General features: G+C 62.1%; 55 protein-coding genes (1 of these 55 only partly in view). 24 read left to right on the top strand and 31 right to left on the bottom strand.

Annotated elements, in window-relative coordinates:
* The 9 genes from Q1A32_RS22380 to Q1A32_RS22420 all read right to left on the bottom strand — a co-directional run.
* Positions 1-541: glucose 1-dehydrogenase (locus tag Q1A32_RS22380; protein WP_299657992.1), on the bottom strand; the 541-nt coding region annotated here is incomplete at its 3' end.
* 61 nt (positions 542-602) lie between these two features.
* Entirely contained in the window at positions 603-1,319 is a 717-nt protein-coding gene (locus tag Q1A32_RS22385; protein ID WP_299657993.1) for an SDR family NAD(P)-dependent oxidoreductase, read from the bottom strand.
* Complete coding sequence (locus Q1A32_RS22390) at positions 1,316-1,816, bottom strand: N-acetyltransferase (RefSeq protein WP_299657994.1); 501 nt, start codon at positions 1,814-1,816, stop codon at positions 1,316-1,318. The genes Q1A32_RS22385 and Q1A32_RS22390 overlap by 4 nt, the downstream gene beginning before the upstream one ends.
* Positions 1,809-3,251: an aldehyde dehydrogenase family protein gene (locus Q1A32_RS22395; protein ID WP_299657995.1), complete on the bottom strand. Its 1,443-nt coding sequence runs from the start codon at positions 3,249-3,251 to the stop codon at positions 1,809-1,811. The genes Q1A32_RS22390 and Q1A32_RS22395 overlap by 8 nt, the downstream gene beginning before the upstream one ends.
* Complete coding sequence (locus tag Q1A32_RS22400) at positions 3,252-3,725, bottom strand: hypothetical protein (protein WP_299615869.1); 474 nt, start codon at positions 3,723-3,725, stop codon at positions 3,252-3,254. It lies immediately after the preceding gene.
* Complete coding sequence (locus Q1A32_RS22405) at positions 3,725-5,293, bottom strand: ABC transporter ATP-binding protein (protein WP_299657996.1); 1,569 nt, start codon at positions 5,291-5,293, stop codon at positions 3,725-3,727. The genes Q1A32_RS22400 and Q1A32_RS22405 overlap by 1 nt, the downstream gene beginning before the upstream one ends.
* Positions 5,290-6,105, bottom strand: a complete 816-nt coding sequence (locus Q1A32_RS22410) for an ABC transporter permease (RefSeq protein WP_299657997.1) — start codon at positions 6,103-6,105, stop codon at positions 5,290-5,292. Before Q1A32_RS22410 ends, Q1A32_RS22405 begins: the two co-directional genes overlap by 4 nt.
* Positions 6,102-7,049, bottom strand: coding sequence for an ABC transporter permease (locus Q1A32_RS22415; RefSeq protein ID WP_299657998.1), 948 nt, complete (start codon positions 7,047-7,049; stop codon positions 6,102-6,104). Before Q1A32_RS22415 ends, Q1A32_RS22410 begins: the two co-directional genes overlap by 4 nt.
* A gap of 12 nt (positions 7,050-7,061) precedes the next feature.
* Positions 7,062-7,709, bottom strand: a complete 648-nt coding sequence (locus tag Q1A32_RS22420; protein WP_299657999.1) for a TetR/AcrR family transcriptional regulator — start codon at positions 7,707-7,709, stop codon at positions 7,062-7,064.
* Between the two features lie 53 nt (positions 7,710-7,762).
* Here Q1A32_RS22420 and Q1A32_RS22425 point away from each other — a divergent pair, with 53 nt between their 5' ends.
* Positions 7,763-8,332 (top strand): NAD(P)H-dependent oxidoreductase, encoded by a 570-nt coding sequence (locus Q1A32_RS22425; protein WP_299658000.1) that lies wholly within the window; start codon positions 7,763-7,765, stop codon positions 8,330-8,332.
* Positions 8,333-8,370: 38 nt separating this feature from the next.
* On the top strand, positions 8,371-9,462 hold the full coding sequence (locus Q1A32_RS22430; protein WP_299658001.1) for an acetoin utilization protein AcuC: 1,092 nt from the start codon (positions 8,371-8,373) through the stop codon (positions 9,460-9,462).
* A 65-nt stretch (positions 9,463-9,527) separates the two neighbouring features.
* On the opposite strand, the gene Q1A32_RS22435 is transcribed toward Q1A32_RS22430, so the two are convergent.
* Both Q1A32_RS22435 and Q1A32_RS22440 read right to left on the bottom strand, forming a co-directional pair.
* Positions 9,528-9,923, bottom strand: a complete 396-nt coding sequence (locus Q1A32_RS22435) for a cupin domain-containing protein (RefSeq protein ID WP_299658002.1) — start codon at positions 9,921-9,923, stop codon at positions 9,528-9,530.
* The gene (locus Q1A32_RS22440; RefSeq protein WP_299658063.1) at positions 9,920-11,374 is read right to left on the bottom strand and encodes an ABC transporter substrate-binding protein; all 1,455 of its coding nucleotides are present in this window, start codon (positions 11,372-11,374) and stop codon (positions 9,920-9,922) included. Before Q1A32_RS22440 ends, Q1A32_RS22435 begins: the two co-directional genes overlap by 4 nt.
* A gap of 161 nt (positions 11,375-11,535) precedes the next feature.
* On the opposite strand from Q1A32_RS22440, the gene panB reads away from it, so the two are divergent.
* Both panB and panC read left to right on the top strand, forming a co-directional pair.
* Positions 11,536-12,369: a 3-methyl-2-oxobutanoate hydroxymethyltransferase gene (gene panB / locus Q1A32_RS22445; protein ID WP_299658003.1), complete on the top strand. Its 834-nt coding sequence runs from the start codon at positions 11,536-11,538 to the stop codon at positions 12,367-12,369.
* Positions 12,366-13,220 carry a pantoate--beta-alanine ligase gene (gene panC, locus Q1A32_RS22450; protein ID WP_299658004.1) on the top strand — a complete coding sequence of 285 codons (855 nt, stop codon included), beginning with the start codon at positions 12,366-12,368 and terminating at the stop codon, positions 13,218-13,220. Before panB ends, panC begins: the two co-directional genes overlap by 4 nt.
* Here panC and Q1A32_RS22455 read toward each other — a convergent pair.
* The 3 genes from Q1A32_RS22455 to Q1A32_RS22465 all read right to left on the bottom strand — a co-directional run bounded on the left by Q1A32_RS22455 (position 13,209) and on the right by Q1A32_RS22465 (position 15,842).
* Positions 13,209-14,480, bottom strand: a complete 1,272-nt coding sequence (locus tag Q1A32_RS22455) for an acetylornithine deacetylase/succinyl-diaminopimelate desuccinylase family protein (RefSeq protein ID WP_299658005.1) — start codon at positions 14,478-14,480, stop codon at positions 13,209-13,211. The two genes, panC and Q1A32_RS22455, sit on opposite strands and share 12 nt — an antisense overlap.
* A 91-nt stretch (positions 14,481-14,571) precedes the next feature.
* On the bottom strand, positions 14,572-15,447 hold the full coding sequence (locus tag Q1A32_RS22460) for an MBL fold metallo-hydrolase (RefSeq protein ID WP_299658006.1): 876 nt from the start codon (positions 15,445-15,447) through the stop codon (positions 14,572-14,574).
* Complete coding sequence (locus Q1A32_RS22465) at positions 15,444-15,842, bottom strand: rhodanese-like domain-containing protein (RefSeq protein ID WP_299658007.1); 399 nt, start codon at positions 15,840-15,842, stop codon at positions 15,444-15,446. The genes Q1A32_RS22460 and Q1A32_RS22465 overlap by 4 nt, the downstream gene beginning before the upstream one ends.
* 325 nt (positions 15,843-16,167) lie before the next feature.
* Here Q1A32_RS22465 and Q1A32_RS22470 point away from each other — a divergent pair, with 325 nt between their 5' ends.
* Together Q1A32_RS22470 and Q1A32_RS22475 are read left to right on the top strand one after the other, a co-directional pair.
* Positions 16,168-17,223 (top strand): hypothetical protein, encoded by a 1,056-nt coding sequence (locus tag Q1A32_RS22470; protein WP_299658008.1) that lies wholly within the window; start codon positions 16,168-16,170, stop codon positions 17,221-17,223.
* Positions 17,223-17,684 (top strand): hypothetical protein, encoded by a 462-nt coding sequence (locus Q1A32_RS22475; RefSeq protein WP_299658009.1) that lies wholly within the window; start codon positions 17,223-17,225, stop codon positions 17,682-17,684. The genes Q1A32_RS22470 and Q1A32_RS22475 overlap by 1 nt, the downstream gene beginning before the upstream one ends.
* A gap of 87 nt (positions 17,685-17,771) precedes the next feature.
* Here the strand turns inward: Q1A32_RS22475 and glpK are convergent, their stop codons facing one another.
* The 9 genes from glpK to Q1A32_RS22520 form a co-directional block, all read right to left on the bottom strand.
* On the bottom strand, positions 17,772-19,244 hold the full coding sequence (gene glpK, locus Q1A32_RS22480; protein ID WP_299658010.1) for a glycerol kinase GlpK: 1,473 nt from the start codon (positions 19,242-19,244) through the stop codon (positions 17,772-17,774).
* On the bottom strand, positions 19,241-20,776 hold the full coding sequence (gene glpD / locus Q1A32_RS22485) for a glycerol-3-phosphate dehydrogenase (RefSeq protein ID WP_299658011.1): 1,536 nt from the start codon (positions 20,774-20,776) through the stop codon (positions 19,241-19,243). The genes glpK and glpD overlap by 4 nt, the downstream gene beginning before the upstream one ends.
* Before the next feature lie 68 nt (positions 20,777-20,844).
* Entirely contained in the window at positions 20,845-21,474 is a 630-nt protein-coding gene (locus Q1A32_RS22490) for a LysE family translocator (protein WP_299658012.1), read from the bottom strand.
* On the bottom strand, positions 21,471-22,013 hold the full coding sequence (gene idi / locus Q1A32_RS22495) for an isopentenyl-diphosphate Delta-isomerase (protein WP_299658013.1): 543 nt from the start codon (positions 22,011-22,013) through the stop codon (positions 21,471-21,473). Before idi ends, Q1A32_RS22490 begins: the two co-directional genes overlap by 4 nt.
* On the bottom strand, positions 22,010-23,188 hold the full coding sequence (locus tag Q1A32_RS22500; RefSeq protein ID WP_299658014.1) for a geranylgeranyl diphosphate reductase: 1,179 nt from the start codon (positions 23,186-23,188) through the stop codon (positions 22,010-22,012). The genes idi and Q1A32_RS22500 overlap by 4 nt, the downstream gene beginning before the upstream one ends.
* A 4-nt stretch (positions 23,189-23,192) precedes the next feature.
* A complete protein-coding gene (locus Q1A32_RS22505; RefSeq protein WP_299658015.1) occupies positions 23,193-24,449 on the bottom strand; it encodes a PucC family protein in 1,257 nt (418 codons plus the stop codon).
* The gene (gene chlG / locus Q1A32_RS22510; RefSeq protein ID WP_299658016.1) at positions 24,446-25,345 is read right to left on the bottom strand and encodes a chlorophyll synthase ChlG; all 900 of its coding nucleotides are present in this window, start codon (positions 25,343-25,345) and stop codon (positions 24,446-24,448) included. The genes Q1A32_RS22505 and chlG overlap by 4 nt, the downstream gene beginning before the upstream one ends.
* Before the next feature lie 48 nt (positions 25,346-25,393).
* Positions 25,394-26,755: a transcriptional regulator PpsR gene (gene ppsR / locus Q1A32_RS22515; protein WP_299658017.1), complete on the bottom strand. Its 1,362-nt coding sequence runs from the start codon at positions 26,753-26,755 to the stop codon at positions 25,394-25,396.
* A 59-nt stretch (positions 26,756-26,814) separates the two neighbouring features.
* Entirely contained in the window at positions 26,815-27,597 is a 783-nt protein-coding gene (locus tag Q1A32_RS22520; protein WP_299615823.1) for a cobalamin-dependent protein, read from the bottom strand.
* A gap of 307 nt (positions 27,598-27,904) precedes the next feature.
* Here Q1A32_RS22520 and bchF point away from each other — a divergent pair, with 307 nt between their 5' ends.
* The 16 genes from bchF to Q1A32_RS22600 all read left to right on the top strand — a co-directional run bounded on the left by bchF (position 27,905) and on the right by Q1A32_RS22600 (position 46,021).
* On the top strand, positions 27,905-28,405 hold the full coding sequence (bchF, locus tag Q1A32_RS22525; protein ID WP_299658018.1) for a 2-vinyl bacteriochlorophyllide hydratase: 501 nt from the start codon (positions 27,905-27,907) through the stop codon (positions 28,403-28,405).
* Positions 28,402-29,688, top strand: a complete 1,287-nt coding sequence (locus Q1A32_RS22530; protein ID WP_299658019.1) for a ferredoxin:protochlorophyllide reductase (ATP-dependent) subunit N — start codon at positions 28,402-28,404, stop codon at positions 29,686-29,688. The genes bchF and Q1A32_RS22530 overlap by 4 nt, the downstream gene beginning before the upstream one ends.
* 61 nt (positions 29,689-29,749) lie before the next feature.
* Complete coding sequence (gene bchB, locus Q1A32_RS22535) at positions 29,750-31,297, top strand: ferredoxin:protochlorophyllide reductase (ATP-dependent) subunit B (protein ID WP_299658020.1); 1,548 nt, start codon at positions 29,750-29,752, stop codon at positions 31,295-31,297.
* Complete coding sequence (locus tag Q1A32_RS22540) at positions 31,287-34,844, top strand: magnesium chelatase subunit H (protein WP_299658021.1); 3,558 nt, start codon at positions 31,287-31,289, stop codon at positions 34,842-34,844. The genes bchB and Q1A32_RS22540 overlap by 11 nt, the downstream gene beginning before the upstream one ends.
* A gap of 94 nt (positions 34,845-34,938) precedes the next feature.
* Positions 34,939-35,838: a ferredoxin:protochlorophyllide reductase (ATP-dependent) iron-sulfur ATP-binding protein gene (gene bchL / locus Q1A32_RS22545; RefSeq protein ID WP_299658022.1), complete on the top strand. Its 900-nt coding sequence runs from the start codon at positions 34,939-34,941 to the stop codon at positions 35,836-35,838.
* A gap of 97 nt (positions 35,839-35,935) precedes the next feature.
* The gene (bchM, locus tag Q1A32_RS22550) at positions 35,936-36,616 is read left to right on the top strand and encodes a magnesium protoporphyrin IX methyltransferase (RefSeq protein ID WP_299658023.1); all 681 of its coding nucleotides are present in this window, start codon (positions 35,936-35,938) and stop codon (positions 36,614-36,616) included.
* Positions 36,613-38,037 (top strand): PucC family protein, encoded by a 1,425-nt coding sequence (locus tag Q1A32_RS22555; RefSeq protein WP_299658024.1) that lies wholly within the window; start codon positions 36,613-36,615, stop codon positions 38,035-38,037. The genes bchM and Q1A32_RS22555 overlap by 4 nt, the downstream gene beginning before the upstream one ends.
* Positions 38,038-38,062: 25 nt before the next feature.
* Complete coding sequence (gene puhA, locus Q1A32_RS22560; protein ID WP_299658025.1) at positions 38,063-38,833, top strand: photosynthetic reaction center subunit H; 771 nt, start codon at positions 38,063-38,065, stop codon at positions 38,831-38,833.
* Positions 38,834-39,103: 270 nt separating this feature from the next.
* Positions 39,104-39,736 (top strand): photosynthetic complex putative assembly protein PuhB, encoded by a 633-nt coding sequence (gene puhB, locus Q1A32_RS22565; RefSeq protein WP_299658026.1) that lies wholly within the window; start codon positions 39,104-39,106, stop codon positions 39,734-39,736.
* 5 nt (positions 39,737-39,741) lie between these two features.
* Positions 39,742-40,209: a photosynthetic complex assembly protein PuhC gene (gene puhC / locus Q1A32_RS22570; RefSeq protein ID WP_299658027.1), complete on the top strand. Its 468-nt coding sequence runs from the start codon at positions 39,742-39,744 to the stop codon at positions 40,207-40,209.
* 20 nt (positions 40,210-40,229) lie between these two features.
* The gene (locus Q1A32_RS22575) at positions 40,230-40,526 is read left to right on the top strand and encodes a hypothetical protein (RefSeq protein WP_299615800.1); all 297 of its coding nucleotides are present in this window, start codon (positions 40,230-40,232) and stop codon (positions 40,524-40,526) included.
* A complete protein-coding gene (gene acsF / locus Q1A32_RS22580) occupies positions 40,523-41,635 on the top strand; it encodes a magnesium-protoporphyrin IX monomethyl ester (oxidative) cyclase (protein ID WP_299658028.1) in 1,113 nt (370 codons plus the stop codon). Before Q1A32_RS22575 ends, acsF begins: the two co-directional genes overlap by 4 nt.
* Before the next feature lie 67 nt (positions 41,636-41,702).
* The gene (gene puhE / locus Q1A32_RS22585; protein WP_299658029.1) at positions 41,703-42,512 is read left to right on the top strand and encodes a putative photosynthetic complex assembly protein PuhE; all 810 of its coding nucleotides are present in this window, start codon (positions 41,703-41,705) and stop codon (positions 42,510-42,512) included.
* Entirely contained in the window at positions 42,502-43,716 is a 1,215-nt protein-coding gene (gene hemA / locus Q1A32_RS22590) for a 5-aminolevulinate synthase (protein WP_299658030.1), read from the top strand. The genes puhE and hemA overlap by 11 nt, the downstream gene beginning before the upstream one ends.
* 112 nt (positions 43,717-43,828) lie before the next feature.
* A complete protein-coding gene (locus Q1A32_RS22595; protein WP_299658031.1) occupies positions 43,829-44,278 on the top strand; it encodes a cytochrome c family protein in 450 nt (149 codons plus the stop codon).
* Between the two features lie 183 nt (positions 44,279-44,461).
* On the top strand, positions 44,462-46,021 hold the full coding sequence (locus Q1A32_RS22600; protein ID WP_299658032.1) for a glucan biosynthesis protein: 1,560 nt from the start codon (positions 44,462-44,464) through the stop codon (positions 46,019-46,021).
* Positions 46,022-46,108: 87 nt separating this feature from the next.
* Here Q1A32_RS22600 and Q1A32_RS22605 read toward each other — a convergent pair whose 3' ends face one another.
* Genes Q1A32_RS22605 through Q1A32_RS22620 form a run of 4 tightly spaced genes read right to left on the bottom strand, consistent with a single transcriptional unit; the run spans position 46,109 to position 49,233 of the window.
* Complete coding sequence (locus Q1A32_RS22605; protein ID WP_299658033.1) at positions 46,109-47,767, bottom strand: mechanosensitive ion channel family protein; 1,659 nt, start codon at positions 47,765-47,767, stop codon at positions 46,109-46,111.
* 37 nt (positions 47,768-47,804) lie between these two features.
* Positions 47,805-48,305, bottom strand: coding sequence for a DinB family protein (locus tag Q1A32_RS22610; RefSeq protein WP_299658034.1), 501 nt, complete (start codon positions 48,303-48,305; stop codon positions 47,805-47,807).
* Positions 48,302-48,553 carry a hypothetical protein gene (locus Q1A32_RS22615; protein ID WP_299658035.1) on the bottom strand — a complete coding sequence of 84 codons (252 nt, stop codon included), beginning with the start codon at positions 48,551-48,553 and terminating at the stop codon, positions 48,302-48,304. Before Q1A32_RS22615 ends, Q1A32_RS22610 begins: the two co-directional genes overlap by 4 nt.
* Positions 48,550-49,233, bottom strand: coding sequence for a hypothetical protein (locus tag Q1A32_RS22620; RefSeq protein WP_299658036.1), 684 nt, complete (start codon positions 49,231-49,233; stop codon positions 48,550-48,552). Before Q1A32_RS22620 ends, Q1A32_RS22615 begins: the two co-directional genes overlap by 4 nt.
* 491 nt (positions 49,234-49,724) lie before the next feature.
* On the opposite strand from Q1A32_RS22620, the gene Q1A32_RS22625 reads away from it, so the two are divergent.
* Entirely contained in the window at positions 49,725-51,029 is a 1,305-nt protein-coding gene (locus tag Q1A32_RS22625; RefSeq protein ID WP_299658037.1) for an AAA family ATPase, read from the top strand.
* Positions 51,026-52,081 (top strand): ParB/RepB/Spo0J family partition protein, encoded by a 1,056-nt coding sequence (locus tag Q1A32_RS22630; protein WP_299658038.1) that lies wholly within the window; start codon positions 51,026-51,028, stop codon positions 52,079-52,081. The genes Q1A32_RS22625 and Q1A32_RS22630 overlap by 4 nt, the downstream gene beginning before the upstream one ends.
* Before the next feature lie 90 nt (positions 52,082-52,171).
* Here Q1A32_RS22630 and bchO read toward each other — a convergent pair whose 3' ends face one another.
* The 4 genes from bchO to crtA form a co-directional block, all read right to left on the bottom strand.
* Entirely contained in the window at positions 52,172-53,044 is an 873-nt protein-coding gene (gene bchO, locus Q1A32_RS22635) for an alpha/beta fold hydrolase BchO (RefSeq protein WP_299658039.1), read from the bottom strand.
* Positions 53,045-53,047: 3 nt separating this feature from the next.
* On the bottom strand, positions 53,048-54,691 hold the full coding sequence (locus tag Q1A32_RS22640) for a magnesium chelatase subunit D (RefSeq protein WP_299658040.1): 1,644 nt from the start codon (positions 54,689-54,691) through the stop codon (positions 53,048-53,050).
* A gap of 184 nt (positions 54,692-54,875) precedes the next feature.
* The gene (gene bchI / locus Q1A32_RS22645) at positions 54,876-55,883 is read right to left on the bottom strand and encodes a magnesium chelatase ATPase subunit I (protein WP_299658041.1); all 1,008 of its coding nucleotides are present in this window, start codon (positions 55,881-55,883) and stop codon (positions 54,876-54,878) included.
* Positions 55,880-56,454, bottom strand: the 3' portion of a protein-coding gene (gene crtA, locus Q1A32_RS22650; protein ID WP_299658042.1) for a spheroidene monooxygenase. It continues 133 nt past the right edge of the window; the window shows 575 of its 708 coding nt (coding positions 134-708); its start codon lies off the right edge, out of view; its stop codon occupies positions 55,880-55,882. Before crtA ends, bchI begins: the two co-directional genes overlap by 4 nt.

Below are 56,454 nucleotides of genomic sequence, written 5' to 3' on the forward strand. Positions count from 1 at the left end.
CCGGGTTGATCGCGTTCACGCGGATGCCATCGGGGGCCAGTTCGACTGCCATGGTCTTTGTGGCCGTGATCATCCAGCCTTTGGACGCGTTGTACCAATTGAGCCTTGGCCGCGGGCTGATCCCTGCGGTGGAGGCGACGTTGAGGATGGCACCCGCCTTGCGCGATTTGAAATGTGGTACGAGGGCGCGAGCGGTGAGGTAGACGGACTTGGCGTTCACGGCCAGCACGCGGTCGAAGTCCTCTTCGGTGACGTCCTCAAGCGCTTGGGGCATGTGGGTGATGCCTGCGTTGTTCACAAGGATGTCGAGATGGCCGAACGTGGCAAGCGCCGTGTCGGCCATGGCTTGCACCGACGCGCCGTTGGATACGTCGACCTGAACGGCCTGGCCGCCGATCTCATCCGCAATTGCCTTGGCACCGTCGCCATTGAGGTCGGCCACCAGAACCTGTGCGCCCTCGGCGGCAAAGGCGCGTGCGATGCCTGCACCGAAGCCGCTGGCGGCCCCGGTGACGATCGATGTCTTGCCGTCAAGCTGCATGGTGTCCTCCCTTTTTTGCGCATCTTTGCGGCCGTGCGCTCAAGGTGCAAGTGCGGATGGCTCAGGCGGTGGCCCGGCCCCCCGATTGGTCAAAGCAGAACCCGGTGGTAAAGCTCGCCTCCTCCGAGGCAAGCCAGCAGGCCATGGACGCGATTTCGTCCACCGTGCCGAAGCGGCCCATGGGGATCTTGGACTGCATGAAGTCGATATGCTCTTGCGTCATCTGGTCGAAGATGGCGGTGCGCACGGCGGCGGGTGCAATGGCGTTGCACGTCACGCCCGAGGTTGCGAGTTCCTTGCCCAGCGATTTGGTCAACCCGATCACGCCTGCTTTGGATGCGGAATAGGCGGGGGCGTTTGGATTGCCTTCCTTCCCGGCGATAGAGGCGATGTTGACGATCCGGCCCCACCCCGTGGCCCGCATGATGGGTGCTGCGGCGCGGTTGCAATAGAACACGGCGTTCAGGTTCAGGTCGTGCACCTTGAGCCAGTCATCAACCGGGTAGTCCCACGTGGTTGTATTCGGGCCGGTGATCCCTGCAGAGCATACCAGAATGTCGGGCGCAGCATCCGCCATGGCCCGACTGACGGCGTCCGCATCTGTCACGTCGATCTGGCGGCTGCCCATGTCGAGCGCCGCAAGCGCGTCTGCGTTGATGTCCCACACCTCGACACTGCCGCCTTCGGCCCTGATCCGTGCCGCAATGCCATAGCCGAGCCCGGTGGCACCGCCGGTGATGACCGCCTTGCGGCCCCTAAATCGATCTTCAAAGATCATGTTCTGTCCTTTTTCAGCGGAAGGCGGTGCACATGTCGCAGTTGCCCGTCGCCTCTGCTGGTGGATGTCTCGTGCTCGAAGCCAAGCCGTTCCCAAAAGACACGTGCACGGGGATTGGCGTCAAGCACAGCGATGCGCACACAGTCCGCGGCGTCTTGGCGGGCCTCTTCAATCACGTGTCGTGCCATGCGCTCGCCCAAGCCTGCGCCGCGCGCGGCGGGGTCCAGCAGCAGCAAGCCAAGGTACCAATCCTTTGGTCCGTAGTACCCCTTGAGACAGGTGGCCAGACCGTCGAGCGCACCGCCGGATTGCGCATGGCCCCAGCACCAGATGTGTTCTGGTGGGACCGATGGCGGCGCATCTGTCATCGTCTCTTTGACATACGCCATGTCGGGATCTTTGCCTGTTTCAAGCTGTATGTAGTCCTTTGCGCGCTCACACAGGTCCAGAACGCGCGGCCCATCATCCGGCCAGCGCAGCCGGGTGATCTCAGCCATGATGCGCGGCCACTGTCTTGAGTGTCGAAAAGCCGTAAAGCGCCTCGAACCCTTTTTCGCGGCCATGACCGGACTTGCCCACGCCGCCGAAGGGCAATTCGACCCCACCGCCCGCGCCGTAATTGTTGATGAAGACCTGACCGGCGTGCAGCGCTTTCGCCAGCCGCATTTGGCGCGCCCCATCCCGGGTCCAGACACTGGCAACAAGGCCGTAGTCCGTGCTGTTCGCAATCGTCAGAGCTTCATCCTCGGTGTCGAAAGGGATCAACACCTGCACGGGTCCAAAGATTTCATCGCGCGCCAGAGTGTGGTCTGCGGGTACGTTGTCGAACAGAGTTGGCAGGACGTAAGCGCCTGTGTCGGGCGTATTTTGCAAGGTGCCTTGTGCCGCGATGGTCAGGTCCGCGCCCTTGGCCAGGAACCCTTGGACGATGTCCTTTTGCCGGGTTGAGATCAACGGACCGACGCGTTGATCATCGAGGGCCGGTCCGACTGTCAGGTTGGCATAAGCCTCTGCCATACGGATGCGCACGACGTCATACACCCCACGCTGGACGAGTATACGTGACGATGCTGAACAGGTTTGCCCGGCGTTCTGTATTCCAGCGTTCACAAGAAACGGCAGCGCCGCGTCCAGATCGGCATCATCAAAAACCAGTTGCGGGGACTTGCCGCCCAGTTCCAATGTCACGGGCACTACATTGGCCCCGGCGGCCTGCTGGACCAGCGCCCCTGTGCCGACCGATCCGGTGAAACTGATGTGCTGCACGCCCGGGTGCCCGGCCAGCGCGGCCCCTGCCTCGGCCCCCAATCCGGGGACGACGTTCAATGCGCCATCGGGCAACCCCGCCTCTTGCGCAATATGGGCAAAGGCGAGGGCGGTCAGGCACGCCTCCTCTGCCGGTTTGAGGACACAGGCGTTGCCCATGGCAAGCGCGGCCCCGACACTGCGCCCGATGATCTGCATGGGGTAGTTCCATGGCACGATATGACCGGTCACCCCGTGGGGTTCGCGCAAGGTATAAACGGTGTATCCAGCCAGATAGGGGATCGTTTCGCCGGTGATCTTGTCTGCAGCGCCGCCATAAAACTCCATGTACCGCGCCAGCGCCGTGGCGTCGGCACGCGCCTGGGTTAAAGGTTTGCCCACATCAAGCGCTTCGAGAACGGCGAGGTCTTCGGCGCGCTCCATGACCTTGCGCCCGATCTCGGTCAGGATACGACCCCGCTCGGTCGCCGTCATCCGGCCCCATTCACCGGTCCGGGCAGCATGCGCGGCTTTTACCGCAGCATCTATGTCCTTGGCTTGGCCACGGGCGATCTGCGCCAGAGAGCTGCCATCTGACGGGTTGATCAGGGTCAGTGTGTCGTCAGATCGGGTCAGCGTTCCGCCGATCAGCATGTGCGACGGATCAAACCAGAGCGGTGGTGTCATCTAGTCCCCCTTGCCGGGTGGAAGCCCGAACATGGCGCGCCACTGTGCGGCTGTCATGTTGCGGTGGTAATCTTCGGCCATATCAGGATCGAGGGCCTCGACCAGCACGCGGTCTTCCAACCAGATCTCGACGCATTTAAACGGGCCGCGGTTGCAGACACGTGCGGTCCATCCATTTTGCGTGCCGATGTCCAGCAGCTCTTGCTGGGTCAGCGGTGATGTCAGACAGACATGGGATGCCTGCGATGCCGTGTCCTTCGGTCCTTGCACAAAGGCGATCTGATCCGGCCCGCGCTGCACCTGCGTTCCGAGGGGGTATACCTCGATCCCGATCCCGTCATCGGCATGGTCAAAGGCGACAAACGCCCCGGGGCAGGGTGGAAATGGCATCGCGGTTCCGGCCATGATCTGGGCCAATATGCCCGCAATATGTTGTGGGTTCTGGGCATCGATGGAGAGGTGAGCAAGGGTCATTATACTGCCTTGGGCAAAGTGGGGGCGGCGTCAATCAGTTGTCGTGTGTAGGGGTGTCGCGGTTGGGAAAAGACGGTCTCGGTCTCCCCTTCTTCGACGATCGAGCCCTGTCGCATGACCATTACCCGCTCGGTGATCGTGCGTACAACGCTTAGATCGTGGCTGATGAACAGGTAGGTCAGATCGTATTGGTGGCACAGGTCAGCGATGAGGTCGAGGATTTGCGCACGCACGGACACGTCCAGCGCACTGACCGCTTCGTCAAAGATTACCAGTTCGGGGCGGATGATCAGTGCCCGCGCGATGGCAAGTCGCTGGCGTTGCCCGCCCGAGAATTGGTGGGGGTATTTCCGGGCGTCATCTGGCGAAAGGCCCACCGTTGTCAGGGCGTCCGCAATGCGCGCGGCGCGGTCTTTTGGCGGTTCTTCAAGCAGGTGGAACGGCTCGGTGATCAGCCGGTCAACCCGGTGGCGCGGGTTGAAGCTCCCGTAGGGGTCCTGAAACACCACCTGCATCTTGCGTCGCACCGAGAGGTCAGGTTTTCCCGCGTTGAAGACCGGCATGCCGTCCAATGTGATCTGTCCGCCCTGCACAGGTTCGAGCCCGAGGATGGCGCGGGTCAGGGTAGATTTGCCGCATCCGGATTCCCCGACAAGCCCAACCCGTTCGCCACGTTTGATATCGAAGCTGACAGTGTCCACAGCCCGATGTGTCCCCGCGGGGACAAAGAGCGTTGTGCGGGGCAGCTTGTAGTCACGGACCACGTTTTGAACACGTAATAGCGGAGCCTGCTCCGCTGTCGTCGGTAGAGTGACGCGGTGGTCCGATGCCGCAAGCAAGGCCCGGGTGTAGGGGTGCTGAGGGATGGCAAGTAAGGCGGGCGTGTCGCCCGCCTCGACCACCTCTCCGTCCCGCATAACGACAATTCGGTCCGCCATTTCAGCGACCACGGCCAGATCGTGGGTGATCATCAAAAGACCCATGCCATCTTCGGCGGCAAGCCGTTTCAAAAGGGTCAGGATTTGTGCCTGCGTAGTGACATCCAATGCCGTGGTCGGCTCATCCGCAATCAGCAGCTTTGGTCCGCAGGCGATGGCGATGGCGATTACGACGCGCTGGCGCTGCCCGCCTGACAGCTCGTGCGGGTAACGCGACAGCGGGATGTTCTGTAGCCCCACACGGTCGAGAACCGCACGCGCCTGGGTCGAGGGATCAAGGTCAGGCCGGTGCAGGCGCACCGTCTCCGCCACCTGTGCCCCAATGGTCTGCACGGGGTTGAGGGCCGTCATCGGCTCCTGAAAGACCATGCCTGCAAGATCGCCCCGCAGCGTACAAAGCGCGGGCTCATCCAGCGCCAGCATGTCGTGACCGTCGAGGGTTATTTTCCCCGTCGCCTTTGACTGACCGGGAAGCAGCTGCATCACCGCCAGTGCCGTCATCGACTTGCCCGAGCCGCTTTCGCCAGTGACCGCCACGACCTCTCCCGGCGCGAGCGTCAGGGAGACGTCGCGCAAGATTGGCATGCCCGCGATGCTCAGGGACAGATTGGTGATGGTCAGCAGGCTCATACCCGCGACACCCGCAACCGGGGGTCAAGGGCGTCGCGCAAGCCATCGCCCAGCAGGTTCAGCCCGAGCACTGTCAGGATGATCGCGAAGCCCGGCATCAGCGCCATGTGGGGCGCAATGCTGACCAGCGTTTGCGCATCCGCCAGCATGCGGCCCCAACTCGGGGTCGGTGGCTGCGCACCAAGGCCGACATAGGACAAAGCGGCCTCCGCCAGAATACCAAGGCTGAACTGGATCGTGGCCTGCACAATCAGCAGGTTGGCGATGTTGGGCAGGATATGTTCGACGCTGATGCGGGCGGCCCCTTTGCCCGACACGCGGGCTGCAAGAATGAACTCGCGCGCCCAAAGCGGCAGCGCCCCGCCGCGAGTCACACGGGCGAACACGGGGATGTTGAAGATGCCGATGGCGATGATTGCGTTGACAGCACCCGCCCCGAAGACGGCGGTGATCAGGATGGCGATGACGAGGCTTGGGAAGGCAAAGATCAGGTCGTTGCCACGCATGATGACCTCGTCCACCCATCCACCCTGTCGCGCCGCCGCCCAGAGGCCGAGGGGCACGCCGAGCCCGATGCCGATGCCCACAGCCACGCAGGCCACAGCGATGGAGGTCCGCGCCCCCACCATGATCATCGAGAACATGTCGCGCCCGAAATGATCCGTGCCGAACCAGTGCGTGCCGTTTGGTATTTGCAGCTTTTCGGGAATGTTCATCGCGCCGTGATCGAAGGGCGTCCAGACGAACGACATCAACGCCGCAATCACCATCAAGGCCGACAGGGAACCACCAAGGATCAGCGTGCGGTTCATGTGCGTGCCCTCAGCCGTGGGTCGACGGCGGCATAGGCGAGGTCGACCAGAAAATTCACCAAGATCACGGCAAAGACCAGTAGCATCGTCACGCTTTCGACCACGATCAGATCGCGGGCAGAAATGCTTTGGAAGATCAGCCGCCCGAGGCCGGGCAGGTAGAACACCTGTTCGATGATAATGCCGCCCGCCAGCAGGAACGAGAATTGCAGGCCGAGGATGGTCAGTACCGGGATCATCGCGTTGCGCAGACCGTGGCGGCGCAGGGCGGCCCCCCGGCTGAGCCCCTTGGCCCGCGCCGTGCGCATGAAGTCCTCGTCCAGCACATCCAGAAGCGACGACCGCATGACCCGCGCGAGGATCGCGGCCTGGGGCAGGGCAAGGGCAATTGCGGGCAGAGTGAGGGACTTCATCGCGGCAAAAAACCCTTTGTCCCAGCCGGCAAAGCCACCCGCACTGAACCAGCGCAGGTTAATGGCAAAGATCAGCACCAGCATCATGGCAAACCAGAAATTCGGAATCGCGATGCCGATTTGGGTGGCGCCCATAACCCCGACATCCCCAGCCTTGCCCCTGCGGCTGGCCGCAAAGATGCCCGCCGGAAAGGCGATGAGGGTGGACAGCGTCAGGGCATAAAGCGCCAGCGGCAAGGACACCCAGAGCCGGTCCGCGATCATGTCCGTAACTTCCGTGCGATATTGGTACGAGGTGCCGAAATCGCCCTGCATCATACCGCCAACCCAAGACAGATACCGCTGCCATTTCGGCTGATCGAGACCCAATTCGGCACGCAGGGCCGCAAGTGTGTCCTCCTGCGCGTTGATCCCCAGCATGAAGGACGCGGGATCGCCCGGTGCCACTTCGATCACCGCAAAGATCAGCAGCGACGCGATGGCGAGGCTTATCGCCAAGGACAGAAGACGTTTGAGAGTGTAACGCAGCATATGCCTGTGACGTTAGGTGGGGGTGTCGGGACAGGCAAGCACGTCCGTCAGCGCGCCAAGATCGCGGGCCAACGTGGCCATGGCCATACCGCGGATCGTGGCGATGTAGCAGTCTTGCGACCAACCGCAGATTTGCGTCAGGTTTTCCCAATTGCGCACGGACAGGAGCGTCCACAATAGGTCCGTTGCCTGCTCCATGTCGGTGCCTTGGGGCAGGGTGCCATCCTCAGCGAGCGCTTGCACGGCGGCGGCGCACCCTCCGCGCATGTCCTGCATACGGGTATTCCAGGCGGCGGCCGCTTCGGCATCGGTGTCTGTCACGGCCATGATGGCGCGCGCCACGCCGTAGATCTTGGGGATGTAGTTGCCCCACGCCGTGACAAAGGCATCGAGCCGTTCCGCGCCGGACCGTGCCTCTCGACTGGGGGCGAGGGCGGCGTTCACGGCGTTTTGTTCGTCCTGATAGCGCGTGGCGGCAACCAGCAGATCGGTGCGGCTGGGGAAATGCAGATACACGGCTTGCCTGCTGATCCCTGTCGCCCGCGCGATGTCGGACATGGTCGGCAGCTTGGCGTGCGGTTTTTCCAGCAGCGTCAGAGTGGCGTGCAGAATTTTGGTCGGGGTGTCGATTGGATCACTTGACATAATGTCAAGAAGCACATACTTGACACTCTGTCAATTGACACAGTGTCAAGCAAATGATGGAGCCGAACATGAGCAAACGTATTTTCATCTGGGTGGCGCATCCCAAAGCCGGGTCGCTGAACGCCGCCCTTGCCGAACGCTATGCAACGGGTGCACGCACCAAGGGCGCAGAGGTGCGGATCATGCACCTCTCGGAGATGTCGACCGAGGTCGGCTATGACGAAGGCGCAGCACTGTCGCCGGATGTGCAGGCGTGGCAGGACAATATCCGCTGGGCCGATCACGTGATGATCGTGCACCCGTACTGGTGGGGGGCGATGCCCGCGCAGGCCAAGGCGGTGATGGATGCGGGTCTGCAATCCGGATTTGCCTACAAGTACCACGGGCGCGGCATCGGCTGGGACAAGCTGCTGCAGGGGCGCACAGGCGATGCGATCATCACGTCGGACACGCCGCCCATGCTGGACACCGTCCTGTACCGCAGTCCAGGCCGCCGGGTCATGCGCAATCAGGTGATGAAATTTGTAGGTGTGAAGCCGAAAAACGTGGTGCAGCTCGGGTCCGTGAAGCTCGCCAAGCCCGAAAAGATCGCAGGATGGCTGAAACGGGCAGAGCAGATGGGCGCTGCGGCGGCCTGACCCCTCGCCAGCGCGGGCGGGACGGTTATGTATGGCACATGACCCGCCCGTTTTTCATAGGCTCCGAGATCTATCGCGGCTCCTCCTACGGATCGTGGCACCCGTTGCGGGTGCCACGGGTCTCCACGGTGATCGACCTGAGCCGGGCGATGGGGTGGTTGCCGAACGACGTCTATGTGCCAAGCCCGCGCGCCAAGCCGCACGCGCTGACAATCTGGCATACACCGGAGTATCTGTCTGCCCTACACAATGCCGAGACCGCCCAAAGCGTGAGTGCCGAAGTGAAAGCGCGCCATGGCCTCGGCACACCCAACAACCCTGTGTTTGCAGAGATGTATCGCCGCCCCGCCACCGCAGCCGGTGGGTCGTTGCTGGCGGGTGAACTGTTACGGAACGGGGGTATCGTCTACCACCCCGCGGGCGGCACGCATCACGCGATGCCCGACCGCGCCGGGGGCTTCTGCTATCTCAACGATCCGGTATTGGCGATCCTCGCCCTGCAACGCAACGGCGCACAGCGTGTGGCCTATATCGACATTGACGCGCATCATCCCGACGGGGTCGAGGTCGCTTTTGCCGATGACTCCGATGTGCTTATGATCTCTGTGCACGAGGATGGATTGTGGCCCCGCACCGGCGGGCTTGGAGCCACGGACAGTTTGGTGAACGTGCCGGTGCCCCGAAACCTCAACGATGATGAGATGGCCCTGATCCGGGACGACGTGATCCTGCCCCGTGTTGTCGCCTTCAAACCCGATGCCATCGTCCTGCAATGTGGCGCGGACGGGGTCGAGGAAGACCCCCAAGCGCATCTGTCCCTGTCCAACAACGCGCATTGGGACATCGTGCGCGCTCTGATCGGCATGGCCCCGCGCCTTCTGGTGTTGGGCGGTGGCGGTTACAATCCGTGGTCTGTCGGACGTCTGTGGACAGGTGTTTGGGCGACGCTGAATGGGCACGACATCCCGGACCGGGTCAGCACCGAGGCTGAAGACGTACTGCGCGCCCTGCGCTTCGACGGAAACAGACGGGGCAAGAACCCACCCGAACACTGGTTCACCACACTACAAGACAAACCCCGTACCGGCCCCATCCGGGACGAGATACGGGATATCTTGAACCGTCTCTGATCCCCTTCATTTTGCCAGATAAACTCCGGGGGGAGGCGCAGCCGGGGGGCTGGCCCCCTTCCGCCCTATCCGCCGTAATCCGCGTCACTGACCTGTTCAAGCCACGTGGCCGCTGACCCATCAACTGCCTCTTGCATCGCAATATGGGTCATGGCCATGTGCGGCGCTGCCCCGTGCCAATGCTCCACGTCCGCAGGTATCCAAACCGTATCGCCGGGATGGATGGCCTTCGGCGCTTCGCCCCGCAGACAGATCAGCCCGGCCCCTTGGGTCACATGCAGCGTTTGGCCCAGAGGATGCGTGTGCCACGCGGTCCGTGCACCTGGCGCGAAATGTACCGTCAGGGCGTGCAGCCGCGCCGGGGCCTCGGCCGAAATGATCGGATCCTGCCAGACCTCGCCCGTGAAATAGTCCGGATTGGCGCGTTGGCTGGGGCGACTGCCCGCTTTGTGGATGATCATTCGGACCAGCTCACGCCCGTGAGGTCAGTCGCTTGGGTGGGTGCGTTGGTCCAAAGCCCCTGCACCTCGGCCTTGGCCACGGACAGCTGTGCCAGTTGGAACAGGTAGCCGTTGACCGCGTCGTTGGCGATCATCTCCTGCGCCTTCGCCATCAGGTTGGTGCGTGTGTCCGGGTCCGTGGTGCTGTTGAGCGTCGTGATCAGCTCCTGAAACGCGGGATTGTCGTATTGGAAGTAGTAGTCGGGGTTTGCATAGATGCCGATGTCCATCGGTTCGGTGTGGGACACGATGGTCAGGCCGAAATTCTTGCCCCGGAACACGGTTTCGAGCCATTGCGCCCATTCGACATTGATGATCTCGGCCTCAATCCCGACCTCGGCCAGTTGGGCGGCGATGATCTCGCCCCCGCGGCGGGCGTAGGACGGGGGCGGCAGGTGCAGTGTGGTGGGGAAGCCATTTTCCATGCCAGCTTCGGACAGCAGGGCGCGCGCCTTGTCCGGGTCGTAGGCAGAGCCGCCGGTGAAATCGACATAGGCCGGGTTGTGGGGCGCGAAATGTGTGCCGATGGGCGTGCCGTAGCCGAACATCGCGCCGTCGATGATCGCTTGGCGGTCGATGGCGTGGGCCACCGCTTGTCGGACGCGCAGATCGTCAAAGGGCGGTTGGGCATTGTTGGTGGACAGGATCGTCTCGCCCTCGGTCGAGCCGACGAGTACTTGAAAGCGTGGGTCCGCTTCGAATTGCGGCAGGTTTTCCGGGGCGGGGAAGCCCGAGAATACGTCCACATCCTCGGCCATCACGGCAGCAAAGGCGGCAGTGGGGTCAGAGATGAATTTGAATGTCGCTTGCGTCAAAGCGGGCGCGTCGCCCCAGTAGCCATCATATTGGCTGATCTGAATGCTGTCGCCTTGGGTCCAGCTGTCGAATTTGAACGGGCCAGTACCGATGGGCTGCTGCTTGATGTTCTCTATGCTCTCAGGGGCAACGATCACCGCATCGCCCCAGGCGAGGTTGAAGAGCAGGTTGCCGTTTGGCTCGCTCAGCGTCATGCGCACGGTCTGGGGGTCCACAACTTCGACGCCGCTGATCGCGGCATAGAGCGCTTTTTGTGCATTGGCGCTGTCTTCGGCCAGAATGCGATCAAAGGTGAACTTCACGTCTTCGGCGTCCATGGACGTGCCGTCGTGGAAGGTCACACCGTCGCGCAGGGTGAACGTGTAGGTCAGCCCGTCATCCGAAATTTCCCAGCTTGCTGCCAGCCCGGGCACAACCGATCCATCGCCCATGAAGCGCGTCAGACCCTCGAACACATTGGAATAAAGCACCGAGTCAATGGCGCCTGCCGCGGCCGAGGTTGGATCAAGATGCGGCGGTTCCAGCTGCAAGGCGACGGTGATGTCCGTCTTGGCCCACAGGCCTGTGGTGCTGAGCGCGAGTACGGCGCTGGTCATCGTCAGTCGGTTGAACATGGTCGTCTCCCCATCGGTGCGGTTTGTCACAGCTTTCCCGCAAACGTGACGTCGCGCAAGGGTGGCTTCGCTTTTGTCTGGTAGCGCAGTGGGCGCTTGCTTGTTATGCCTCGCCGCGAAACGATCAGCGAAAGGCTACGCCCATGAGCGCCACCGCCCGCAAATCCGCCCCGTTGCCCGATGATATCCGGGCCATGAAAGGCGGGACACCCATTGTCAGCCTCACCGCCTATACGACGCCCATGGCGCAGATGATGGACCGGCATTGCGACTTTGTTCTGGTGGGTGACAGCGTGGGCATGGTGCTGCATGGGCTGCCGTCGACCTTGGGCGTGACCATGGACATGATGATCATGCACGGGCGGGCCGTGGCGCGGGGACTGTCGAAGGCCATGATGGTGATCGACATGCCTTTCGGGTCTTACGAAGAAGGCCCCGAACAGGCGTTCCGCAACGCGGCCCGGCTGATGGCCAAGACAGGTGCCGGGGCAGTAAAGCTGGAAGGTGGTGTGAGCATGTCCGACACTATCGCATTCCTCGTGGCGCGGGGCATTCCGGTCATGGCGCATGTCGGCCTGACACCGCAATCCATCAACACGCTTGGGGGCTACAAGGTGCAGGGCCGGGGCGAGGCTGCGTCGAACCTGATCGCGGACGCGAAGGCAGTGGCGTCAGCGGGGGCCTTTGCCATTGTGCTTGAGAAGGTGCCCGAGACCCTCGCCAATGACATCACGCAATCCATTCGCATTCCGACCATCGGGATCGGGGCCTCGGCTGGTTGCGATGGTCAGATATTGGTCGTCGATGACATGTTGGGCCTGTTCACGGCGTTCAAGGCGAAGTTCGTGAAACGCTATGCCGAACTGGGCGCGGATGGCGAAGCCGCTATTGCAGCCTATGCCGAAGATGTCCGCGCGCGCCGGTTCCCGGGGCCGGAGCATGTGTTTGGCGACGAAGCCCCCGAGGCCCAAACATGACCGCACCGATTGTGCGAAACCTGGCTGACCTGCGCGAGATGACCCGGGTCTGGCAGCGGGCGGGTGAAACGATTGGCGTCGTGCCAACGATGGGCGCGCTGCATGACGGACATCTGAGCCTTGTCGCGCGGGCCAAGGAGATGAGCGCGCGTGTCATCGTGACCATTTTTGTAAACCCCAAGCAGTTCAACAACCCCGAGGATCTGGAGAACTATCCCCGCACAGAGCATGAGGATGCACGCAAACTGGAACGGTTTGATGTCGATGCGATCTATGTCCCTGATGGGCCGCAGATGTACCCGGATGGCTTTGCCACGAATATCAGTGTGGCGGGTCTTACAGACGTCCTGTGCGGGGCGCACCGGGCCGGACACTTTGACGGCGTGGCAACCGTGGTGACCAAACTGTTCACCCAGACGTCGGCCGATCTGGCGTTCTTTGGCGAGAAGGATTTTCAGCAATTGCAGGTGGTGCGGCGTCTGGCGCGCGACCTGGATCTGGGCGTTGAGGTCGTCGGCTGTCCGACGATCCGTGAAATTGACGGTTTGGCTATGTCCTCGCGCAACCTGCTGCTGTCTGATCAGGCGCGCAGCCGGGCGGCGGCACTGAATGAGGTTATGGAAGAGATGGCCGAGGCTTTGGGGCAGGGGGCAACGATTGGTGACCTGTTGCCCGAGGCAAAGACCCGCCTGACAGCGGCAGGGTTCAGCGACATTGATTATCTGGAAATGCGGACAAATGACACGCTGACGCAGGTGGAAAAAGCAACAAAACCCGCCCGCCTGTTTGCCGCCGCCTATATGGCGGGGGTGCGTCTGATCGACAACATCGACGTGCCGCTAGCGCGGTAGCAGCAGGGTTTCCAGCGCCTTGCCCATCACCTTGGCGCTGTCGAGCATATCGGTGATGCCCACCCATTCGTCGGGCTTGTGCGCCAGTTCCAATTCACCGGGACCATAGGCAATGCAATTGCGCAGCTTGCCGATACGGTCGATGTGCTTCTGATCATATGAGCCGGGGGAGGCGACATAGGTCGGCTCCACCCCCAACACGCTTTCAATGGCGGCGTGCACGGTTTCCACAACGGGCGCCGATCTGTCCGTCATCGACGGCAGCACCACATTCAACTCCCGCATTTCGTATTCAAACCGGTCGCGGGAGGCTTTGAGCCCTTCGAGCAGCTCAACCACTTCGCCGCGCACCTGCTCCACATTCTCTTCCACGAGAAACCGCCGGTCGATCACGATGCGGCAGCTGTCAGGCACGCAATGGGCGGGCAACCCATCGTAACCCTCGGCCTGTTCCGGCTGACCGCCGTGGATGGAGTTAATATTCATGGTGGATTGTCGCGCGCCGTCGGGCACCACGGGCATATCCGTATACCGCTTGGACATGGCCGGGTAGAGGTCGCTTTCGAACTTGTCCAGAACCGCCCCCATATGGCGCACGGCGCAATCGCCCAAGAAGGGCATGGAGCCGTGGGCAATCTCACCCTTCGTTTCGATCTCTGCCCACCAGCCGCCACGATGGCCAAGGCAAATGCGATCCTTGTTCAGGGGTTCGGGGATGATGACATGCTGGACGCGGTCCGGGTCAAAGAACCCCTGTTCCGCAAGGTAGGCCACACCGCCATACCCGCCTGACTCTTCATCTGCGGTGGCGCTGATCTCGATCGCGCCCATGAAGTCGGGGTGTTCTTCGATAAAGGCTTCGGCGGCGATGATTGACGCGGCCAGGCCCCCCTTCATGTCGCAGGCGCCGCGACCATAAACCTTGTCGTCTTCCACGTCGGCCCCGAACGGATCGCGGGTCCAGCCGTGGCCCACTTCGACCACATCGTGGTGGCTGTTGAAATGCACGCACTCGCCCGGGGATTTCCCCTCGCGCCGCGCCACGACGTTCCAGCGCGGGTAGGTGTCGCTGTCGCCCGGTGTGCCATGGGCGCGGACCATCTGGACGTCGAAGCCGTGCGCCTTCAGCCGGTCACCGACCAAAGCGCAGACATCATGATAGTGCCGCCCCGGCGGGTTCAGCGTCGGAATACGGATGAGGTTCTGGGTCAGCGCGATCAGCGCGTCGCGGTGGCCGTCAATGCAGGATCCAAGTGTCATGTGCGCAGTGTTGGCCCCTGCGCGTCCATTGGCAAGGGACGGCCTGCGTGATCCCGACCCTTCGGGAATGATTTTTTGAGCCAAAGAAGGTCTAGAGCTTACCAAGTGGGACCTTGAGCGCCATGTCGCCCGCATCATCACGGGGGATTTCGCCTGCGCGCATGTTCACCTGCAAGGCCGGTATGATCAGGCTGGGCATGGCAAGTTGCTTGTCGCGTTCGGTGCGGAATTTGATGAAATCCTCGCGCGTTTTGTCACCGCCAACGTGGATATTGTTCGCCCTCTCTTCGGCCACGGTGGTTTCCCATGCAATGGCCCGACCACCGGGGCCATAATCGTGGCAGATAAACAGGCGCATATCGTCGGGCAGGGACAGCACGCGCATGATGCTGTCATAAAGTTCGCCCGCATCACCGCCCGGAAAATCAGCGCGGGCCGACCCGCCATCGGGCATGAACAACGTATCGCCGACAAAGGCGGCATCACCCATTACATGCACCATGCAAGCCGGCGTGTGGCCGGGTGTGTGCATGGCAAAGCAGGTCATCCCGCCCACGTCGTAGGCATCCCCATCTTCGAACAACGCATCGAACTGCGAGCCATCGCGCTGAAATTCTGTCCCCTCGTTGAACACTTTGCCGAAGGTGTCCTGAACTTCCGTGATTTTGGCCCCGATACCGATCTTGCCGCCCAAAGCCTGCTGGATGTAAGGCGCGCCGGACAGATGATCGGCGTGGACATGGGTTTCGATGATCCAGTCCAGACGCAGGTCATGCGCACGGATGTGGGCGATCATCTTGTCAGCCCCGTCGAAGTTCAGCGCCCCAGCGGCATAGTCGATGTCCATCACGGCGTCGATCACGGCACAGGCCGGTCCATCCGGTTCCTGCACGACATAGGATATCGTGTTGGACCGTTCATCAAAGAATGGCGTGACGGCGGGATGGCAATTCATATCCGGGGTCATGTCTTGTCCTCCTTCTCGACCGGGCCGCCCTGCGCTTCCCAGGTTGAAAACCCTTCACGCAGGTGGGCCGCATCAAATCCCATATCCTGCAATGTGGCTACGGTCAGGGCCGACCGCCAGCCCGAGGCACAGTGAAACAGAAAGGTCTTGTCAGGCTGCCCAAACACTTCCTTGTAATAGGGACTGTCGGGATCGACCCAAAATTCGATCATACCGCGCGGGGCATGTACCGATCCGGGGATGTAGCCGCTGCGCTGCCGTTCGCGGACATCGCGAACGTCCACAATGACGACATCAGGATTCTCTACCATCTTGATTGCATCAGCCGTTTCGACTTCGCGAATGCGGGCGCGGGCATCAGCGACCATCTGGGCCGCAGTGGTTGTCAGTGCCATTGGTGTTTCCTTCCCTTTGGCAGAGTGTGCCAGCGGGTTTGGTTCACGACAAGACAGTGAATGTCATGCAGCCGAAACCATATGCGCACCCGGGTTCAAATATGGCCCACCCGGCGGTCCACGCCGTTTTCCGCCGGGGTATGGAGTTCCTGACTTGGTGGATTTGCAACTGCAGCATACTTTGTACGTACCAAGACAAGGACATCGCGGTATTTTCCGCGGTCCTGATATTTGAACGACCCATTTCAAGACTCTCGGGCCCGTTTTTGGGGCTCTGATTATACGCATTTTGACATCAAAATTTGTTTTCTCGCAGGAGATTAAAATGGAACGTCACGTTCACATGGCGCGGTTTGCCACCGCGCTGCCCATCCTTTTATTGCTTACCCAACGGGCCAGCGGACACGAAGCGTGGTTGCTGACGCCAACTGAAATAGAGGACCTGTCCAGCGCCGCAATTCCATCGCTGTTTCGCAGCCAAATATGGCTGGGGCTCGCTGCCGCGATTGCATTTGCGGTGACCCTCGTCGCACTGCGGCTTGAGCCATTTATCGCAATCGCCGAGAAACGGTTTATTGCACCTTTCTGGAAGAAGTACGGCGACATCGGTCCGCTTGTCCTTCGCCTTGGGTTGGCGACAATGCTGCTGCTTGGCGCGTCTGGTGGCTTGCCCCGCCACGGGACATCTGCATGGTCCGTATCCACGTTCCTTGTCCCCGATATGCAATTGGTCAATGTCACGGGTGCCGACACGCTGATCGTCGTGCAATTTGCACTTGGTGTGTTGCTTGTTGCTGGCCTGTTCACCCGCGCCTGCGGCATTGCCCTCGTGGCACTTTCATTGGTTGGGCCAGTGATCTTCGGACCTGTGTTCTGGTCCTACAGCCCACATTTCGCAGCGCCGGGTCTTATCCTGATCGCATTGGGCGCCGGCCGCTTTTCCTGTGATGCTGTTTTCAATCTCGATTCCGCGGACCGGCTTGTGGCCCCTTATCGTCAAATCCTGTGGCGCATGTCGCATATCCTGATCGGTGCCGGGTTGATCTATCTGGGGCTGGCGTTCAAGCTGATGCAACCGACCCTGCTGATCGCGATCCTTGAACATGGGGACATGCCGACATTCGGTGTTCCGATGCCGATCATCGCCTTGGTCATGACCGGGGTGGAGATCCTGTGCGGGGCGCTTTTGATCGCCGGACGTCTGGTGCGCCCTGTCGCGCTTGCGATCCTCGGTGCCATCACATTTCTGGCCATTGTTCTCGGAGAGACACCGCTGTTTCACGCCAATCTGTACGGTGCGCTGTTCTGCATTGTCCTTGCGGGTCGCTGCATTCCGATCGCGCACGGGGTCACGCGGTTCCAGTCGGTGAGGGCGGTCTGATGTTACGCAACCTACTGTCCAGAACAAGCATCGTTCCATGTTTCATAGCGCTCTTGCTCGGAACTCTCGTGGTCGCTGCACCCATCGTCAACGCAAAGGGAAGACCGCCACGCACGGTCTTCCTTATCCTGCCAGACGCCGTCACGCCGCCCACCGTCAACGTGCAGGCCGAAGCCATCGGGGGTGGCCACTACCACCTCTACCTCGAGACAGAGGCGTTCATGTTCACCGAGGTCTGTGTTGCCGAGGCGGAGGCTGTGCCCATCGGTCATGCGCATATCCACGTGAATGGAAAGAAAGTGGCGTCTGCGTTTTTCCCGGTCATCAACATTGGCCCACTGGACGCCGGCACGCATGTCATTGACGTTGTGTTGCGCGGGCAGGATCATCGGCCAATTGTCGGACGCGATGGCCTCGCGCAGGGGCTTGTTCACATCACGGTGCCGGTTGGGCCTGCATGAAAAACGCTACTGGCGAGTAGTCATCATACGCTCGCCAGTACATCAAAGTTTTCTGTATAATCATCGTTATGTGAAGTAAGCCTACACCTAGACCGCCTGCGTCGCGGCGACGGCGCGTTGCCAGCGGGCGTAGCCTGTCTCTCGATCTGCTTCCGACATTTTGGGATCAAACCGTGCTTCCCGCGCCCATGTTTCGGCAAAGCCATCCATATCCGGGTAGATACCTGCGCGCATCCCGGCAAGCCATGCGGCGCCAAGCGCCGTTGTCTCCACTCCGGCAGGCCGGTCGACAGGTGCGCCCAGCATGTCTGACAGGAACTGCATCGCCCAGTCATTCGCGCTGAGACCCCCGTCGACACGCAGAACCGCGTCACCTGCATCCGGCCAATCTGCACGCATCGCTTCCCACAAATCGCGGGTCTGAAATCCGATGCTTTCGAGGGCGGCGCGCGCCATGTCGGCTGGACCTGTGTTGCGCGTCAGCCCAAAGGTCGCCCCGCGGCAATCCGGGTTCCAGTACGGCGCGCCAAGGCCCGTGAATGCAGGCACCAAAGTCACCTCACCGCTGCCTTGCTCGGCCAACGCCTGCGTTTCACCCGCCGTCTTGATGACGCCCAGACCATCGCGCAGCCACTGAACAACAGCACCAGCAATGAAAATCGACCCCTCAAGGGCGTATGTCGGCTTTCCATCCAACTGGTAGGCCACGGTCGTCAACAATCGGTTGTTGGATGTGACCGGCGCGTCGCCCGTGTTGAGCAGCGCAAAACAACCCGTGCCATAGGTTGATTTCAGCATTCCGGGCTGGAAACAGGCCTGACCGATGGTGGCGGCCTGTTGGTCGCCAGCCACGCCATAGATCGGCGTGTCGCCGCCCAGACGGTCAGTCACCCCAAAGTCGGACGCGCAGTCCCGCACCTCGGGCAACATCTCCATCGGAATGTCGAGCATCTCGCACATCTCGGGGCTCCAGGCCCCTTTGTGGATGTCATAGAGCATGGTCCGCGCCGCATTTGTGGCGTCCGTCACATGGGACGCACGGTCGGTCATGTTCCAGATCAGGAAACTGTCGACCGTACCGAACAGCAGCTTGCCAGCGCGGGCGCGATCGCGAGACCCTTCGTGCTGGTCAAGAATCCACTTCACCTTGGTCGCGCTGAAGTAAGGATCAAGCAGCAAGCCGGTGATCGCCGTCACCTGATCCCCATGCCCTGCGGCCCGCAATTCTTCACACATCTGCGCGGTGCGGCGGTCCTGCCAGACAATCGCGTTGTGCAGCGGCTCACCCGTCTCCGCATCCCAGATCACGGTTGTTTCGCGCTGGTTCGTGATACCAATTGCGGCGATGTCACTGCCCCCAAGACCCGTCTTTTCCATCACGGCCTTGCAGGTGGATTTCACCGTATCCAGCAAGTCCTGCGGTTCATGTTCGACCCAACCGCTGTTCGGAAAATGCTGCGTGAACTCCTCTTGCGCGGAGGCGACGGGGCGCATGTCACCGTCAAAGATGATCGCACGCGAAGACGTGGTGCCCTGATCAATGGCAAGAATATGGGTCATGCGGCGTTTTCCTTCATCCAGTCGTCCACGGCGGTCCGCTCATCTTCGCTCAGGCGCAAACCCAGTTTGGTCCGCCGCCACAGCGCATCATCCCCGGCCACCGCATATTCGCGGGCCATCATCCATTTCAGTTCTGCGCCCGTCAATGTGGCCCCAAAGTCCGGGCCAAGGTCATCTGGGGACTTCGCATCGCCCAGCACATCCCACGCCTCCGTGCCGTACGCCCGGATCAGGCGGCCAGCCCATTTCTGGTCCAGAAATGGATAGTCCCCAGCCAGTTTCGCTGTCAGCGACCCAACCTCAGACACTTTGAAATCCCCACCGGGCAAGGGTACGCCTGCCGTCCACTTCTCACCCAATCCCATCTTGGCCAGCGCCTGTTCGGCCAGCTTGCGATAGGTGGTGATCTTGCCGCCAAAGACGCTCAGCACCGGCGGTCCGTTCTCGTCCAGCGCCAGTACGTAGTCGCGTGTCGCGGCCGTCGCCGAGGACGCCCCGTCGTCATAAAGCGGGCGCACCCCGGAATAGGTCCAGACCACATCGGCGGGCGTCACCGGCTTTTCGAAATACTCCGTTGCGAAGGCGCACAGATAGTCACGCTCTTCATCGGTGATGGCGGGCTTGGTGTCGGCGTCGGTATGCTCTGCATCTGTCGTACCGATCAGGGTAAAGTCCTGTTCATACGGAATGGCGAAGATGATCCGCCCGTCCGTGCCTTGGAAGAAGTAGCACTTGTCGTGGTCATAAAGCCGCTTGGTCACGATGTGCGAGCCGCGCACCAACCGGATATTGTGCTGCGTGTTCTGGCGCATCACGCCGGTCAGGATGTCTGCGACCCAAGGGCCACCGGCGTTAACCAACGCCTTGGCGCGAAACGTTCCCTTCTCGGTCTCGATCCGCCAGACGTCACCGTCGCGCGTCGCCTCTTTCACCGCGCAGCGGGTCAGGATCGTCGCGCCACGTTGTTCCGCATCCCGCGCGTTCAGCATGACTAGCCGCGAATCCTCGACCCAGGCGTCACTATATTCATAGGCCATCTTGAACCGGTCCTTGAGCGGCTTGCCCTCGGGCGCCGTCCTCAGGTCCAGCGTCTTGGTGCCGGGCAAGATCTCGCGTCCGCCCAGATTGTCGTACAGAAACAGACCCAAGCGTACGAGCCACGCTGGCCGCCGTCCCTTTTCGATCCACGGCATCGTCACCCGTAGCAACCGCGAGGTCGGCGTGTCACTGTCAAACCGCATGTCGGGGGCATACGGCAGGACAAAGCGCATGGGCCAGCTGATGTGCGGCATCGCCTTCAGCAGCACCTCGCGTTCCTTCAGCGCGGATTTCACCAGCCCGAACTCAAAGAATTCCAGATAGCGCAGCCCGCCATGAAACAGCTTGGTCGACGCGGAAGAGGTTGCCCCACCCAGATCCCCCGCCTCGGCCAGCGCCACGCTCAGGCCCCGGCCCGACGCATCACGGGCAATTCCGGCCCCGTTGATACCGCCGCCAATCACAAACAGATCATAGATTTTGTCGTCTGCCATGCCCGTGTCCTCCGGATGGATACCGGGGCAGTCATAAGACCATCGCAGGACGGCATCAATCGTTAGCGTTAACGATGCGGCGTGATGTCCTTGAGACCAAGCAGCACGGCCGCCCCGATCATAAGGCCCCCGCAGACCCGGTTGATCGCCGCCATCGACCGTTGCGCAAAGCGGGCGGCGACCCGATCACCGGCCCAGCCCCAGAGCAGCAGGGTGGTGCCATCGACGATCAAGTAGGTCGCCCCAAGGATCAGCAATTGCGGCAGGATCGGCGCGTCAATCGCGATGAACTGCGGAAACAGGGCAGCAAAGAACACCACGGCAAATGGGTTGGTCATCGACGTGACTAAGCCCAGCCGAAACAGGCGCGCCGGATGGGCGGCGGCGTCAGCTTGGCCCCTGCGCGCGCCGCCCTTTGACAGGATCATGCACAGCCCGATCCAGATCAGATAAGCAACGCCCAGCCATTTGATCAGGTCAAAGGCCGCCGCCGACGTCGCAATAACCGCCGCCAACCCAAAGGCGGCCGCCGTCATCTGGATCACATTGGCGCTCAGGTCGCCCGCAATCACCCACATGCTACGCCGCAGCCCGTGCTTCATGGAATTGGCGATGATCAAAAGCTGGCTGGTGTCCGGTGGCGTCGCAAAGAACACGGCCACGGCTGCCAGATACAGAAGGTACGTCTCGGCGCTCACACCCGCGCGGCCTGCGCCAGATCAGCGCCAAAGATCGTGTCGGCATGATCGGCCAGATAGATGCGCAACCACGGGGTGAAGCGGTCAGGGTGACGGCGCACCGTGGCCATCAAATCGTGATAGTCGACCCAGGCATAGGCCATCACCTCATCCGGGTTGGGCGTAAAATTCAACTCACCGCGCACGCGCCCCAGATAGACTTCGACCACTTCGTGTTCGATCAACCCATCACCCACATCGGCCCGGTATTCCAGGTGATGCCGGTGATCGAGCGGCACGCCGGTGATCCCAAGCTCCTCGTTCAGGCGACGCGCGGCACAGACCGACGGCGCCTCATCCCATTCGGGATGCGTGCAGCAGGTGTTCGCCCACAGGCCCGGCGTGTGATACTTGCCCATCGCCCGTTGCTGCAGCAGCACCTCTGTGCCGCGAATGACGAACACCGACACAGCCTTGTGCTTCAGCCCGCGCTGATGCGCTTCCAGTTTTTCAACCGGGGTCAACACGCCGTCGACCCAAGCCGGGATCATGATCGTCATACGTGGTTCGCTTTCACCAATCCTGTGAGGTGGGCCATGTTCTTGATGCCGATCTTGATGTGCGCCATCGGCCGCGCCTTGACCAGCTTCTTGTTCATATACGCCTCAAAGGTCAGACGCTGCACATCTATGTCGTGACAAAGTGACACAAACCGTTCGCGTCGGTCGTCACTGCGGTAGTATGCGTTCTGCATCGACGCCAGCACTCGAAACACCGTCTTGTGCTCGCGCATAAACAGCTTGCGGGCCAGCTTCAGGTCCTTCGCTCGGCCCGATGCCAACGTCGCGGCACATGCGGTTGCTGCCACACGGCCCCCGACCATCGCATAGTAGATGCCCTCACCCGAGGACGGTGCCACAACACCCGCCGCATCTCCGGCCAACACCACGTCCTTGCCATTGTCCCAGCGGTCCATCGGCTTCAGCGGAATGGGCGCGCCTTCCTTGCGCAGGGTTTCACAGTTTTCCAGACCCGACGCGGTACGCAACGCAGCCGTTGCCGCCTTCAGATCAACAGACGACTGTTCCGACCCCATTCCAACGCTTGTTGTGCCGCCATGCGGAAACACCCAACCGTAGAAATCAGGCGAAATCGCCCCGTCATAGATCACATCACAGCGCATCGGATCATAGGTTTCCGTCGCCTCGGGCGCCTTGATGATCTCGTGATAGGCAAAGACCAGCGGCACCTTGTCGGCACCCTCAACCTCAGCTTGCCCCACGCGTGACTTGGCACCGTCAGCACCAATCACCAGCTTGCAGGGCAGTTCCATCGTCTCTTGCGTGGCCTTGTCGCGGTAGATCACCACCGGGTGTCCATCCGTCCGTTCGATCCGCACAAACGTGCCGGTAAAGTATTCAGCCCCGGCATCGACGGCGCGCTGACGCAGGAACGGATCAAAATCCTTGCGGTCTACCATGCCGACATATCCGTTCTCGATCGGGATATCGACGCGGCGGCCCGTGGGGGAAATCATGCGGGCGGTTGTGACCTTGGTCAGCAACTGCTCTTCCCCGATGTGGAAATCCTGCATCAGGCGCGGTGGAATGGCCCCGCCGCAGGGTTTGATCCGCCCTTCGCGGTCGAGCAAGGCAACGGAGTGACCCGAGCGCACCAGATCTTCGGCTGCGGTGGCACCGGACGGTCCCCCGCCCACAACAACGACATCATACATCAGATCATTCCCCCGGAACCAAGGTTGCATCATGGGTGTCTGCGGCCTGCATCACGCGGGCCGCAACAATGGCGGCGCACAGGAACAGCGCCGCCTCAAACGTGAAAACGGTGCCGTAAGCGGCCGCGTCTGGCAGGATCAGGCGGGTCAGATCGAGCATCCCCGTGGCCACCAACCCGGCCAGCCCGGCAGCAATCGCCTGCGCGGCACCAAAGACGCCCATCCGGGTGCCCGTGCTGCGCGCATGTGCAGCGGCCAGTTGCATCATCGATCCGACGGCGCCCACGACAAACAGGCCGTTGCCAAGCCCAAGCACCACGGTCGAGGGCACCAGTGGCATCATCAGACCAAGACCCAGAAGGCCAAGCGCAGACAGGACACAGCCGGTGACAGCCCAGAACCGCAAGCTGCCGATCCGCAGATGCGACAGAACCCCGGCACCAATCATGCCCATCAAGGCTGCACCATCTTTGCCCCCAGACAGCTTGGTGCTGTCCTCGGGGCCAAGACCGTGGACGTGCCCGGCGAAGGGCTCAAAAATCAGTTCCGACAGGTAGAAGGCCAGAATGGAGAGAAATACGAAACCGGTGAACCGGCGCGCAATCGGGTCCGCCCATGTGCGGCGCAGGGCCTCGACCAAGGGCGTGTCGTCCGTCTCGACCTCAAACTCGGCATGGCTTTCCACGCCAACGGTCGCAACAATGCACAACAGGAATGCGATCACGCAGACGGCACCCACAACCCACACAAGCCGGTCCGGGCTATAAGGCTCCAGTGCGATGCCAGTCCCGACAGAGGCAAAGATCGCGCCCGCAATCAGCAGTAACCACGCCAACGTGGCCCCTGCCCCTTTGCGCGGCCCCGTCACACAAGCCAGCAGCGCAAGGAACGATGTACCCGCAGCACCTATGCCCAACCCGATGGCCGCATAGGACAAGACCCAAACACTCAAGGCCAACGTCACGGACGTCTCAACCAGCAAAATGCCCCAGGCCGCGCCCAGAACACCAAGGGCGACAACGGCAATCCCACCAAGAATGAAGGGCGTCCGCCCCCCCTTGGCATCCGACCGATGGCCCCAGACGGGCCGCGTCAGTTGCACACCATAGTGCAAGGCCACCAGCAATCCGGGCAACAGTGCGGGCAAGGCCAGCTCGACCGTCATCAGCCGGTTGAACAGGTTCACAGGCAGGGCCGCGAGGCCCCCAATGGCGGCATTCACCAGACACAAGCGCACCAACATGCCCCAGCCCGCAATCATGACAGCCCCCTGAGTGCAAAGGCGGCAATCATCATGCCGGAGACGTAAAGCAGCACGCCCGTGCCGTTGTACCAGGGCGCCTTGGCCTTGGGATCACGGAACATGATGGTCATGGCCCAGAACTGCACGAGCAAGACGAAGGCTACGCCTGCCGCATGAACGGGGCGGTCCCACAAGGCCAGCAACGCGACGACAACCACTTGCGGCACTGCCATCACCGCGCAAGCCACTTGGGCCGCGCGGCGCGGGCCAAGGGTCACGGGCAGAGAGTTCACACCCATCTGCCGGTCACCTTCCAATGCCTTGAAATCATTGAGGGTCATAATGCCATGCGCGCCCAAACCGTAAAGCAGGGCGACGATCAAAACCTCGCCGCGCGGCGCACCCGCGCTCAACACGGCAGCGCCCGTGATCCACGGCAATGTCTCGTAGCTCAGCCCCACCAACCCCGGGCCCCACCACCCCGACCGCTTCAAGCGCACAGGTTCGGCGGAATAGACCCACGCAGCCAGCACGCCCGCAATGGTCGCGGCAAAGCCCCACGGGCCAAGCTGCCAGCCGACGAACAGGGACAGGGCAGACATGGCCAAGGCAATCCACAAGCCCCATCGGCCGGGAATGCGGCCCGACGGGATCGGACGGTCAGGTTCGTTGATGGCATCCACATGGCGATCGCACCAATCGTTGGCGGCCTGGCTCATGCCGCACACAATGGGACCGGCCAGCAGAATACCCAACAGCACCAGATACCACTGGCCTACCGGTGAGGCGCCCGACGAAATCACACCGCACACATAGGCCCACATCGGTGGGAACCACGTGATCGGTTTGATCAGGCGAAGCGCCGCAGCAGGGTCTGGAAATCGACGCGCAGGTAAGGAAGGACTGACATCCATGTGTCAACTATGGCTGACACTTTGAGTCGGCGCAAGGTTGACAGTTGCTTAACCGTTCTTGCTCAGCAGCCCATACTTGCGCAGCTTCACATAAAGCGATTGGCGGGACAGGCCCAGCATCTCGGCCGCCGCGACGCGGTTGTTGCGGGTCAGGTTCACGGCCGTCTCGATACACATCTTTTCAACGACATCGGTGGTTTCGGCCACGATCTCTTTCAATGACGCCGACCCGACAAGATCCATCACGTTGCGCCCGGGTTCCGGCATGTTGCCGCCGGTATTGCCGCTTTCGGCTTTGCGCACGGCCTCCATCCGGCTGACATCACGAATGATCAGCGCAACGGCAGGGTTCTTGGCGTCTTCAAGGGCGGTGGCTGACACTTCGACCGGCACACGTGCGCCCAGATCATTCACGAGGCGGGTGGCGTACACCCGCATCTGCCCGCTACGGGCCGCATTTTCCAACAAGACACCCAAATCGATCTGACCGCGGGCCAGATACTCGGCAAGGGACTGACCCACCACGTCCGAAAGATGCGTGGTCCCGACCATATCCAGGAAGGCATCGTTGACAGACAGCGTCGTGCCGCGCGGGTCCATAAAGACGATCCCGTCGGTCGTGCCCCGAAACAGCGATGCCGCATGATTGGCGGCACTGTCCGTTTGACCTGCGATGGCATGTTCGCCCAGCAACCGGCACATCAGAACACGCTGACCGGCGGCCCGGAACAGCACGGGATGCAAATCAACGCTTTGCCGGGTGCGCGCCGTCCGCACAGAGATGGCTTGCCCATCATCGGTCAGCGTCGCGTTCATCAGGCTTTCGGTCAATTCGGCACCCGACCGGTCCGAGAACAGGCTGGCAAAGCTCGCGCCCATCAAGGCTTCGGGCTTCAGCCCCAGCAATTCGGCAGCTTGGCCGTTGGCATCTTCGATCCGCCCCGTCTGGACAGAGACAAAGACAACGGCGTCGTCCACGTTGGACATGACAACGCGGTACCGTGCATCGAATTCACGGCGGGCTTCATATCCCTGCTCAAGCGCAATCTGCGCCTGCACAAGCTGTTGCTGCGTTTCAGCGATGGGGCGCAGGTCACGGCCCAAAAGCAAAACGGCATTCTCTTGCCCAAAGCGGTGGAACGTATAGCGCACGGGATACTGCCAGACCGCATTGTCGGAATGGTTCAGCTCAAGCGGCTTTCTCGGGGGATGCCCGGACATATAGGCGTCATGAGCGTGCTGGAATTTCTCGATGCTCTCGTCAGTCAGAAACTCGACAACAGGGCGCCCTTCCCAATGATTGAGATTGCCAAAGCTGTCATCCTGCCGGTTCAGCAAAACGGACAGGATCGTACCCTCGGCAGAGACAACCAGCGCGATGTCAGAGGCCGCAGCAATAATGCTGCTCAAGAACTCCGGCGCTATGAGCGGGACAGAACCACTTGTCCAGAAACTGCTTCCATCTGTTGTCATCTAAGGCCCAACGCCTTTTTACGCTTCGTTGTGAAGCCGACAACATCCTTCGCTGTATTGGTCACCAGATCTACGCCTGCTTGTTCTCTTACGCCGTCAGTGATCCCTGAGAGGGCACCCCCGATCGCAAGAACGGGAACCTGATCACACATTTGTCTGATCTTTTTAACGGTTCCACATATGGTTTCAAGGCCTGCCGCTCGTGCACACGAGAACAGGATCATATCGGGGCGATCACATTCGACACGCCCCAAAAGCTGTTTGGATGTCTCATTGATCGACAGGCTCACGTCACATCCCAACCGACGCAGCTGTGCCGCAACGACGCTGGCACCCAGAAAATGCTGTTCGGCTTCGGGCACCACGACCAGCGCATGCAACACATTGCTCATGTCCACATGTTCGTGGGTCAGCCCATGCGCGGCCTCACCCAGCAGGGCCTGCAACCGCAAGGCCCCGATCGTGACACCGGCAAAGTCCAGATCCGACGTCATCCACATCTCACCCAGATGCTCAGCTGCCTTGGGAATATAGAGATCGATCAACGCGTCATTGGTCAGGCGGTACGCTGCAACTTCCTCCAGCACGAGGGCCGCGTCAAAGCTGACACGGGTTCCCACAGCGCGCACAAGGTAGTCGACGGCAATCTGCCGGGCACCGGATGGGCCGACAACCTGCCGGTCCTTCAAAATGGAAATCACCTCGGTCGCAAGCGACTCGTGATCCGCCATTCGCCCTGACGGGCGTCGGGATGTGCCAAATGGGTCGTCCTGCGTCATGGATTACCTCGATCCGTGCAAACGCATTGAACGGTTCTGGCGCGACAGAGCCGTGGAAGTGGCAAAAGTGTCTGCCCGAACACCCCTGATGTCAACTCACTTTGACATGTCACATACTGTAATGAACGGCTATTCGATCTGCGTCCGGAGCTTATCCTTCAAAAACAATCGATTGCCCGTACCGCCGGAAACAAAACGTCGCAGGATCAATGACTCGGCGTCCCGCAAAAAGTGTAACTTATAATTGACACTTTTCCCTCTCACCCGATACGCTGAACCGGTACCGCTACGGGAGAGGCGCACTCAAATGTCCATTCGGGCACCCTCACACACAACACGTGTCGGCCTCTATACTCCGGAGGAACGTGCGCGCCGTGATGCCACCATATGGACCCCTGTTCAGGGCGTTCTGGCACCGTTGCAATTTGTGGTATTTCTCGTCTCTCTTGCGTTGGTCATCCGGTATCTGTCGATAGGCGAAGGATACGCCGCAGCGGCATGGTCCATCGTAGCCAAGACCGGCGTGCTCTACATCATCATGATCACCGGTGCGATCTGGGAAAAAGTTGTTTTTGGTCAATATCTTCTGGCCCCCGCCTTCTTCTGGGAGGACGTGTTTTCCTTCCTCGTGATCGGGCTGCACACGGCCTATCTCTGGGCGCTGTTTTCCGGCGCACTCGCGCCCGTTCCGCTCATGTGGCTCGCCTTGGCCGCCTATGCCGCCTACGTGATCAACGCCACACAATTCGTGCTCAAATTGCGTGCCGCCCGACTGCAAGCCTCGACCCCGCAGGAGGCTCCGGCATGACCGAATTGCCCCGCCTTCCCGCCGCCGGTGGTTGCCGCGATACACCGATTCTCAAGCAGCGCGGCCAGCGCGAGGTGTTTTGCGGCCTGACGGGAATCATCTGGCTGCACCGCAAGATGCAGGATGCGTTCTTCCTCGTGATCGGCTCACGCACCTGCGCGCACCTGCTGCAATCCGCTGCGGGCGTGATGATCTTTGCCGAACCCCGCTTCGGCACTGCCATTCTCGAAGAAACAGATCTTGCCGGTCTGGCAGACGCACAGGACGAGCTGGACAAGGTCGTGGACGAGCTGCTGACGCGCCGCCCCGACATCAAACAACTCTTCCTCGTGGGCTCCTGCCCGTCCGAAGTGATCAAGCTGGACCTGTCCAAGGCCGCCGAACGCATGACCCAGCGCCACGCGCCATCCGTGCGGGTGCTGAACTTCTCCGGTTCGGGCATCGAAACCACATTCACCCAAGGCGAGGACGCCTGCCTTGCCTCCATGGTCCCGGTCCTGCCCGACACCAAGGAACGCCAACTTCTGCTCGTCGGCGCACTGCCGGATGTGGTCGAGGAGCAGGCCATCGGCCTGCTGGAAGCCATGGGCATCGGCCCGATCAAGGTCCTGCCCGCCCCGCGCGCAGATGACGACCTCGGTGTCGGCAAAGGCACCGTCTACGCGCTCACCCAACCTTTCCTCGGCGACACCCACGACGCGCTCACCCGCCGCGGCGCGCGTCATATCCCGGCACCCTTCCCCTTCGGCGAAGAGGGCACCACCGGGTGGCTCGCCGCCATTGCCACAGAATTTGGCGTGGCCCCGGACCTGTTCGAGAAAGTCACCGCCGCCCCCCGCGCCCGCGCCCGCAAGGCCATCGCTCAAGCGGCTGAGGCGTTAAATGGCAAATCCATCTTCTTCTTCCCCGACAGCCAGCTTGAAATTCCGCTGGCCCGCTTCCTGACGCGCGAATGCGGGATGGACGCGATCGAAGTCGGCGCGCCCTTCATTCACAAAGGCATTGTCGGTCCCGACCTCGACTTGCTGGCGACAGGGCCCACAATCTCCGAAGGCCAGGACGTCGACCTGCAACTGGACCGCGCCAAGGCCGCAAAACCCGACCTGACCGTCTGCGGCCTCGGCCTTGCCAACCCGCTTGAAGCCGAAGGGCTGGCCACGAAATGGGCCATCGAACTGGTCTTCACACCTGTCCATTTCTACGAACAGGCGGGCGATCTCGCCGGTCTCTTCTCCCGCCCCATCCGCCGCGCAAACCTCCTGAAACTGGAGGCTGCGGAATGAAAATCCCCTTCATCTTGCCAAGTAAACTCCGGGGTCTGGGGCAGAGCCCCAGCGGTCGACCATGAAGCTCACCGTCTGGACATATGAGGGCCCGCCCCATGTCGGCGCCATGCGCGTCGCCACCGGCATGACGGATTTGCACTATGTCCTGCATGCGCCCCAAGGGGACACTTACGCAGACCTGCTCTTCACAATGATCGAACGGCGTGACCACCGTCCGCCCGTCACCTACACAACATTCCAGGCCCGCGACCTGGGTGCGGACACCGCCAACCTGTTCAAACAGGCGGCCCAAGACGCCTATGACCGGTTCAAGCCGCAAGCGATCATCGTCGGTGCGTCCTGCACCGCCGAGCTGATCCAGGACGATCCCGGCGGCATGGCCGAAACCATGGGCCTGCCCGTCCCCACCATCCCGCTTGAACTGCCCAGCTACCAGCGCAAGGAAAACTTCGGCGCAGATGAGACGTTCTTCCAGATCGTCAAAACCCTCGCCAAGCCGATGGAGCGGACCAAGCAGATCACGGCCAACCTGATCGGTCCCACGGCGCTTGGCTTCCGTCACCGCGATGACATTCAGGAAGTCACGGCGCTCCTGTCGGACATGGGGATCAGCGTGAATGTCGTGGCGCCCATGACCTCATCGCCCGCCGACATCGCCCTCATGGGGGCCGCCCATTTTAACGTGCTGATGTATCCCGAAACCGCCGAGTCCGCAGCGCGCTGGATGGAGCGGGAACTTGGACAATCTTATACTAAGATTGTGCCCATCGGCGTCGGCGCGACCCGTGATTTCGTGAACGAAGTCGCCGAGATGACGGGCGTTGCGCCCTATCTCGACACCTCCCGCCTCCGCCTGCCTTGGTACTCCAAGTCGGTCGACAGCACCTATCTCACCGGCAAACGCGTCTTCCTCTTCGGTGACGGCACCCACGTATTGGCCGCCGCCCGCGTGGCCCAAGACGAGATGGGCTTCGAAGTGGTTGGCATGGGCTGCTACAACCGTGAAATGGCCCGTCCCGTCCGCGCCAAGGCCAAGGAGATGGGGATCGAGGCCACGATCACCGATGACTACCTCGAAGTCGAACGCACCATCGAGGCGCTGCAGCCTGAAATGATCCTCGGCACCCAGATGGAGCGCCATATCGGCAAGCGCCTGGGCATCCCCTGCGCCGTCATCTCTGCGCCCGTGCACGTGCAGGACTTCCCCGCCCGCTATTCCCCCCAGATGGGGATCGAGGGCGCCAACGTTATCTTCGACACATGGGTTCATCCGCTGGTCATGGGGCTGGAAGAGCATCTTTTGCACATGTTCCGCGAGGATTTCGAATTTCATGATGCGGCTGGGCCTTCGCATCATGGGGGGCATTCCCCCTTGGCTGACGCTGGGGGGCCAGCCCCCCAGACCCCCCGGGATATTTCCAGCCAAGAGAAGATGCAGGGGGTAGATGTGATCTGGTTGCCTGCTGCTGAGAAGGAATTGAAGAAGATCCCTTTCTTTGTACGCGGCAAGGCCCGCCGCAACACAGAAGTGTTCGCCACCGAGCGTGGCGTTGCCGAGATTTCGGTCGACACACTCTACGAAGCCAAGGCCCATTATGCGCGATGACAGTGGCATAAACGGGCGCATGCCCGGCTACCGCGTGGTCATCATCACGTTGGACAGCCATGCTGCTGGCCCCGCCCGACGCGCGATGGACGCATTGTCCAAAGACTACCCCGGCCTTGATCTGCAAATTCATGCCGCCGCCGAGTGGGGCGAGTCCCAAGCCGCGTTCGAGGCCGCGGAAGAGGCGGTGATGAACGGCGACATCATCATTTCGAACCTGCTGTTCCTCGAAGAACACGTGGCCCGCATTCTGCCCGCACTCAAAGCGCGCCGGGATCGCTGCGACGCCATGATCGGCGTTATCGCGGACGCTGAGGTGGTGAAACTGACCCGCATGGGTACGCTCGACATGCAGGCCCCGCCCTCGACTATGGGCAAGCTGATGAAGCGCTTGCGCGGGTCGTCCAAGCCCAAGACCGAAGACGGCGCAAAGAAGATGGCGATGCTGCGCCGTCTGCCCAAGATCCTGAAGTTCATCCCCGGCAAGGCGCAGGACCTGCGGGCGTGGTTCATGGTCATGCAGTACTGGCTGGGTGGCTCGGACGACAATGTCCGCGCGATGATTCAGTTCCTGCTGAACCGCTATGCCACCTCTGCCGATTGGGCGGAGCGGCCCGAGGCAGCGCTGCCCATCGACTATCCGGACACCGGACTTTACCATCCCGATCTGCCGCAGCGCATCACGACGCAAGCCGCCGACATCCCCGGTCCCAAAGGGGCCGAAATGACTGTGGGCATCGTCATGCTGCGTTCTTACGTGTTGGCGGGGGATACGGCCCATTACGACGGCGTCATTCGCGCGTTCGAAGCACGCGGCATGCGCGTTTTGCCCGCCTTTGCCGGAGGGCTTGATGCCCGCCCCGCCATCGACACCTATTTCAAGGGTCAGGTGGATACGCTGGTGTCTCTGACCGGGTTCAGCCTTGTTGGCGGCCCGGCGTACAATGACAACGAAGCGGCCATTGATGTTCTCGCTGACCTTGATGTCCCCTACCTCGCCGCGCATGCGCTTGAGTTCCAGACGCTGGGCCAATGGGCAAACAGTACGGGCGGTCTTGGCCCCATTGAGACAACGATGCTTGTGGCCCTGCCCGAGTTGGATGGCGCCGCCTGCCCCACCGTGTTTGGCGGGCGGCTTGGCACCAACGGATGCGATGGGTGCAATCACGGTTGTCAAGCGGGCGAACCCAAAGCCATGGTGCCCTGCCCCGAACGCATCGACAGCCTTGCCGAAAAGACCCTGCGCCTTGGCCGTCTGCGCCGGAAAGAGAACGCGCACAAGAAGATCGCCGTGGTTCTTTTTGGTTTCCCGCCCAATGCGGGGGCTGTCGGCACGGCCGCCTACCTTTCTGTTTTCGAAAGCCTTTTCAACACGTTGAAGGCGATGCACGCGCGCGGCTACACCGTCGACCTGCCCGACAGTGTCGACGCCCTGCGCGCGCAGATCCTGCATGGCAACGGCGCACAATACGGGCAAGAGGCCAACGTCGCTGCCCATGTGGATGCCGACACCATTGTCCGCACCTCACCGCATCTGGCCGAGGTCGAAGCCGTCTGGGGCCCTGCCCCCGGTCGTCTCCAATCGGACGGTCGTGGCGTGTTTGTACTGGGCAAGGAACTGGGCAACGTCTTTGTCGGCGTCCAACCCGCTTTCGGGTACGAGGGCGATCCGATGCGCCTGCTGTTTGAACGCGGCTTTGCCCCGACCCACGCCTTCACCACCTTTTATCTCTGGCTCCGCAACACCTACAGGGCCGATGCGGTGCTGCATTTCGGCATGCACGGCGCGCTCGAATTCATGCCGGGCAAACAGGCGGGCATGGGGGCGCAGGACTGGCCCGACCGGCTGATCGGCGAGATGCCGAACATCTACCTCTATGCTGCCAACAACCCGTCCGAGGCATCGCTGGCCAAGCGCCGCTCGAACGCCGTGACGATCACGCACCTGACGCCGCCCTTGGCGCAATCCGGTCTCTATAAAGGGCTGGCAGAGTTGAAAGACTCCCTCTGTCGCTGGCGCGAGATGCAAAGTGACGACCCATCCCGGGCCGAACTGGAAGAGCTGATCGCGGAACAAGCGAGCGCCGTGGACATGGGCGGCACTCCTGCCGAAGCGCTCTGGCTCAAGCTTTTGGAGACCGAAGACGCGCTGATTCCTGACGGGCTGCACATCGTCGGCCAACCGCTGAGTGATGCCGCGCGCGAAGAATACCTGAACCTTATGCCCCACGCTGACAACGACGCGCGGGAACGGGTCGATGCGCTCTTGCAAAGCGAAACAGAACTCAGCGCCCTGATGACTGCGCTCGATGCACGCTACATCAAGCCGGTGCCCGGCGGCGATCTCATCCGGTCCACCGATATCCTGCCCACGGGCCGCAACATCCACGCCTTTGATCCATTCCGCATGCCCACGGCCTTCGCCTGCCGCGACGGGATGAAACAGGCGCAACTGCTGCTCGACACGCACCCAACCCTGCCCCGCTCCATCGCGCTGGTATTATGGGGATCAGACAACATCAAATCCGATGGTGGCCCCATCGCCCAAGCCCTTGCGCTTATGGGCTGCACGCCGCGTTTCGACAGCTTTGGTCGTCTTGCCGGGGCTGACCTGATTCCACTGGCCGAACTTGGCCGCCCCCGCATCGACGTGATCATGACCCTCTCGGGCATCTTCCGTGACCTCCTGCCGCTACAAACCCGCATGTTGGCCGAAGCCGCCCTGAAATGCGCCGAAGCCGACGAGCCGCTGGAGCAAAACTACATCCGCGCCCACGCGCTGGCCTATGCAGAGGCTCAAGGTGTCGATCTGGCCACTGCAGCACTACGCGTATTTTCCAATGCCGAAGGGGCCTATGGATCGAACGTGAATCAGCTGGTCGACAGTTCCGCCTTCGGAGACGAGGACGAATTGGCCGACGCCTACGAGAACCGCAAAAGCTTTGCCTATGGCGTTGATGGCAAATCCGCCGCGAACCCCGCCCTGCTGCAAAAGGCGCTGGCGGATGTGGAAGTCGCCTATCAGAACCTTGAATCGGTCGAATTGGGCGTCACCACCGTCGACCACTATTTCGACACGCTGGGCGGCATCGCCCGTGCGGTCAAACGCGCCCGCGGGTCGGATGCGGCGGTCTATATCGGCGACCAGACGCGAGGCAATGCCAAGGTCCGCACGCTCAAGGATCAGGTGGCGCTGGAAACCCGCAGCCGCGCCCTGAACCCCAAATTCTTCGAAGGGCTGCTGAAACACGGCGCCGAAGGCGTGCGCCAGATCGAGGCGCATGTGACGAATACCGTCGGCTGGTCCGCGACCACGGGTCAGGTGGACGAATGGGTGTACCAGCGCATCTCGGAAACCTTCGTGCTGGACGAAGAGATGCGCAAACGCATCGCCGATCTGAACCCCACCGCGTCGTCGCGCATGGCCAACCGCCTGCTGGAAGCCTCAGACCGCGACTACTGGGCACCGGATACCGACACGCTGGCCGCGCTGCAGGATGCGGCCGATGCCCTTGAGGACAAGCTCGAAGGGATCGCAGCCGAATGATCCGTATCACCAACACATATCGCGGGAGCCTCCGGCGGGAGTTTTCTTGGCAAGATGAAGCAGGGGATTTTTCCCCGTTTGAAAGGAGGGGCGCATGAGCCCACTCGACAGAAACCCACCAGTTCTGCGCGGACAAGACGGCGAAGGATCGGTGCAGGTGCATCAGGACGCCGAGGCGCAGATCACCGGAGCCAAGGTCTTTTCCGTTTATGGCAAGGGCGGGATCGGCAAATCGACCACCTCGTCCAACCTGTCGGCGGCCTTTTCCAATCTGGGCAAGCGCGTGCTGCAGATCGGGTGCGATCCGAAGCATGACAGCACCTTTACCCTGACAGGCCATCTGCAACCGACCGTGATCGACATCTTGAAAGAGGTCGATTTTCATCCCGAGGAACTGCGCCCCGAGGACTTCGTGACCGAAGGCTACAACGGCGTGAAATGCGTCGAAGCGGGCGGACCCCCGGCAGGCACCGGCTGCGGTGGCTATGTCGTGGGCCAGACCGTCAAACTGCTCAAACAGCACCACCTGCTGGAAGAAACCGACGTCGTGATCTTTGACGTTTTGGGTGATGTGGTCTGCGGTGGCTTTGCAGCACCCCTGCAACATGCGGACCGGGCGCTGATCGTCACAGCGAACGACTTTGACAGCATCTATGCGATGAACCGCATCATTGCGGCGGTGCAGGCCAAGTCGAAGAATTACAAGGTCCGCCTTGCCGGTTGCGTCGCGAACCGGAGCCGCGAGACCAACGAGGTCGACCGCTACTGCGATACCGTGGGCTTCAACCGCATCGCGCACATGCCCGACGTGGACGCCATCCGCCGCTCGCGCCTGAAGAAAAAGACCCTGTTCGAGATGGACGACGAGGAAGACATCGTGCGCTGCCGCGCCGAATACATCCGCCTTGCCCAGACGCTTCTCGACGGAACCGAAGGGCTGGCCCCTGCCCCCATGGAAGATCGCGATATCTTTGAACTGCTGGGATTCGACTAATGGCAACGTGCCCGCATAATCTGTACCGGGTGCCGCTCTCGGCGTTTGCCACCAAACGCCTGCCGCGCACGCGTTGCTCGACAAGGGAGCAACGGTGATGCAATATGACCAAACCCGCGCCCGTGTCGAAACCTATTTCGACCGCACGGCGACCAAGACATGGGCGCGTCTGACCTCGGACGCGCCCGTGTCGCGCATTCGGGAAACCGTGCGCGCGGGTCGGGAGCGGATGCGCGATCTGATGCTGAGCCGCCTGCCTGACGACCTGCGCGGTGCGCGTATTCTGGACGCGGGCTGCGGCCCCGGCATGGCGACGATCGAGATGGCCAAACGCGGTGCCACCGTCGTGGCCGCCGACATCTCGCCCCAACTGATCGACATCGCGCAACTGCGGCTGCCGCATGATCTGCAAAAACAAGTGGCATTCCACGCGGGCGATATGCTCGACCCGAAACTCGGCACCTTCGATGCCGTTATCGCGATGGACAGCCTGATCTACTACACGGCTGCGGACATCGGCGACGCGCTCGCCAAACTCGAACCCCGCGTCAGCGGCCCCATCATCTTTACCGTGGCCCCGCGCACACCGGCCCTCATGGCGATGTGGTACGCGGGCAAGGCGTTCCCCCGCTCCGACCGCTCCCCGGTCATGATCCCGCACGCGCACGCGAAACTGGCCAAGGCCGCCAAGACCGCAGGCGTCCGCCGCATGCTGCGCCCGGTCGACCGCATCAACAGCGGCTTCTACATCTCCGAAGCGATGGAGTTGCGGCCATGAGTGCGCTCAAGCATCTCTCGCTCAAGGCCCTGCCTTTTGCTGATGCAGCGTCCGAAGACCTGCCAATGGGCCAGCTTCTGCGCCTGTCGCTGTTCCAGGTGTCGGTCGGCATGGCCTCGGTCATGCTGCTTGGCACCCTCAACCGCGTGATGATCGTGGAACTGTCAGTGCCCGCCATGATCGTCGCCGTGATGATCGCGCTGCCTGTCCTCTCGGCCCCGTTCCGCGCGCTTCTGGGCTTCCGGTCAGACACGTATCGGTCGGCCATCGGGTGGAAGCGCATCCCATACATCTGGTTCGGCGCATTGTGGCAGTTCGGCGGCCTCGCCATCATGCCCTTTGCCTTGCTCGTGCTCGGTGGCGACACGGTCCACGACATTCCTTTTGCTGGCGAAGTGCTGGCGGGGCTTGCCTTTCTCATGACGGGCCTCGGCATCCACATGACACAGACGGCGGGCCTGGCGCTTGCCAGCGACCGGGCCACCGACGAAACGCGCCCCCGCGTCGTGGCCATGCTTTATGTCATGTTCCTCGTCGGTATGGGCATCTCCGCCCTGATAATCGGTGGAATACTCAGCAATTACAGCAGCTTGACCCTGATCCGCGTGGTGCAGGGCTCCGCCGTTGTGGGCGCGGTCCTCACCTTCATTGCGCTCTGGAAACAGGAAAGCGTGACGCCCATGAGCCGCGCCGAACGCGAGGCCCCCCGCCCGCTCTTCCGCGATGCCTGGAACGATTACGCCGCAGGCGGCAAGGCCGGGCGGCTTTTGGCCTGCGTCTTTGTCGGCACCATGGCGTTCAACATGCAGGATGTGCTGCTCGAACCGTATGGCGGCGAAATCCTCGGGCTGTCTGTGTCGGCCACCACGATCCTCACCGCCCTCTGGGCCGCAGGGGCGCTTACGGGGTTCATCTGGGCCGGGCGGCGTCTGGCCAAGGGGTCGAACTCCTACCGCCTCGCAGGCGGGGGCATCCTTGCAGGCATCTGGGCCTTCTCCCTCGTGATTTTTGCCGCCCCCATGCAGGCCAACGTCCTCTTTTACGCAGGGGCCACGCTGATCGGCTTCGGCGGCGGCCTCTTTGCCGTATCAACGCTCACTGCCGCCATGGCCATGCCAGCCAAAGGGGTCGCCGGACGCGGCCTCGCCCTTGGCGCTTGGGGTGCCGCTCAGGCCACCGCCGCAGGAGTCGCCATCGCCCTTGGGGGCACGCTGCGCGACTGGATCGGCGGCATCGCCATGACCGGCGCCTGGGGAGACGGGCTTGCCAGTCCCGCCACCGGGTATTCCTTCGTTTATCATACCGAGATTGGCCTGCTCTTCGTCACTCTCATCATCCTGGGACCGCTTGTGCGCACTCCGGGTCCCCTTACCGAACGGAAGGACGTGACCCCACTGGGGCTTGCGGATTTCCCCACATGACCTTCTCCAGGAAAGGACATCTGTCATGACCGAAACATTCTTTGGCGAATTCGACCTCGCGTCGCTGTCGCTCTGGCTGTTCTACATCTTCTTCTTCGGGCTTATCATCTGGATCCAACGCGAGAATATGCGCGAGGGGTATCCGCTGGAAGATGACGAGGGCAACGCCTCGTCCAATCCCGGTGTATTCCCGCTGCCCGAGGACAAGACATTCGATCTGCCCCATGGCCGCGGCAAGGTCACAGTGCCGTCGGGCCAGACCCCGGAGCGCGCCGACATTCCGATGAAGCGCACAGGCCCCGGCAACGGCTACCCGCTGGAACCCACGGGCGATCCGATGCTGGACGGTGTTGGTCCGGCCTCTTGGGCCCCGCGCCGCGACGTGCCGGAACTGGATGGCCACGGCCACCCCAAGATCATCCCGATGTCCGCCAATGACAGCTTCCGTTTTGCCACGGGCCGCGACCCACGCGGGCTGCCCCTGATGTCCGGCGATGGCGAGGTTGTGGGCAAGGTCACCGACATGTGGATCGACGAGCCGGAGCAACTGGTCCGCTATCTCGAATACACGCTCGACGCCAAATGGGGCACGGGCAACCGCCTTGTGCCGCTGACACTCGCCCGGATCAAATCCGACCGGGTTGTGGTGCGCACGCTCTATGGCAAGCACTTCGCGACCGTGCCGCAGCACGCCAGCAGCACCCAGGTGACCATGCTCGAAGAAGAGAAGATCAGCGGTTACTACGGCGGCGGTGTTCTCTATGCCGACAGCAAGCGGCAAGAGCCGAAAATCTGATGGCTGACGCACGCGCCATATCCTGGCAAATCTCCGGCAAAGTCCGGAGCGTGGCGCGTGCGTTTCGCGACAAGGGACGCGCCCGACACTGGGTGGGCGCAGCCAACATGATTTCAGCGCGACCCACCGGCATCAAAGTGTCCCGTGGTTCGGAGCGAGACTCCACCAATGCGCCCTCCCGGGGGGAGGGTCGGGCGCGGCCCGGGGGTGAACCCCGGGCATACCAGCACCAATGCAGGTCCCCCAGAACAGACAAAGGGAACGTGCGCCATGTCCCATGATGATTTCGCAGTGGAGCCTGTCGAAGGGCTTCCCGAACGCCCCCCCGAGGGCGAACAGATCCTGTGGCAAGGCAGGCCTGATACTCTCGCCCTCGCCCGCGAGGCGCTGAACCTGAACTGGATCATCGGCTATTTCGTGTTGCTGGCCGGGTGGCGGTTCATCTCGGTCGTGGACCTGATGCCGCTGGGCCAGGCCATCGGGGCCACATTGCCCCTGCTGATCCTCGGCGCGGTTGTCTGCGGCATGCTCTACTTCATCGCGCTGATCCAGGCGCGGGCCACGATGTACACGATCACCACCTCCCGCATCGCCATGCGGATCGGGGCGGCGCTCACACTCACGGTCAACCTGCCCTACCGCGAACTGGGCAACGCGGCCCTTGACCTGCGCAAGGGCGGCACGGGTACCATCGCGCTCGACACCACGGGCAACACCAAACTCAGCTATCTCGTGCTCTGGCCCCATGCCCGGCCCTGGCGGTTCGGCAAAACGCAACCGGCCCTGCGCTGCATCCCCGACGCCGAAAACGTGGCCCGCATCCTCGCCGACGCGGCAGAGGCGCGGATCACCACACCGCAAATCACGCGCACCATGCCGCATGATGCGGTCGCGGCGGAGTAACGCAGATGTCTCACGCCGATAGCCCCCGCATCCACGCCAAGGAAGAAGAACTCGTCCCGCGCATCCTCATCCGCGCGGTCCTGGCCCTCCTGCTCATTATCCTGTCGCTGGTCACCATTGCCACACTCACGGACCGCCCGCTGGAAAGCACGCCCGCCGAAACGCCGATCGTGGCGGAACGGGCCATCTTTCTCAGCGGTGACGCCTCAGGAGCAGCCCTTGTTCTGGACGCCAACGGCACGGTCCTTGCGGACTTTCCAGCGGACAAGGGCGGCTTTGTCGCCGGCATCGAACGGGTGCTGGTCCGCGAACGCGCCAAATCCGGCGCCGACGCCTCTGCCCCCGTGCTGCTGCGGCTGCGCGAGGGGAACCGCCTGTCACTTTACGACCCCGAAACCGACTGGACCGCCGAGCTGATGGGCTTTGGCGCCGACAATCTCCGCACCTTCGCCAGGTTGCTGAGCAAACCCTGACCCAGAAAGGAAGCCACCTCATGGGACTACTGACAAAGGACGTTGAACGTGCCCCGTGCACGGTTGAAATCAGCCACAAATTCGAAAGCCTGCACGCCCACGTGCGGTTCAACAACGGCGCCGTGATCTATCCTGGCGACGAAGTGCAGGTGAAGGGCCCCGAAATCATGGCCCCCTTCGGCGAAATCGTCACCGAAGACCGCGAGGCGGTGATCTTCCGCGCCTCCGCACTCGAACGGCTCTGGACCCGGCTCACGGGTGATTTCGAAATCATGGAGCTGTGCGAATTTTCCTTCTCCGAGGAGGTCACGCTATGAACGTTCAAAACACCGACAAACACACCGCCGACGCCACATCGGTCGAAGAAGGTCTGGCCATCGCCCAGAAACAGGACGAACAATTCACGTCCGAATTCGCGACCGAAACGGCAATGCAGAACACCCTGCTGACCCCGCGCTTCTACACCACCGACTTTGACGAGCTGGACGCCATCGACGTCTCCTCCGTCCGCGCGGATTGGGACAAGCTGATCGACCAGATGGAAAGCGACCCGAACAAAGGGCATTTCAAGAAAAACGAAGACTGGGACACCGTCGATTGGGACGGGATGGAGCCGGAACTGAAAAAGGAATTCATCGACTTCCTGATCTCCTCCTGCACCGCCGAGTTTTCGGGCTGCGTGCTTTACAAGGAAATGAAACGGCGCGGCAACAACAAGGACATCACGCAACTGTTCCAACTCATGGCACGGGACGAAGCACGCCATGCGGGCTTCATCAACGACGCCCTGCGCGAGGCTGGCTTGCGCGTGAACCTCGGCTTCCTGACGCAGAAAAAGAAATACACCTACTTCCGGCCCAAGTTCATCTACTACGCCACGTATCTGTCGGAAAAGATCGGCTACGCCCGCTACATCACCATCTTCCGGCACCTGCAGGCGCATCCCGAACACCGCTTCCACCCGATCTTCAAGTGGTTCGAAGAATGGTGCAATGACGAGTTTTCGCATGGTGAGGCCTTTGCCCTCCTGATGAAAACGGACCCGAAACTGACGCGCGGCCTCAACGTGCTGTGGATCAAGTTCTTCCTGACGGCCGTCTACGGCACGATGTATGTGCGCGACCACCAGCGCCCGGCCTTCCACAAGGCCCTTGGCGTCGATCCCGACTGGTACGCGCACGAGGTGTTCACCAAGACCTCGGCCCTGTCGGAACAGATCTTCCCGATCACGCTGGATATCGACCACCCCCGCTGGCAGCGCGGCCTCGAACGGCTGCAACAGGCCAACGCGGATATGGCCGATGCAAAGGGTCTGAAAAAGCTGGGCGCACAGATCCGTGCGGCGGCAGCCTTCGTGTCGCTCTATACGATCCCGGCGAAAAAGCACGTGGTGCCCGCAAGCACTCGGTTGGAGCCTGCGTATTGAAGCACTCGGGCCGCATAACAGAGATTTTTCGGACGAAAAATCTTGGCCCGTTGCGGGCGGTTGCGCCATGACCCCATGGATCGCCGCCCTCATCGCGCTCTTCATCTGGTGGTTCTCCACCGGAACCATCCTGATGGCGGTCAAATACGCCGACCGCTCAGGGACAAGGGCGCGGCGCACAACCACATGGGCGGCCCTGCCGCTCATGGCCCTTGGCGCGTACGGCACCTGGTGGTCCATGACCCAAACCGACATCCTCGGCACCTACGTGGCCTTCCTGTCGGCGCTGGCCCTCTGGGGCTGGATCGAACTGGCGTTCCTCACGGGCATCATCACCGGCCCCAACCGTATGGCCCTGCCGCCCCATGTCCCCGCATGGGAACGGTTCATCCGCGCATGGGGCACGGTGGCGTATCACGAGATGCTGTTGACCGCGACGCTGATCATCCTCGGCCTCGCCCTCTGGCACGCGCCCAACCCGTTCGCGTTCTACACCTTCGCGGTGCTCTTCTTTGCGCGCATCTCGGCCAAGCTGAACCTCTTCTTCGGCGTGCCCCGCATCCATGTGGATTTTCTGCCCGAAGCCCTCGCCCACCTGCCCAGCCACTTCCGCACCGCAGGCATGAACTGGCTTTTCCCCATCTCGGTCACGGCGCTTACCTTCGCGGCGGCCTGCTGGCTCGAACGGCTCTATGCCGCAGACACCATGGGCGCAGTGACGGGCTTTGCCCTGCTGACCGCCCTCACGGCCCTTGCGGCCCTCGAACATTGGGTGATGGTCCTTCCCATCCCCGACGAACGGCTCTGGCGCTGGATGCTGCCTGCGCCCAAACCCACCAAAAACACGACACCACAAGGGGGACATCATGGACTTTGATGTACTGTTCCAAAGCCAAATCGACGCGCTGAAAGAGGAGGGGAACTACCGCATATTTGCGGAACTCGAACGCCAGGCCGGTGCCTTTCCCAAGGCCAAATGCCATGACGAAGACGCCCCCGATCAAGTGACAGTCTGGTGTTCGAACGACTATCTGGGCATGGGCCAGCACGAAAGCGTCATCCAGTCGATGAAGGACGCCGTGGACCTCTACGGCGTGGGCGCAGGCGGCACACGCAACATCTCGGGCACCAACCACGCCCACAAGCTGCTCGAGGCCGAGCTTGCCGACCTGCACGGCAAGGAAAGCGCGCTGCTGTTCACCTCCGGCTACGTCTCGAACTGGGCGGCCCTCGGCACCCTTGGCGCACGGCTGCCTGACGCGGTGATCCTCTCAGATGAGCTGAACCACGCCTCCATGATCGAAGGCATCCGCCACTCACGCGCATCCAAGGTGATCTGGAAACACAACGATCCCGAAGACCTCGATCGCAAACTGGCCGCCCTGCCCGCCAACGCGCCCAAGATCGTGGCGTTCGAATCCGTCTACTCCATGGATGGCGACATCGCACCAATCGCGGAAATCCTCGACGTCTGCGAAAAGCATGGCGCGATGAGCTATATCGACGAAGTGCACGCCGTCGGCATGTACGGACCCCGCGGTGGCGGCGTGGCCGAACGCGAAGGGCTGATGGACCGGATCACCCTGATTGAGGGGACACTCGGCAAGGCCTACGGCGTCGTCGGCGGCTACATCACCGGTTCCGAGGCGATGTGCGACTTCATCCGCTCCTTTTCAAGCGGGTTCATTTTCACCACCGCCCTGCCCCCGGCCGTGGCGGCAGCGGCCCGCACCTCCATCCGGCACCTCAAGCAATCCGATCAGGAACGCATCGAACAGCGCAAGCGCGTCGCCTACCTGCGCAAGCGGCTGGACCAGGAGGGGATCCCGCACATGGACAACCCCAGCCACATCATCCCCGTGATGATCAAGGACCCGGTCAAATGCCGCATGCTGTCGGATTACCTGATGCAGCAGTACGGGATCTACGTCCAACCCATCAACTATCCCACCGTGCCCAAAGGCACCGAACGGCTGCGGTTCACCCCCGGTCCACTGCACAGCACGGACGACATCGAACACCTCGTCATGGCGCTGAAAGACCTATGGAAACAGTGCGCTATTGCCCATGCGGTCGCCTGACGGGGAAATCCCGCGCAGAATTCCCCCCAATCCTTGGATCAAGTCAAAGTTACTGTTGACTTGACCGCCAAGCCGCTACGTTCTGACCCAAGAACTTCTGAAGGAGAGACATATGTTCCGCACCCTAGCCATCGCAGCCGCGACAGCCACACTGGCCGCACCTGTATTTGCAGACGGCCACGCTTCGGGCGATGCCGCCGAAGGTGAAAAAGCATTCCGCCAGTGCATTTCGTGCCACGTCGTCCAGAACGAAGCGGGCGACACATTGGCCGGGCGCAACGCCAAGACCGGCCCCAACCTCTACGGTATCGTCGGTGGTCAATTCGGCATGGTCGAAGATTTCCGCTATTCCGACATCAACCAGCTGGCCGCCAGCATGGAAGGGCTTGAGATCACGGAAGAGGTGTTCGTGGCCTACGTGCAGGACCCCACCGCCTACCTGCGTGAAGTCACCGGCGACAAGGGCCGCAGCAAAATGACCTACAAGGTCCGCAAGGAAGAGGATGCCGTGAACATCTACGCCTACCTTGCCTCCCTGCAGCCCGCGGACGAAGGCAGCTAAGCCGCCACCGCCTCAGATTTACGCAAAGGCCGTCGGTGATCCCGGCGGCCTTTCGCGTTTCCGGCAAAATGCCGCTGATGTGACAGACGCGCCGCTGATTGTGAGGTCAAAGGACTGGACGCACGCGCACGGGACTGCATCTCTACCGCCAATCTTGGACCCTAAAAACCGGACACTCCCGCCATGCCTCCCATGACCCGCCGCAGCGCCCTTGCCACTCTTTTGGCCAGTGTCGCCCTGCCATCGGTCGCACTGGCGCAAACAGCGGGCGAGCCGTTTTCCTTCGACACGCTCAAGGCGCGCATGCAGGCACGGGCCCAAGCGCCCGACACGCCCCCGCCACCGCTCGACAATTTCCTGCAAAATCTCACCTATGACGATTACCGCAACATCTATTTCCGGCCAGAGGCGGCGCGCTGGTCGGACACCCCCCTGCCCTTCCACGTGTCGTCCTTCCACCCCGGCTGGCTGTTCAAGGAACCGGTGCAGATCTTCGAGGTGACAGACGGCACAGCCCGCCCCCTCACCTTCACCACGGACGATTTCGAATACCGCAACGACGTGGGCACACGGGTGCCGGACCACGCCGAACTGTCCGGCATCGCGGGCCTCAAACTCACGTATCCGCTCAACGATCCCATGAAGTTCGACGAGGTGGTCACCTTCCTAGGCGCCAGCTACTTCCGGGCGCTGGGGCGCGGCAACAGCTACGGCCTCTCGGCCCGCGGCCTCGCCATCAACACTTGGCTTCAAGGCCCCGAAGAGTTCCCCCGCTTCTCCGCCTTCTGGCTCGAAAAACCCGCCGCGACGGACACGTCGCTGACCGTCTATGCCGCCCTCGACAGCGCGTCGCTCACGGGGGCCTACAAGTTCACGATCAGCCCGGGCGACGACACCACGATGGATGTCGAAGCAACGCTCTATTTCCGCGACAGCGTTCCGCAACTGGGCCTCGGCCCGCTCACCTCCATGTTCTACTTCGCCGAACATTCGGAACGGCATTTTGACGACTTCCGCCGCCAGGTGCACGACAGCGAAGCGCTCAAGATCATCCGCAAGGATGGCGAGGTCCTCCTCCGCCCCCTGAACAACCCACCACGGGTCAGCAGCTCTTACTTCAACGAACCCGACATGGCCCAATTCGGCCTCATCCAGCGGGACCGCACCTACGAAGATTACCAGGACGCAGGCGCTCGCTACCACGACCGACCCTCGGTGATGATCGAACCGCTCAACGACTGGGGCGCAGGCACGGTGCGCCTTGTGGAAATCCCCGCCGATCTGGAAATCGACGACAACATCGTCGCCTTCTGGGTGCCAGAAACGCCCCCACAAGCCGGAGAGACGCGCTCCTACGCTTGGCGGATGCACTGGGGCGACCTGCCCCCCTCAGGCGCGTTGGCATGGGTGCAAGGCACGCTCGCAGGCATTGGCGGCCCTTCGGGCGTCCCGCTGGACAATCCAAACCTGCGCAAGTTCGTGGTCGACTTCCAGGGCGGCCGCCTTGGCACCCTCGCGGAAGACGCAGACGTCACACCGGTCGTCACAGCCTCGGCCGGAGAGATCGCGGGCATCGTCCTGCACAAGGTCAAAGACGCGGCAGTCCCGACATGGCGGCTCTTCATCGACATCGACGGCGGCGACCACGACCTGATCGAACTCACCGCCCACATCGCGGACGACACGCAAAAACTGTCGGAAAACTGGCTCTTCCAATGGCTGCGCGATGACGCGCCCACCTAAGCGCTGCGCCATTGGTTTCTTCTGACTGAAAATACCACGGGGGAGGTGCGCAGCACCGGGGGCAGAGCCCCCACCCACCTCAAAAAGCTATGCGGCCTCAGCCGCATTGGCATCCGGGAAGATGACGACATTCCGATCCTCTGCGATCCGGGTACCAGCAGCCAACAAGCGCTCTCGCGCATCACAAGCGACATCCCAAGATGTGTTTGGATCCGAACAGGGCAGCGCAAACCACACATCCTTGCCGAACACATCCTGCCCGGCCACACGCACCTTGGCACTGTCACGGTCGCCCAGCTGGTCCTGATCCAACTCGTCCAGAATGCCCATGAACGCGTCGCGCAACAGACCCACATCGGCGTCATGGGCGCACTTCACCTTGATGATGCGCAGCATCTCCGGCTCTTTCATCGTCCAGTTCTCGAAGGCAGTCGACACGAACTCCTCCACCGGCACGACAAGCCGTGTGCCATCCCAGTCGCGCAACTGCACATAGGTGAAATTGATACGCTCCACATGGCACAGATAATCGTTGTACACGATCCGGTCCCCGATGCGGGCGGACTGGTTCAGGGCAATCTGCAACGACGCCATGATGTTGCCCAGCACCCGCCGCGCGGCAAACCCCAGAACAAGGGTCAAAGCCCCCGCCGTGCCCAGCAAGGTCAGGCCTAGGTTCTGAAAGATGTTGGTCTGCGACAGGAAGACACCGCCACCCACCAGAATGACAACCACCACAAAGGCACGGCGCGCAGCCGCCACGCGGGTCGCCGTCGTACGCATGTGCACGTCCTGCTGATTGGTCAGATCAACGTCATCGAACTGGGTCAGCCGGTCCAGCACGACCTCGACCGCGTTGATGATGAACCATAGGCCCGATGCCAACAGGCCAAGCCACGCCACCGGGGTCAGGATGGTGCTGATCTGGCCCGAAAAGACGAACACAGATGACCCGATCAAAAGCGCCAGACCGGTCGCAGCCCCCGTTGCCGCGGGCCCGCGCACGGACCGGACGATATCTTTGATGACCCGGCGCTCAACCCGGCCTGACACCCAGTTCAGGGTGACCCAGACCCATCGTCCGACCAGTAGGGCAAGCACCATCAGAATGGGCAGACCGATAATCTCCCACCACATGAAGCCCACTGCCGTCTTCTCGGTCAGTGCGGCAGGCAGATAGGCCTCGAACCCGTTGGGCCCGTACCGCTCGAACAGGGCCGGTATGTTGTCCACGGTCTGGCGGGAAAACACCCAGACAGGCTCACCCCCGTCCGGTTTCACGCGGGCCAGCCGGATCGCCGCCGGGCGCGCACCCAGATCAAGCGTCCATAGCAACAGCGATTTGCGCGGCTCGCCCGCCATCGCCTGATCCGAGGACGCCTGAGCATCAATTCCATCCGGTCGGTCCCGCACCAGATCCCAGTCAATCACCGCCTTGCGGCTGATCACCGTATCGAGCGCGCGCGCCAGTTCCGCGCCGCGCACCGCTTGTTCCTCTTCAGGGATGTTCGACAGGTCCAGCAGATGGGCCGCATACCCCCACGCATCACGCTCAGCAAAGAAAAGCAGGCTTTCGATGGCGGCGCGCGGGGTGTCTTGGGCGATGATGTCACCGGGCGCATCCAACCCGTCATTCAACCCTTCCACACAATACCAGCGCGTCGTTTCACACGCCTCGGTTTGCGCAAAGGCGACAGTCGCAAGGCTAGACAACATCACGAGGATGACGGAAATTCGTTTGATCATCAGGATGTAACGCGCGCCGGATGCATCCGGTTCCGCCCTACCCCAGCATCGGCAGGTCCGTCGGCTCCGGGTTGGCCCCGGCGGCCGTCAACATCCCGTGGATCTGCCCCCGGTGATGCGTCTGGTGATTGAACAGATGCGCAAAGCAAACGGTCGCAGGCTTTTCCACCCGCACGTCACCGCCAGCCGGGTACCACGCGATCACGCCGTCCAGATCAGCCTCCGACAAGCTGTTGGCCCAATCCAAGACGTCCCGGTCCCGCGCGGTGCGCATCGCCTTGAATGCCTCCCACTCACGCGGGGCGTCCAATGACACAGGCACGCTCAGCTCGGGCCGCGTATCCCCGTCAAAGCGCGCCAGCCACCAAGCATCATCCCAGAGCAAATGATTGAAAGTCCCCGCAATAGAGCCGAAAAACGCCCCTCGATCCAACCACCGGGCCTTGTCCGTCAACGTATCCGCCGCCGCCACAAATGACCCGTTCTGCCAGGCATTGTACCGCGCCATCAGCCGCAGATGATCCAGCATCGCACTCATGCGCCCATGCACCGTTGAATCAGGATCACCCAAAACACCATGATGCCCGACACCAGCCCCAGCCCGCTCCAAAACACCCAAGGGCGCAACACCACGCCCGGCACAGATCGGCCAATCATCACCCGCAATGTTTGCCCCACATCCAGCCCATGCCGCTGCTTGATCACCAGCCCCAACAGCACCGCCCCGATCCAGAACACCATCAACGGCCCCTGCCCCGTTACTTCCGCGCAGTCTCCAAAACTCATGTCACGATCCGCACTTCGCTCACCTCCCCGTCCACCTCCCGGCACGCCGCCAAAACCCGCCGCTCCAGATGCGTCTGTACATAGGCGCCGTGAAACCGTGACGGCGCGCGCAGGGTCAACCGCCCCCCTGCCCGCTCGACCCGCTCAAGGCCCGCAATCCACGACGCATAAAGCCCCGCATCCTCGCCATGCAAAATCGCCTGGGCCAAGGACCACTCCGTCCCCTTCGACACATCCGGCGCGGTGACAGACCCCTTCACCGGCAAAGGCACCACCTTCTGTGGCTCCTCGTCATTGGCCCCCATACGCAACTCGAAATCCGGCCCTACGGCAGCCCAATACGCCTCCGTATCCAGCAACACGCGCTCCAGGTCCAACCCATGCTCAGACACCCGCCCCCGCGCACCCTGCCGCTTCACCACCAACCACCCGCGCGCGCGCAGCAGCGCCATCTCCCGTTTCACCGTGCGCTCATCGACAGACCAAAGCCGCGCAATCTCGCGCTGACCCACGGCCAATTCATCCCGCGCCCAATTGTAGCGCGCCGTGATCAGCGTCATCAGCCGCAGCACCCGCCGCTGCTCATGCTTGCCCTGCGCCAACGCGTACGCACCCAAGGCCGTCAGAATATCGTATTTGCGCGCAGACGCGCCCCGGCCCACCGGCCTCAGCGTTTGCATCCCTGCCCTCATTTGTCTGAATGGTCCGGGCTGCCCCGAACATCACCTGCCAACGGTTGGGTTTCCCCGCGGTTCTGGCCGCTTTTCCGTCTCTGCCTCTGATTTGCGTCCCAAGTCCCGATTCTGTCAAGGGGGCATGTGGATAACCTGTCTGACCCAAACCCAAATCAAAAGAAAATCAAGGTTATACGGTATTGGGGGACATACTGACTGTCCCCTATTCCGAGCCTTTTGTCACCCATTCTGTTGTGGAGGACACAAAACTGTCCCCCCAAATCTGGGCAGTAAACATAGGGAACGGGCACAGCACAGAATCACAACGTTTCCCCCGGCCTGCCTGAGCCAAAGCGCAATCTGTCCCCGCGGGGACAACCATATTCCCCTTTTGCTTTTTCCGCAAAATCAGCGTAAATCTGGAAATGAGCAGAATTAGCGTCCCCGCGGGGACGAAAAACAACCTGTCCCCGCGGGGACAAACCAACAGGCAGCGCATGTTCACGCACACAGACCTCGCCCAACTTCAGGCGCAATCCCTCAAAATGCAGGGGTTCATCCGCCAGCAAACCTACTCGCCCGAGAGCGAAAAAACGCTTCGTCGCTTCTCAAGCTGGGAGGTGGCGGAACTCATCTTTAAAGCCAACCAATCCACCCTGCGCGGCCGACTCGCCGCCGACCCGTCCCTGCCCCAGGGCATCGTGGAAGAAGACGGCCGCCAACGCTGGTACACGCTGGATGAGATCAACGAACTGCGTCGCCGGATCAAGGTGAACCGCAAGTCGCTCATGCCCTACCGCCCGGCGAACAAGCGCGCCATCCGCGCCGCCATCGCCAACTTCAAAGGGGGGGCGGGCAAATCCACAACAGCGCTCCACTTCGCCCACGCCGCCGCTCTCGACGGCTACCGCGTGCTCTGCGTCGACTTCGACCCGCAGGCCACGCTCAGCCATTCCATGGGCTTGTCGGACGTGGCCGAAGAATACACTGTCTGGGGCATCATGGCGCGCGATCTGGGGCACGAGACTGACCGCATGAACTCCGCCCTGCGCGGTGCGGAATCCGGCACCGCCCTGCCCCACCGCAAACTGCCCGCAGCAATCACGGACATGGGCCTCAACGACCTGCGCGCGTCCGACTTCATCAAGCCCACGAACTGGCCCACAATCGACATCGTGCCCAGTTGCGCCAACGCCGCCTTCGTCGAGTTTGCCTCCGCCCAATATCGGCACATCAACCCCGAATGGTCGTTCTTTGCCGCCGTCTCGCGCTTCCTCGACCAGATCGCGCCCGACACCTACGACCTCATCCTTTTCGACTGCCCGCCCGCCATCGGCTACCAGTCCATGAACGCGGTCTTTGCCGCCGACGTGCTCTACATTCCCTCCGGCCCCGGCTATTGGGAATACGATTCAACCACGTCCTTTATCGGCCAGCTGTCCGAAGCACTCGAAGATCTGTCCCGCTTCAACGGCCTTGTCCCCGCGGGGACAATGACCTTGCCCAAGTCCTTCCTCGACCTCCGCTTCCTGCTCACGCGGTTCGAGCCGGGCAATGAACTGCACCGCGCGATGCAGGGCGCGTTCCAGAAAGTGTTCGGCGACCGCGTCTGCGAACACCCGATCGAAATGACCCGCGCGGTCGAGCAATCCGGGCGATTCCTGAGCAGTATCTACGAAATAGATTACCGGGACATGACCCGCGAAACCTGGCGCCGCGCGCGCGCCTCGTTCGACCGCGCTTACGAAGAATTCAAAACGAACCTGGGAACAGCCTGGGACCAACTGGAGGATGAGGCATGAGCAAACGCCGCGTATTCGACATCGACTTCGACCTGGACGCAGGCAGCGCGCCCGACGCAGATCAGACCCCTGCCCCGGAAACCCGCCGTGGGCCCATGGCCGCAGCCATTTCCGAGAACGCCGATGCGCTCACTGAACGTCACTCGGCAGAGGCTGAAATCCGCGCTGAAAATGACCGTCTCGCCCACGAATATGTGTCTCTAAAAAGGGATGGAGCCATCGTTGCCCGCGTTCCCCTCGGGGACGTGGCGATGCAGAAATTGACCCGCGACCGCAGCACAAACCGCGATCCGGACCTTGAAGAGCTCAAGACCTCGATCCGCGACCTTGGCCTGTCCAACCCGATCCAGGTCGAAGACACCGGCGACGGCTACGAATTGATCCAAGGTTTCCGCCGCCTCAGCGCGTACAAGTCCTTGTTCGAGGAGACCGGCGACGAAAAATACGCCACCATCCCCGCGGTGCTTGTCGCCAAGGGCGAAGCGCTCGAAAAGCTCTACCGCCGCATGGTCGACGAAAACATGGTCCGGCGGGATATTTCCTTTGCCGAAATGGGCCAGCTCGCCTCCAGCTATGCCCGCCAGATGGACCTCGAATTGAACGACGCGATCGCCGTTCTCTTTGCCTCTGCCGGACGGCAAAAGCGTCACTACATAGGCAGTTTTAGTCTCTTGATGGACAAATTGGGCCACCGCCTTCAATACCCCGAAGCGATCCCGCGCGCCCTCGGTCTCAAGCTGATCAAAGCGCTCGAAGAGCAGCCCCGCGCCGCGCAACACCTGACCGCCCTTCTGGACCACCAGAAACCCACGGATGCGGTCGCGGAACTCGCGGTCCTGAACAAGGTTGTCGCACCCAAGCCGGTGGGCGAACAGACCGCGCCGTCCACGTCCTCAAAGACCACCATCAAGTTGAACCGCAAGGCGGGTGCCGCGAAGGTCATCGGCTCAAAGGGCAAGATCGAATTGCAGATGAACCGCGACTTCGGGTCCATCGATCCGCGCAAGCTCGAAGCAGCGGTGCGCGCCCTTCTCGACCAGCTTGATCTGTGATCTGTCCCCGCGGGGACAATCGAAAAAGCCCGCCAACTTGGCGGGCTTTTTTTGTGGCGTTGTGCAGTGTCCCCGCGGGGACAGATTTCGCTAGCTCGAAGATTTTCGAATAATCTGACGGATCAGCGCGACGGTCTCAGCGGGCCGTTCTTCATGCGCCAAATGCCCCAGACCTGCGAGACGATGCACCGTCGCATTCGGCATTCGCGCGGCCGCCTTTTCCGAGACGTCGGGCGGGACAGTCGTGTCCCTTTCCCCGACCAGAAAGTGAACCTCTGACGGATGCGTCGGCAAGCGGGCCAAGAGCGGATCAAGCTTCCATTGCGCCATCATCAACAGCGTCCCGTCCACGTGGTTGCGATCCCCTACAAGCCGTCGGTACAGGGCCAGGCCCGGCGCATCCAGATCGGAGCCTGTCGAGCCGATCAATGCCTTGATCCGCTCAGGATTCGAAGACGCGCCCGAGAATAGCGACGCCGTGAATGGCACGGCTGCCAAAGCTTTCGCCATCACCGGGAACAGCAATCCCGCAAGCCCCTTGAACTGTGCCAAAGCAGCGTTGATTCCAATGACCAGCGGCGCTTGTCCCCGCGGGGACAGATCGCTTTCCGCCAGTCTCAGGGCGACGGCAGCCCCTGCAGAATGGCCGATGATTACAGCCGGTGCCCATCCTTCTTGGGCGCACAGGTGTGCGATGTCCTCTGCCATGGCGTCCAGTCCGCAGCGGTGACGTGCGCCAAGTTGCGTGAACCCTTGCCCCGGCAGGTCCAGCGCAACCACGTGATGATCCTCTGCGAGCGTCGGCATGAGGTCGCGGTACGAGTGTGTCGACCCCCCGGCCCCGTGCAGCATCAGAATGGTCTGTCCTGCGCCTTTTTCCTGAATATGCCAGCGGTGCACGGGCCCTTGTCCCCGCCGGGACAAATCGGAATTGGGCCACGTTTCGATCTGGGACCAGTCCATCCGTCAGCTGTCCAACGCGGCAGTCACGGCGCCGCTGAGCCTTTGGGCATCCGCACGCGGGAGCGCGACGTAAGGCGCATCCAGAGTGCGGCTCAGGTCTTGCAATGTGGTCTGCGGGCGGTTCGACATGTCGATCACCAGTGCCGCCGTGCCTGTGGCGCGCAGGGCGCTTGCCATTGCCACGGAGTCTTCTGCGGCCTGGCCCCGATTTGCGCTGCCGTCGAGGGCCACGTTGGCGCGCCCATCCGTGACCAGAATGACCGTTGGGGTCAGGCCTTTGCCCTTTGTCTGTTGCGCGAGCAGGAGGGCGTGTTGCAGGCCCGAGGCGAGGGGCGTGCCGCCGCCGCCGGGGAGAGCTGACAGGCGGCGTTTGGTTTGCACGAGTGAGCGGGTCGGAGGCAGGAGGGTTTCTGCCTCGGCGCCGCGGAAAGAGATCAGGGCCACGTGGTCGCGGCTGGCATAGGCGTCGGCGAGCAGGAGTTCGATGGCGCCCTTGGCTTCGCCGAGGCGGGAAACGGCGGCGGAGCCTGATGCGTCGACAGTGAAAATCAACAGGCGATCGGATTGTTCGGCGTAGCGTTTCAGGCGGATGTCGGATGGACGGATGAGAAGGCCGCTGCGGTTCGGTTGTTGTTCGCGGCGCAAGGGTTGCCAGGGGGCTGCGGCGCGCAAGGTGGCGATCAGGTCGATCCGGGAGGTGCCGTCGAGCCGGCCGGGACGCGAGGGCAGGGGGCGGCCGCGGCGGTTGCTGGTGCGCTTTTGACCCGCGCCTGTCCCGCCGGATTTTCGGGTTGTCCCCGCGGGGACAAGTCCGTTCAGCAGGTCGGGGGGGAGCAGGGATTTGACGGCTTCGACAAGCATATCGGCGTCGGGGAATGCGTCGTTTTCGTCGTTGTCCCCGCGGGGACAGTCGTCGGACTGGGGTGGGGGAGGGGGGGTGTCTGCCTCTTCCAAATCCTCGGGAATGACAGTGGCGCGGTGGGGGTAGACGAGCGTCGCAGCGACTTCGAGGTCGGCGTCGGTGAGGTGGTTGCGACCCATGAGGTTTGCATGGGCGCGTGCGGTGCGGAGGGCGAGGGTCGGGGCGCGGAGGGATGTGATGCCGAAACGGGTTGCAAGCATGGTAAGTTGCAGGATGGCGTCAGCTGTTTTTACCTCTGACCCCGCGGGGACAGATTGGTTTGTCCCCGCGGGGACACACGGTTTTCGGCCCTCGGGTTCGATGTGGAAAGCGCAGCGATCAGCGAGGGGGTCGGGGGTGCGTTCGTCTGCCTCGATCCCTTCATCAAAGAGCAAAAAGCCCTGTGTTAGAGAATGATCTGCCAGTTGAGAGAGCTTGGCGGCGAGGGCCGGGGGGCAGCGTTCGGCCATGGGAATGAGGGTGATAGTGGGGCTGTAGAAAAATGATTTATTTTCAATGACTTGTGCGGATGCCAGGGTTGCGCTGAGGTCTATGCCGCCGAAGAGTTGTTCGTCGGATATGATGATAGGCAGTTTGCGGATGGGCAGGGCAGGGGTGAAGCCCGCCAGAAGCGCGTCACGGTCCGGACTTGCGCGCATGCGGATGACAGCACCGCCGAGACCCTGCGGGTCAAGCGCCAGCAATTTCAGGGCGAGGGTCGCGTTGTACCAGTTTTCTGCGGTCATGATTGAGCAGGGCGGGCGGACGACACGTCCGCCTTACGGATTAGCGGGTAAGGGGCGCCTCGCAGGCGCATCCTCCGTCGGGTGCAGTGGCGCGGTGGCGGGGTGAACGCCGCCTTACCGCTTGGGGCAATGACCGTTCCATAGGGCAGGCCACGTAAGGCGGACGTGTCGTCCGCCCCGCCCGTCATGCCAGCACGGCGTCGACCGTGCGGGTGACGCGGGTGGTGCTGCCAGCCTCGTCCAGCGGGTCGCGGCGCAGGCGGTGGCTAAGGGCGATGGGGGCGATACGTTTGAGGTGGTCGCGGGTGAGTGTCTTTTTCTTGTTGTAGGCGGCGAGGGCGCGGGCGGCGCGGAGGAGGGTGAGCTCGCCGCGCAGCCCATCGCTGCCAAGGGCGATGCAAAGCTCTGCGCAATCGTGCAGGATGGCGTCTGGCGTGTCGATCTGGGGCAATAGCTTGCGGGCGGCGAGGATCTTGCGGCGGATTTTGGCGTCTTCCTTAGAGTAGACCTCCATGAAGGCGTCGAAGTCCGACTCGAAGGCGTCGCGGCGTTTGATCACCTCGATCCGTTGGGCCACGTCGTTCGGGCTGCGCACTTCGACGGACAGGCCGAACCGGTCGAGGAGTTGCGGGCGCAATTCGCCCTCTTCGGGGTTGCCGGAGCCTACCAGCACGAAGCGGGCCGGGTGGCGGATGGAAAGCCCTTCGCGTTCGACGACGTTTTCGCCGGATTGGGCGACGTCGAGCAGCAGATCGACGATGTGGTCTTCGAGCAGGTTGACCTCGTCAATGTAGAGGTAGCCGCGGTTGGCGCGCGCCAGAAGGCCCGGTTCGAATGCTTTTTCGCCGCGTGTCAGGGCGCGTTCGATGTCGAGTGCGCCGACCACGCGGTCTTCGGTTGCGCCAAGCGGCAGGTCGATGACGGGGGTGGGCATGCGCCGCGTCTTTTTCGTCTCTACATTGGCCCATTCGGGGCAATTGTCGTGGGAGTCTGCGTTGATTGGGCACCCCTGCACGGCGGTGATGGGTGGCAGGAGGGCGGCCAGTGCGCGCACGGCGGTGGATTTGCCTGTGCCCCGGTCGCCAAAGACCAGAACGCCGCCGATGCCGGGGTCCACGGCTGTCAGGATCATGGCTTGTTTCATATCCTCCTGACCGACGATGGCGGAGAAGGGGAAAGGGGTTTTTGTCATTGCAGTCGTAGTCCTTCGAGCGGGCTGGTGCCGCCCCATGTGCCGCTGTCGCCCAGGATGGCGAAGCGGGCGTAGAGTTCCTCGCGGAACCAAGCGCCGTCGCGGACGGCCTTGATCGCGTCGGCGTGGGGGCCGTTTGTGCGGGCGAATTGGGCCATTTCGTTTGCACCCGGCCAAATGGAGAAGGTGACCTGCTGCAGCATGGGGACCTCTCCGATCCCGATCTTGAACAGGACGTTGGGGTCGCTGCCGATCATGGCGGAGATGTCGGGGACGCGGCCCCAGAATTTGGTCAGAATGCCGGGTTTGATTGTGGCGCGGGTGAGGGCGGCCAAAGGGCCGGATTTCGGCTCTGATACAGGGAAAAAGGGTGTTTTCCCGCTCCATGCCCCACGTGCTGAGGTGGGGGCGAGGAAGATCGTCCAATGTTCGGTCGCGCGGGTGCGGTAGCGCCCGAAAATGGGGGTGGACTCAATGCTTCTGCGCGCTGTTTCTTCGTCCGGCCATGTGCAAAGGACGGCGTAGACGGCCGTATTCGGGACCGGTGTGAACCCTTCGCCTGTGCCTGAGC

Source organism: uncultured Tateyamaria sp. (assembly GCF_947503415.1).
In the GTDB taxonomy this organism is placed as follows: domain Bacteria; phylum Pseudomonadota; class Alphaproteobacteria; order Rhodobacterales; family Rhodobacteraceae; genus Tateyamaria.

Bases quoted from the DNA above. Each gene is read 5' to 3' on its own strand.
- Q1A32_RS22640 (WP_299658040.1), bottom strand. From the start codon at position 54,691: ATGACCGCAGAAAACTGGTACAACGCGACCCTCGCCCTGAAATTGCTG.
- Q1A32_RS22610 (WP_299658034.1), bottom strand. From the start codon at position 48,305: ATGAGTGCGATGCTGGATCATCTGCGGCTGATGGCGCGGTACAATGCC.
- puhE (WP_299658029.1), top strand. From the start codon at position 41,703: ATGACCCCATGGATCGCCGCCCTCATCGCGCTCTTCATCTGGTGGTTC.
- Q1A32_RS22440 (WP_299658063.1), bottom strand. From the start codon at position 11,374: ATGACCAGCGCCGTACTCGCGCTCAGCACCACAGGCCTGTGGGCCAAG.
- Q1A32_RS22410 (WP_299657997.1), bottom strand. From the start codon at position 6,105: ATGAACCGCACGCTGATCCTTGGTGGTTCCCTGTCGGCCTTGATGGTG.
- Q1A32_RS22630 (WP_299658038.1), top strand. From the start codon at position 51,026: ATGAGCAAACGCCGCGTATTCGACATCGACTTCGACCTGGACGCAGGC.
- Q1A32_RS22500 (WP_299658014.1), bottom strand. From the start codon at position 23,188: ATGTATGATGTCGTTGTTGTGGGCGGGGGACCGTCCGGTGCCACCGCA.
- puhC (WP_299658027.1), top strand. From the start codon at position 39,742: ATGTCTCACGCCGATAGCCCCCGCATCCACGCCAAGGAAGAAGAACTC.
- Q1A32_RS22415 (WP_299657998.1), bottom strand. From the start codon at position 7,049: ATGCTGCGTTACACTCTCAAACGTCTTCTGTCCTTGGCGATAAGCCTC.
- bchI (WP_299658041.1), bottom strand. From the start codon at position 55,883: ATGACAAAAACCCCTTTCCCCTTCTCCGCCATCGTCGGTCAGGAGGAT.
- panC (WP_299658004.1), top strand. From the start codon at position 12,366: ATGACCGCACCGATTGTGCGAAACCTGGCTGACCTGCGCGAGATGACC.
- bchL (WP_299658022.1), top strand. From the start codon at position 34,939: ATGAGCCCACTCGACAGAAACCCACCAGTTCTGCGCGGACAAGACGGC.
- bchM (WP_299658023.1), top strand. From the start codon at position 35,936: ATGCAATATGACCAAACCCGCGCCCGTGTCGAAACCTATTTCGACCGC.
- Q1A32_RS22435 (WP_299658002.1), bottom strand. From the start codon at position 9,923: ATGATCATCCACAAAGCGGGCAGTCGCCCCAGCCAACGCGCCAATCCG.
- Q1A32_RS22460 (WP_299658006.1), bottom strand. From the start codon at position 15,447: ATGACCCCGGATATGAATTGCCATCCCGCCGTCACGCCATTCTTTGAT.
- hemA (WP_299658030.1), top strand. From the start codon at position 42,502: ATGGACTTTGATGTACTGTTCCAAAGCCAAATCGACGCGCTGAAAGAG.
- Q1A32_RS22505 (WP_299658015.1), bottom strand. From the start codon at position 24,449: ATGATTGCGGGCTGGGGCATGTTGGTGCGCTTGTGTCTGGTGAATGCC.
- Q1A32_RS22385 (WP_299657993.1), bottom strand. From the start codon at position 1,319: ATGATCTTTGAAGATCGATTTAGGGGCCGCAAGGCGGTCATCACCGGC.
- glpD (WP_299658011.1), bottom strand. From the start codon at position 20,776: ATGGCAGACGACAAAATCTATGATCTGTTTGTGATTGGCGGCGGTATC.
- glpK (WP_299658010.1), bottom strand. From the start codon at position 19,244: ATGACCCATATTCTTGCCATTGATCAGGGCACCACGTCTTCGCGTGCG.
- chlG (WP_299658016.1), bottom strand. From the start codon at position 25,345: ATGGATGTCAGTCCTTCCTTACCTGCGCGTCGATTTCCAGACCCTGCT.
- panB (WP_299658003.1), top strand. From the start codon at position 11,536: ATGAGCGCCACCGCCCGCAAATCCGCCCCGTTGCCCGATGATATCCGG.
- Q1A32_RS22475 (WP_299658009.1), top strand. From the start codon at position 17,223: ATGTTACGCAACCTACTGTCCAGAACAAGCATCGTTCCATGTTTCATA.
- Q1A32_RS22430 (WP_299658001.1), top strand. From the start codon at position 8,371: ATGACCCGCCCGTTTTTCATAGGCTCCGAGATCTATCGCGGCTCCTCC.
- Q1A32_RS22605 (WP_299658033.1), bottom strand. From the start codon at position 47,767: ATGATCAAACGAATTTCCGTCATCCTCGTGATGTTGTCTAGCCTTGCG.
- Q1A32_RS22530 (WP_299658019.1), top strand. From the start codon at position 28,402: ATGACCGAATTGCCCCGCCTTCCCGCCGCCGGTGGTTGCCGCGATACA.
- Q1A32_RS22600 (WP_299658032.1), top strand. From the start codon at position 44,462: ATGCCTCCCATGACCCGCCGCAGCGCCCTTGCCACTCTTTTGGCCAGT.
- Q1A32_RS22595 (WP_299658031.1), top strand. From the start codon at position 43,829: ATGTTCCGCACCCTAGCCATCGCAGCCGCGACAGCCACACTGGCCGCA.
- Q1A32_RS22405 (WP_299657996.1), bottom strand. From the start codon at position 5,293: ATGAGCCTGCTGACCATCACCAATCTGTCCCTGAGCATCGCGGGCATG.
- Q1A32_RS22455 (WP_299658005.1), bottom strand. From the start codon at position 14,480: ATGACACTTGGATCCTGCATTGACGGCCACCGCGACGCGCTGATCGCG.
- Q1A32_RS22425 (WP_299658000.1), top strand. From the start codon at position 7,763: ATGAGCAAACGTATTTTCATCTGGGTGGCGCATCCCAAAGCCGGGTCG.
- acsF (WP_299658028.1), top strand. From the start codon at position 40,523: ATGAACGTTCAAAACACCGACAAACACACCGCCGACGCCACATCGGTC.
- Q1A32_RS22620 (WP_299658036.1), bottom strand. From the start codon at position 49,233: ATGCAAACGCTGAGGCCGGTGGGCCGGGGCGCGTCTGCGCGCAAATAC.
- Q1A32_RS22390 (WP_299657994.1), bottom strand. From the start codon at position 1,816: ATGGCTGAGATCACCCGGCTGCGCTGGCCGGATGATGGGCCGCGCGTT.
- idi (WP_299658013.1), bottom strand. From the start codon at position 22,013: ATGACGATCATGATCCCGGCTTGGGTCGACGGCGTGTTGACCCCGGTT.
- bchO (WP_299658039.1), bottom strand. From the start codon at position 53,044: ATGGACTGGTCCCAGATCGAAACGTGGCCCAATTCCGATTTGTCCCGG.
- Q1A32_RS22395 (WP_299657995.1), bottom strand. From the start codon at position 3,251: ATGACACCACCGCTCTGGTTTGATCCGTCGCACATGCTGATCGGCGGA.
- Q1A32_RS22520 (WP_299615823.1), bottom strand. From the start codon at position 27,597: ATGACGCAGGACGACCCATTTGGCACATCCCGACGCCCGTCAGGGCGA.
- bchB (WP_299658020.1), top strand. From the start codon at position 29,750: ATGAAGCTCACCGTCTGGACATATGAGGGCCCGCCCCATGTCGGCGCC.
- Q1A32_RS22625 (WP_299658037.1), top strand. From the start codon at position 49,725: ATGTTCACGCACACAGACCTCGCCCAACTTCAGGCGCAATCCCTCAAA.
- Q1A32_RS22470 (WP_299658008.1), top strand. From the start codon at position 16,168: ATGGAACGTCACGTTCACATGGCGCGGTTTGCCACCGCGCTGCCCATC.
- Q1A32_RS22465 (WP_299658007.1), bottom strand. From the start codon at position 15,842: ATGGCACTGACAACCACTGCGGCCCAGATGGTCGCTGATGCCCGCGCC.
- bchF (WP_299658018.1), top strand. From the start codon at position 27,905: ATGTCCATTCGGGCACCCTCACACACAACACGTGTCGGCCTCTATACT.
- Q1A32_RS22540 (WP_299658021.1), top strand. From the start codon at position 31,287: ATGCGCGATGACAGTGGCATAAACGGGCGCATGCCCGGCTACCGCGTG.
- Q1A32_RS22555 (WP_299658024.1), top strand. From the start codon at position 36,613: ATGAGTGCGCTCAAGCATCTCTCGCTCAAGGCCCTGCCTTTTGCTGAT.
- Q1A32_RS22615 (WP_299658035.1), bottom strand. From the start codon at position 48,553: ATGAGTTTTGGAGACTGCGCGGAAGTAACGGGGCAGGGGCCGTTGATG.
- Q1A32_RS22400 (WP_299615869.1), bottom strand. From the start codon at position 3,725: ATGACCCTTGCTCACCTCTCCATCGATGCCCAGAACCCACAACATATT.
- Q1A32_RS22575 (WP_299615800.1), top strand. From the start codon at position 40,230: ATGGGACTACTGACAAAGGACGTTGAACGTGCCCCGTGCACGGTTGAA.
- puhB (WP_299658026.1), top strand. From the start codon at position 39,104: ATGTCCCATGATGATTTCGCAGTGGAGCCTGTCGAAGGGCTTCCCGAA.
- puhA (WP_299658025.1), top strand. From the start codon at position 38,063: ATGACCGAAACATTCTTTGGCGAATTCGACCTCGCGTCGCTGTCGCTC.